This window comes from Novosphingobium rosa NBRC 15208, assembly GCF_001598555.1.
GTDB lineage: Bacteria > Pseudomonadota > Alphaproteobacteria > Sphingomonadales > Sphingomonadaceae > Novosphingobium > Novosphingobium rosa.
In genome coordinates this window covers 1-57,671 of sequence record NZ_BCZE01000044.1, presented here as the reverse complement: position 1 = coordinate 57,671, position 57,671 = coordinate 1, and the positions used below count along the sequence as shown (strand labels likewise).

Below are 57,671 nucleotides of genomic sequence, written 5' to 3'. Positions count from 1 at the left end.
AACAGCCGCCGCCGCCAGTTGGCAGGCCCCCGCCGGAAGCGGGACACGCGCCACCACCTCGCCCTCATCGAGGCTGGAGCAACCGCCCGTGCCGAACACATCGAGATCATCGCCCGTCACCCTAAGCAGCATCCCGCCACCATCGCGCTCGACCAGCGCATGGGTGGCAAAGCGGCCGCCGGGAACCTGCTGCGTATCGCCACCCAGCACAATCACCGCCCGCTGTGGCGCCGGGGCGCCATGCCTGACCAGCAGGCCACGCGCGACCATGGTTTCGGCAAAAGGCAGCGGCACCGCATGCTCACCCGCCGCCATCAGCAGCGGAAAGGCCTGAGCCAGAGTCAATCCCGCGCCGCCCGAAGCTTCGGGGACCAGCGCATCGAGGAAGCCAGTGTCATACAGCTCGTTCCACAGGGCATCCGCGCCCTCGCCACGCTCGATGCCGCGGATGCGGGCGGGCGTGACCGTTTCGCTCAGCTGGCGCCTGAAAGCGTCGATCAGAAATGCGTTCTCGTCTTGCATAGCAGCGTTGTCACTCATCGCAGGCCAAGCCCCCTTGCAATCATGCCGCGCAGGATTTCGCGGGTTCCGCCACGCAGCGAAAAGACGTGGTTGAGCTGCATCAGATAGGCCAGAGTGCGCAGCAGTTCCGGATCCGCTGCGCGATCCGGCCTTGCCGCGATCGCATCGGCAATCTCGGCGGGGATCTGCTGCTCCAGCGCCGTGCCCGCATCCTTGAACAGCGCCGCCTCGGTCAGGGGCGACTGGCCCGCCGCCAACAGCCCGGTCATCGCCACCGACATGGCGCGCAAGGGGGCCAGCCGCGCCAGCATGCGGCCCAGTCGCGCCGCCTCATCCGGGGTAGGATCACCGCCCAGCAAGCTTGCCCAGAGGTCGAGCAGCACCAGGCTGGAATAGATCCGCTCCGGCCCGCTGCGCTCGAAGGCCAGTTCGGCATTGACCTGTTGCCAGCCATTGCCCTCTGTCCCGACCAGCGCATCCTCCGGCAGGATCACATCCTCGAAGAAGACCTCGTTGAAATCGCTGTCGCCGGTGCCCAGTTTGATGGGATTGACCGTCACACCCGGCAGCGACAGATCGACCAGGAATTGTGACAGCCCCTGCTGCCGGTCCTCCGAGGTGCCGGAAGTGCGGATCAGCGCGATCATGTAATGCGACTTATGGGCATAGGTCGTCCAGATCTTCTGCCCGTTGAGCTTCCATCCGCCAGGCACCCGTTCCGCGCGGCTGCGCACGCTGGCCAGGTCCGATCCCGAATTGGGCTCGCTCATGCCGATGCAGAAGAACAGCTCGCCCCGGCAGATGCGCGGCAAGAAGCTGGTGCGCTGCGCCTCGCTGCCGTAATGCAGGATCAGGGGGGCGCTTTGCCGGTCGGCGAACCAATGCGCAGCCACCGGCGCCCCTGCGGCCAGCAATTCCTCGACCAGCACGAAACGGCTGAACGGATCGAGCCCGGCCCCGCCATACTGTTTGGGAATCCCCACCCCTACCCAGCCGCGCGCCGCCAGCGCCTTGCTGAAGCCAGCATCAAAGCCAGACCAGCTGCGCGCCCGCAGATGCGCGGGGCTGCCCGCCAGCTGCTCGGCGATGAAGGCCTTGACGGGGGCCCGCAAGGCCTCGGCATGCGGTGGTATTGTTCCTGGAGGATAATTTTCGACTGTCAGCCTCACGCCAAACCCTCGTCTTTCGCATCGGCGCAATGCAAGGCGCCGCGCCATCTGTCTCCTCACCTCATAGCGGCACCGGGTAGGCCAGACATGCAGAGGGGCTAGTCTGCACAGGAAGGATTGCGTTTATCCGGCGGCCATCTCGGCACAGAGCCTATCGCGCATGCCCTCAATGTCCTGAATGGAGCGGAGCATATCGTTGAGATGGGTGCAGCCAGCAGCGCCAGCCAGCAGGCGCGGCACCTGCAGGCGTAAATCCCGCGCCTCGATCCCGATCAGCTTGCGCGCCGTCGCCGGGGCGGCACGGCAGGTGGAAAAGGGCAGGACACGGGCGTCGACAGCGATATCGAGCAGGGCCAGCGTGTCCGGCGCGAAACGAGCGTTCAGGGCATACTCGTGGAAAATGATCCGCTGATCCAGCGTGCCGGGCAGGCTGGCGCTGTCCTGAAACCATGCGCTGCACTGGAAGCCGTCATCATCCTGCCACAGATCGGTCCGGCGCAGGCGCCACTGATTTTGCGGAGCGGTGGGAGCCAGATCGTGCCAGCCCAGCCTGTCGGCATCCGGCAGCGCGGGGGGCGCCCTCGGGTGATCCGCCACCGGGTCATTGACCGTGCCTTCAGGGGTGAGCGCATAGGAGTCCGCAAAATAGCTGATGCAAACCCCCTCCACCTGCCGGTGCTCAAAGGATTCGGTTTGCGAGGCGACATGGTAGCCCTCAGTGCCGCCCGGCCAGGCGTACCAGGCGGCGCTGGCCATGAAGGTGGCGCCCGCCATGTCGTCAAGCATGCGGTGCAGCAATGTCGCCCGCGCACCCTCCTCCGGCATGGCGGTGGCCATGGCCTTGCGCATCGGCCCCCCAGGGGCAAGACCGGTAAAGTCGGCCAGACCATCGCTGCGCCGGCCAGCGCGCAGGCCGGCCAGCCGCTTGGCCTTGTCGAAGCGCGCTTCCAGCCATTCGGATTCCACGATCCGGTTGCTGCCGTCATGCCGGGTCACACAATCGCGCGCGCGCCCGGCCATCACCATGGGGTTGGCGGCGCCCTCCGGCCAGTGGGTCTGAAGCGAGCTGGTGCGGCGCAAGGACATCGGGCGGCGTGCGGGCTGGCTGGGCGGCGTGGCATTCAGCGCAACCGCGAGCGCGGTGGTCATGGCATTCTCCGCAAATGGAACCAATTGTGCCGCCTAACCGGTTTCATCCCCGGCCGATGTTCCAGAATTTTGCGAGACCGTTGAAGAATTTCGAAAGGTCTCCTGGAGCCAGCGAACAAAGCTGCGGGCCAGGCGCAGCTGGCCGCTCTCATTGACCACCGTGCCAAAGCCGATCGTGTAGCCACTGGCGATGGGCAGGGGTTCCACCAGCAGCCCTTGCGCCACAAGATCGGCCACCAGCGCCCTGATCCCGAGCGTGACCCCCAGCCCCCGCATCGCCGCGCCGCAGAGCAGGATCTGATGGTCGACACCGACCGCCAGCGGCGGCACCTCTTCATCGATGCCCACCGACGCGAACCAGTCGCGCCAGCCGTTCATCGAGGGCACGGTATCAATCAGCGGCAGGGCCAGCAGATCTCCGGGAGCGCTGATCGGATGGGCGGCGAGAAAAGCCGGGCTGCACATCGGCGTGATGGCGCTTTCGATCAGCGGCTCGGCGCCGTCCCTTAGCAGTGCGGAGGTCAGCGGCAGCACGCTGACATCCGTCGCGGCGGAGCGCCGTCGACCGATGCTGAGCAATTCCACACGCACGCCGGGATTCAGCGCGAGAAAATCATCCAGATGCGGCAACAGCCACTGATCATGAAACTGCGCAGGCGCCGTAACGCGTAGCACTGGCCGTGCCACAATGCTGCGCGCGCGTGCGGTTGCCTCATTCATCAGTGCTATGCCGGGCCGCAAATCATTGAGAAAGGCCTCACCCTCCGCGCTCAGGCGCAAATGGCGGCCACCGCGATGGAAGAGCAAGATGCCCAGCTCTTCCTCCAGCACATGGATGCGGTGGCTGATCGCGGAAACCGTCACATGCAACCGTTCCGAGGCCAGGCGCAGGTTCAGCAGTTCTGCCACGCAGACGAAAGTTTCTATGCCGCGCAGCGAGGGAAGGCGATCGACCATGGCCTGGGTATCGGGGCACGATCCATGCTTGGCAAGCGATTCAGCGGCCAGAGCCGATCACCGATGACTGCTGCCGCGATCAGGCTTGCCCGCAGTGGAGATATCCTGTTCAGCCTCGCAAACCGCTTCCCAAACGGCGGCACCAGGCGTGACATGCCCCCTTCATCGACCACACCGAAGGCCCAGACATGACCGCGCTTGATGATTTGCTTGCCACTGAAGCCATACGCCTGCTGAAGGCCCGGTATTTTCGGGCCATGGACACCAAGGATTGGAATCTGCTGGCGGACGTCTTCTGCGAAGACGCTTTCTGCGATTACACCCAGGCCATGACCGATCCCGCCACGCCTCCGCCATCCGGCGCAGCGCAGGCGGAAGGCGAGCATCTGCTGCAAGGCCGCGCCGCGATCATTGCCTATATCAGCGCTGGCCTCACGCCTCTGCGCTCAGTGCATCAGGGCTTCATGCCCGAAATCACCGTGACCGGGCCCGACACCGCCTCGGCGATCTGGCCCATGGCCGACCGGCTCACTCTCCCGCCCGACTCGCCGGTGGCCGAGATCCATGGCTATGGTCATTATCACGAAACCTATCGGAAGGTGGCGGGGCAATGGAAGATCGCCACGCTGCGCTTGACCCGTCTGCGGGTCGCCCATGTCCCAGGATGATGTTGTTGGATTTCATGTCATCTGCAGACATGTGGACCATCCTGCAGGGACAAGCCCGGCCTTCTCAAGGCGGCGTGCCCGATGGTAATCTGCTGCTGCCGGCGCGGGAGAGGCGCCAAACGGCTTCATGCTCCCTTACAGCACTGTAAGTGAAAGAAAAAGGTGTTCCCATGAGCGACACAACCATCGACATCACCAAATATGGCAACAAGAGCTACGTCCGTGCCGCGCTTGGCACGCAGTTTGACGATATGCCGCCCTATGTGGAATACATCCGCCGCGCTGGCGAGGAAATCCCCAAGACCGCTGCCGATCGCGGCACGCACCGGCCCAACAACAAGCCGCTGCCCTACAAATATTACATCGATCCCGCTTATGTCCCGGAAGAGATCGACAAAATCTGGACCAAAACCTGGCAAGTGGCCTGTCGCGCGGAAGATATTCCCAACATCGGTGATCGCGTCGCCTATGACGTCGGCCCGCTGTCCTTCCTGGTGATCCATTCGGGCGAGAACGAGTTTTCGGCCTTCTGGAACAGCTGCCGCCACCGCGCTCGCCGCCTGTGCGGAGAGAAGCCGGAATCAGGTGATATGGTGCAATGCCCGTTTCACGCCTGGAGCTATGACCTCAAGGGCAAGCTGGTGTGGGTGCCGCGCGAGGAAGAATTCCCCAATGCCACGCCCGAACTCTTCAGCCTCCGACCGGTCCAATGCGCCAGCTGGGGCGGCAACGTCTTCATCAATCCCGATCTCAATGCTGGTCCTCTGAGCGATGCTCTTGGTGTGATGCCCGAACATTTCTCCGACTGCCCGCAGGAAGACCGATACACCGCGATCCGTATCAAGAAGAAGGTCAAGATCAACTGGAAATCCGGTCTGGAAGCCTTTCTGGAAGGCTATCATGTGCTCACCACCCATCCCAGCGGCATGCCGATCTTCGGCTCGACCTACACCCAGACCGACTGTTGGGACGATGGCAAGGCCTCGGTCAGCCGGTTGATCACGCCCGCCCTGATCCCCGATGGCTGGGTGAAGGATGAGGTGTCGCCACGCGTCTCGCTGGAATTGTTCTGCAACACCTATATGCTGCCCTTCCCGCCGGAAGGCGTAGGTGAAACCGTGGCCGAAGCGCGCGCCTATGCCGCCGAGAAGACCATCGAGGTTCACCGCGAACAGAATGGCGTCGATTTCACGGGGCGCAGCGTCTCCTATCTGGTCGATATGCATCAGTGGTACGCCTATCCGGCCTTTTTCCCGTGGTGGGGCGAAGGCCTGTCATGGTGGTACAATTTCACCCCGCTGGGTGACAGCGCTGACGAATGCGTGATGGAAATCCGCTGGCTGCGCCCGCTGGCGAAAGATGCGCCGCGCCCCGCCGTGCCCGAAACCGTCCATATCGATTTCCATGAAAAGGGCCGCGACTATCCCGCCACCGGCCATGTCGGCTATATCATGGACGAGGACATGGAAAACATGGAGGAAGTGCACAAGGGCATGAAAGCGGCGGATCCGGCGGTCGCCCGGCCGATCCTGGCGATCGAGCAGGAAATCCGCGTCAAGCATTTCCACGAAGCCTATATGCGCACCATGGGCATCGAGGGCTAAGCCCTCCCCCATGATCCAGCCAGCGATACCGGCCCGATCATGCCGTGATCGGGCCGGCGCGGCATCGAGACTTGTCTAACCACGCAGAAAAACACGATGTTCCTAGCCAGCCGGCGCCGATTGCGCTTGGTTATCCAGAGAACGGCGCGCCAGCATCGCCGCACAGTTTCGGGAGAATTGGGACCATGGACACAAGTCCTGTCGATACGGTCAAGGCCGCCTATGCCGCCATGCTCGAGCGGGGAGACCTTGAGGGGTTTCTCGACTTTTTCGCCGAGGATGGCGTGCTGCTGGAAGCCGATTCCCTGCCCTATGGTGGCCGTTTCACCGGCCGGGAGGCCATTCGCGGCGCTTTGCTTCAGGTGATGGAAACCTACAGCGCCTTCTCTTTCACCCCCGATGTCTTCGCCACCGATGGCGAATGGGTAATCGCCTATGGCACTTTTGCTGTCGAGGTCCGCGCCACCGGTAAATCGGTGTCCTTTCCGCTGGCCGAAGCCTCACAGGTGTCGGGCGGCAAGATCAAGCTGATCCACCCCGTTTACGGCGACACAGCCGCAATCCTGGCCGCCTTGCGCTGACGCCCCTTCCCTGGAGAGCCCCCATGATCAAGATCATCTACTTGCTGAAACGCAAGGAAGGCACCACGCCTGAGCAGTTTCGCACGCATTACGAGAACAGCCATGTGCTCCTCGCCAAAAAATACATTGGCCACCTTCTGAAGGGCTACATCCGCAACTATCCCGGCTTCGCCTTGCGCAACCCCAGCAACATTCCTGCCGGGACCGTGCCCGCCCCCTATGACATCGGCTATGACTGCATCACCGAGATGTTCGTGGAAGATCAGGCCGCGATCGAGGAAATCACCCGCATCTTCAACGATCCCGAGATCAACCCGATCCTGGCCGAGGATGAGCTGCGCTTCCTGCAGCGGGAGGAAACCGTGATGATCATGGTGGATGTGGTCGACAACGGAACGCAGAGCGCATGACGGTGACACTCTCCCTGGAAGCCGCCAGACCAAAACCGGCCTTTGCCGCTGGCCAACGCGACACTGTTGTCGAACTGCTGGGCCGCGCCGCGGCGCGCACGCCAGACCGCACCTTCGCAATCATCGATGGCACGCCCTTCACCTATCGCCAGGTGGATGAGGCTTCCAACGCGATGGCCCGCGAAATCGCCACGCTGGGGGTCCACAAGGGCGAATGTGTCGTCACGCTGTTCGATACGACCATAGATTCGCTGATCTGCTGGTTCGCGATCAACAAGCTGGGTGCGATCTGGGTTCCGGTGAACACCGCCTATCGCGGAGAATTCCTGCGTGGCCAGGTGCACGATACCGGTGCGAAGCTGGTGATGTGCGAGGCGCATTATCTTGAACGATTCATGCAGATCGCGGAGGGCCTGCCCCAGGTCCAGCTGATCCTGACCAGAGGATCCCAGGCGGCCATCGCCTCAATCATTCCGGTCAAACCGCTCGACAGTTTCCGGGGCACCAACAGCGCTCCGCTGCCCCTGGTTGTGCAGCCCGCAGATCTGGCGGCCCTGCTGTACACCTCGGGAACGACCGGCCCATCCAAGGGCTGCATGATCACGCATAATTACTTCGCCGCCGTGGGCCGCATCAATCGGCGCCATACGCTGCTGGACGAGGGAGAAACGCTCTGGACCTGCCTGCCGCTGTTCCATGCGGCAGCGCTGTGCGGCGTGCTCTCGGTGATGGGGGATGGATCCTGTGTCGCGGTGTCCAGCCAGTTTTCAGTCCGGCGCTTCTGGGACGAGATCGAGCAATCGGGCGCGGTTTCGGCGATGCTGATGGCCTCGATCTTCGCGCTGGTCGCCCAGGCGCCCGATTGCGAGGCGGCCAAGCGCTATCGCGGCAGGCTGAAGATGGTGTTCGGCGTTCCGATCTCGCCCGAGGTGCGGAAAATCTGGCATGAGAGATTCGGCGCGCAGATCGTTTCGAGCTGGTCCTATGGCCAGACGGAGGGCATCCGAATGACCGCCGTGCCGTTGGACGAAACCCCGCCAGAGCTGTGCGCGGGTCGGGTTGTCGACGAATATGAGATGATGATCTTCGACGATCACGATCAACCCGTGCCCGAAGGCACTGTCGGCCAGATCGTATTCCGCCCGCGTGAGGCGAATGTGATGTTCGAGGGCTATTGGAAACGCCCCGATGCCACCGCCGCCGTCTGGAAAAACCTGTGGATGCACACTGGCGATCTGGGCAAGATTGTCGATGGCTACCTTTATTTCGCTGACCGGGCCAAAGACTATTTGCGCTCGCGCGGGGAGAACATCTCCAGCTTCGAGGTAGAGCGCACGTTTCAGGCGCATCATGCCGTGGCCGAAGTGGCGGTGCATGCGGTCGGCGCGCAGACCGGCGAAGACGAAATCAAGGTCACCGTGGTGCTGCGTGATGATGTGCTGATGACCGAGGAGGAGCTTTGCCTCTGGTCGATCGACAATCTGCCTCATTTTGCGGTGCCCCGTTACGTCGAGTTTCGCGCGGCGCTGCCCAAGAATCCGACCGGGCGCGTTCTGAAATATCAGCTGCGCGACGAAAGCGTGACGCCAACCACCTGGGACCGCGAGGCAGCCGGTATCCAGGTTCGCCGCCGCAAATAGCGACCAAAAATCAAGGAACCTCATCATGCGCGCATGGTTGCTGGAGAGCCAATCGGGGCCCTCTTGCCTGAAGCAGGTCGAGATCGACAAGCCTCGGCCCAAGGAAGGCGAAATTCTGGTCAAAATGACCGCACCGGGGGTGGTGCCCTTTGATGTTGCAGTCATCAACAATGAGAATGAGGCGAATTTCCCGCCCTCCAACCTGCCCTTGGTGCCTGGCAACCAAGGGGCCGGTGTGGTGGAGGATGCCGGTGCGTCAAAGCGGCTGAAGGCTGGGGATCGCGTCATGTTCGGGGCCTTCCCCTATGGCTTCATGCGGGCCGGCAGCTGGGCTGATTTTTGCGCCGTCGAGGAGATCCATGCCTGGAAGATCCCTGACGCAGTGCCCGATGGCGCCGCAGCCCAGGCTGCGGTGGCCTATCCCACGGCCTATCGCGCCTTGATCGAAGCAGGCTTTGCGCCGGGCAAAACGGTGTTGGCACCGGGCATTGGCGGATCGGTGGGCAATGCGGCCTATCAATTGGCGCGCGCGTTGGGGGCTGCCAATGTGATCGGCACCACCAGTTCGACCGCCAAGGCCGAGCTTGCGCGCGCTGCCGGCTTTGCCAATGTGATCGACACCTCGCAGCAGACGATGGCCGAAGGGGTTCACGCCCTGAACGGAGGCGAAGGCGTGGACATCGTGATCGACTCGATCGGCGGCCAGGTGATTGCCGAGGCGGCGAAGTGCATCAAGCGCTACAGCAAGATCATCACGCTGGGCTTTGCCGCCGGACGGCAGTCCACCATCACCCTGGCGGATCTGATCCTCTATCGGGGAAGCATCCAGGGCTATGGCGTCTACACCTGCACGCCCGAGGAATGGGCCGATGCCTGGGGCGTCTTCACCGACCTTGCCGATGACGGCAAGATCAGGCCCCTGTTCGACCGCAGCTTTCCCTTCGAGCAGGCGGCGGCAGCGCTTGAGTATGTGGCCAAGGCCCGGCCCTTCGGAGGCGTGGCCCTCACGATCTGAGCGGAGCCTGTTCCAACTTTGCCAATCCGGCGGTGCCATGCACAAGGCACCGCCGGATTTTTTTGGGTCCACATCGCGCTGCATCTGTCATGCTGGGACCATTCCTTCTGGGCAATCTGGCCGCTGCATCGCCGCCAGGTGATCCGGCCCACGCCGGCCAAAGAAGCGGGCCAGCTTGCGCTGACCCGCCCCCCTGCTTTGTTCTGGACGGTGTATCAGCGTCCGAATTTGGTGGAAAACTGCAGCACGATCTCCCGCCCGCGTGAGACTGTGGCGAAACGGTCGCCCAGTACGCTGCCGGTTGCCGCGCCTGTGCCACTGCCGGTAAAGGGCACGTCGGGCGCTGCCGCGAAGTAATATTTGCTCGTCAGATTGCGGCCGATGACGGCAAACTGCCAGCGCTCATCCTCCGAACCGAGGCGAATGCCCGCATTGAGCAGGGCATAGGCCGGTTGCCGGCTGTTGGGCGCATCGGTGGCATCGGTCAGATAGCTGCTGGAATAGGTAACGTCTCCATTGAGGCCCAGTTTCAGACCCGAGCCAATGACCGTGTCATAGGTAAACCCGGCCGAAAGGTTCCACAAAGGTGCTCGCGGAACGGGCTTGCCAGCCAGACTCTGCACATCACCAAGCTTTGCTGTGCCCACAACCGAGGTATAGACGCCATTGGTGCCGGTGTAGGAACAACCCAGCGCCTGGCTCTGGCCATTATAGCATGGCGCGCCGGGAAAGCTGGCGTAAACCGCGCGATTGTAAGCCGCCGCGCCGTTCAGAATAAGACCATGAACGGGGGTGCGGATGGTGATGTCCGCCTCGACACCGTTGATCTTCGAGGAAGCGGCATTGCGAATCGTGCTGGTCGCGTCGGTGAATTCCACCACTTGCAGGTTCGAAACCAGATAGTGATAGGCCGCCACATTGAAGAGCACCGTTCCATCGAACAAGCGGGTCTTCACGCCACCTTCAAAACCCTTGATCGTCTGCGGTTTGTAGCTGAGATCGATGTTTCCACCACCGAGATCCACCGAGCTGGAATTGAAACCGCCCGACAGGAAACCATGTTTGTACGAAGCAAAGACGGTCAAATTCTGACTCGGGCGATAGTTGATCGTAGCCTCGGGGGAAAAATCATCCCATGCCGCATGATCCAGGGCCAAACCGCCATTCGCCACCGAGACGATGGTCGAGCTGTCGAGAACATTCGTCCAGGCTCCGGGCCGACTGTCGCTCAGGCCGCCGCCATCACGGATATCGGTCAGGCGCTTGGTCTCATGCGTATAGCGACCGCCAGCGGAGATTTCGACCTCGGGGATCGGCTTGAAACTGGTCTGAAGGAAAGCCGAATAGGCCTTGCCTTCCTGCGTGAAGGAATAGGCATTGATCTGGGCCGGCGTGGTTGGGCCGCCAAGACCAGGTGACACCGAATCAAGAAGCGGAAAGCCCGTTGCGAAAAGATAGGTCAGTGATCCGGTCTTGGCCCAGGTGTCGCTGAAGTACAGGCCCGCGGTGAAATTCAACGGTCCGTCGAACTTCGTCGCAACATTCAGTTCCTGGGAAAATTCCCGATCCTTCATGGTGTTGCAGCTGGGCAAAGCCAGGGCATAGCTGTTTTCGTAATTCTGGCACTGCGTCAGATTGACATAATAGAGGCCGGTCGCCGAGGAGATGTCGATCTGGCTGCTGGGATGATAATGCATCACAAAACCGGAGAGCAATTGCTCCTGATTCTGGAAATTCTGACCATCCTTGCGGAAGTGGTTGCCTGTCCCTCCCAACTGCGACATCAGAGGGCCATAACCGGCATTCACCACCTGCGAACCGGCCTTGCATTCGCTGTTATCCGGGTTGACCGGGAAGAAGGAGAATTGCCGCGCACCAAGCGGGCAACTTACAAATTCCTGTGCGCTGGCCGGACCATTGTTGGTCGTCTTGCCGTAGGAAACCTTCAATTTCGCGTCGAAATTGGACAGCGCATTGTACTTGACCGTGCCGCGCAACCCCCAATTGTTATCCCGTGGACTGCGAGCGGTGTTGAAATATACCGAATCGCGCGGTGTCTGGTCCGTCAAATAGCCATCCATATGCGAGAACAGCCCGGCCACGCGCACGGACAGGCCATCGGCAACCGGCCCGGACACATAGCCCTCAGTGCGTACTTCACGCGCATAGGGCTCATAGCTGACCTTGGCCCCTGCCTCAAACTTGTTGGTGGGATCGGCAGTCTGAATGTTGACGATACCAGCCATACTGTTCTTACCGAAGTAAAGTGCCTGAGGGCCTTTATAGACTTCCACCTGAGCCTGATCGAAATCGCTCATGCGGCGAACCGTCGATTTCGCGACCTGAATACCATCGATATCGAATGATACCGCCTGATCACCAAAGGGATTGCTGTCAGGCCCCGCAATACCGCGAATGGATATTTCACCACCCTGAACCGATCCGCCCTGCGGTCCGATCAGAAGCTGGGGCACGGCACGGGCCAGCGAATCCAGATTGGTGATGCCCCGGCTTTCGATCATCGTCTGGTTCATGGCCGTCACCACAACCGGCACGGCGATCAGCGATTCACCGCGCCTCCGCGCCGTGACGACAATGTCGGAACCGGCTGGCGCCGCCGCCGGGCTGGCGCCGTCGGCAGGCGCGGATGGAGTCTCATCGCCAGGTGCCGCATCGGCATGAGCCAAGGCAGCCGTGGCGGGAAACGCTCCGATGCATGCGGCGCCACACAACAAGGCCGCAATAATGCGTTGTTTGATCATCGAATCCCCTCTCATTTATATTTTTGGGAAAAAATCGAGCCACGCAAGAAGCAGGCATTACCACAACCAAATTACGGCGGCGGTTTCTGCCCTATCAATCATCTGCTATGCCATATCCCTCATCATTCAATATCGAAAAGACGCCGGTTTTTGGAGAACGATATCTAGAATTTCACCTTCAGGCAAATAACCCTGTCGATCAAAGCAAGTCTCCCGATATTCTCTCCGTTCTTTTCCTGGAATCCTGTCCGGTGTGCATGTCTCTGCGGAAATCTGGCCGTTCAAGCATGGAACATGGCCATGCCGCGCGCCCGGCTCACACGGTTTGCGGTGCTGAGGCAGGCGCCACTTGTGCAGCCAGGGTGAAGGCGGCCAACAGCTCTGCCTTTCGCTCTTCATAGGCTTCGAAAGCCGCATGCTTGACCGGCCCGTAGCCTCGCACTTCCAGCGCCGCACCGGCCAATTCGATGGCCATGGACACATTGGCCTGGTTCAACCTGGCCAGCACCTGCCGCATCATCGCGCGATAATCCACGATCAGGGCGCGTTCCTTGCGCCGCTCGGTCATGTACCCGAACGGATCGAAAGGGGTGCCGCGCAATCCCCTGAACCGGGCCAACACCCGAAACACCGGCATCATCCAGCCTCCCAGTTCGCGCTTGCGCGGGCGGCCTGCGGCATCCTGGCCGCTGAACAGCGCCGCTGAAGCCAGATGGAAGGTCAGCTTCAGATCGCCGTCAAATTGATCGCGCAGGCGGGCCATGAAGGTGGGATCGGCATAGAGGCGCGCCACCTCATACTCATCCTTGTAAGCCATCAACCGGGCCAGGGTGATCGCGATCTCGCGCACCAGCAGCTGCCCGCCTTCCAGCGACCGCGCCGCCACGGCAGCCTGCGCCTCCTCGACAAAGCTCGTATAGCTCTGTGCATAAGCGGCATTCTGATAGTCCGTCAGCAAGGCGGTGCGGCTCGCCAGAATATCGCCCAGCGACATATCTTCCAGCTTGACGCTGGTCGGCGAGATCAGTCGATAGAGATCCTCGGGGCGCTCCGCCGCGAGCCGGCCAATCGCGAAGATCCGCAGATTGCCCTTCACGAACGTACCATTCAGGCGGATCGCCTCCTCCAGCGATTCTACCTTCAGGGGCAGCAGGCCCTTTTGCGCAGCATAACCAAGCATCAGCACATTGGTGCCAATGCTGTCGCCCATCAACGCGGTGGACAACCCGCTGGCATGCAGCGCGCAGACATCGCCACCGGCAAGCGCGCGGCTCACCGCCTGGATCAGCGCGCCATCGTCATAGCTGACATCGCGGTTGCGCTGGAACTCGCCGGTCGGGCTGACGTCGGCGTTGACAATCGCGGTGGTCTTGCCCGGCAGCACGGTCTTGAGGACATCCTGACTTGATCCCACGATGGCATCGCAGGCCAGCACAACATCGGCATGGCCAAAGCTCAGCCGCGCGGAGCTTAGCGCATCGGGGCTGGCCGCGATGCGGATGTGCGAGGTCACGGCGCCGCCCTTCTGCGCCATGCCGGTCATATCGAGCACGGTGCAACCCTTGCCTTCAAGATGCGCGGCCATGCCCAGCAAGGCGCCCACCGTCAGCACACCGGTGCCCCCCACGCCCGCGACCATCATCCCAAAGGTATGATCCAGGGGCGCAACCTTAGCCCTTGGCAGATCTACAAGCATCGCTTCCAATTGCCCGGCATCGCTCGCGATCCTGGTCGCCACCGTGGCGCCCTGAACCGTGACGAACGAGGGGCAGAACCCCTTGAGGCAGCTGAAATCCTTGTTGCATGTCGATTGGTCGATCCGGCGCTTGCGGCCCAGTTCGGTGTCCAGCGGTGTGATGGCAATGCAGTTGGACTGCACCGAACAATCGCCACAACCCTCGCACACGTCCTGATTGATGAAAACACGCTTGTCGGGGTCGGCATAGGTGCCGCGTTTGCGGCGCCTGCGCTTTTCCGTGGCGCAGGTCTGTTCATAGACGATGGCCGAAACACCCATGGTTTCGCGCAGCGCCTTTTGTACCACATCGAGATCAGCGCGCGGCCGCAACTCGACCCCGGCCGGCAGCTGGTCTGCGGTGTATTTGGCAATGTCATCCGACATCAGCACCACAGGGCGTACCCCCTCGGAAATCAGCTGGCGTACCATATCCACCGGGGAGATATGCATCTCCACCGGCTGCCCCCCGGTCATGGCGACAGCATCGTTGAACAGCAATTTGTAGGTGATGCGCGCGCCCGCCGCCACGGAAGCCCGGATCGAGAGTATGCCCGAATGGGAATAGGTGCCATCGCCCATGTTCTGGAACATGTGCTCGCGCTCCACCAGCGGGCCGACCGCCAGCCAGGGCATCCCCTCGCCCCCCATGTTGACCGGCAGCATAGTGTTGCGTTCGGGCATGACATAGGCGGCCAGCCCCTGGCAGCCCACGGCGGCCATGGCCTGACTGCCTTCGGGCACCTTCGTGCTGGTGTTGTGCGGGCAGCCAGCGCAGTAAAAGGGCGGGCGCACCCTGCCTCCGCCATAGAGCACCGCATCGGCCTCCAGCCGGGCGAAATGCTGCCAGGCCGCCTCCACCGCCTGATCCGCAAGGCCGAGTTCACGCAGCACCGCCATCAGCCCCTTGCGGATGATCGCAGGATTAAGTTCGCCCACTTCGGGCAGCAGGGCAGATCCTTGCAGACTGCGCTTGCCCGCTAGATCCGGGCGCTGGTCCGCAGGCGCAGCATAGAGCAGGCGGGCCAGTTGGTCCTCGATCACCGGCCGCTTTTCCTCGAGCGACAGCAGCGCCCGGTAGCCTGAGGCAAAAGCCAGCGCCGCCTCTGGCTCCAGCGGCCAGATGAGACCGGGCTTATAGAGGCCGATGCCAAGCGCGTGGCAGCGCGCCTCGGTCAGGCCCAGATCGGCCAGCGCCTGGCGCAGATCGAGATAGGCCTTGCCCGCCGCCACCAGCCCAAGCTGGCGGCGCGGCGGATCGATCAGCACCCGGTCGAGCGGATTGGCTCGCAGGAAGGCATGGGCCGCTGGCAGGCGCTGCTGCACCGTGATGGCCTCAAGCTCCAGCGGGGCCGGTGTGTAGCGCACATTGATGCCACCGGACGGCAGGCTATGCTCGGGCGTAACAAAGGCGCGGTCGAGATCCGGCAGCTCGACCGAGGCGGTGAGGTCAAGCGTGTCGGTGATGCATTTCAAACCCACATAAAGCCCGCTGTAGCGCGACAGCGCCCAGCCATAGAGGCCGAATTCGATAATCTCATCCACCGTGGAAGGGTAGAGAACCGGGATAAACCCCGCGATCAGCGTGTGTTCGGACTGATGCGCGCTGGCCGAGGATTTGCCGCCATGATCGTCACCGGCCACGACCAGAACACCGCCTTGCGCCGCTGCCCCTTCGAGATTGCCCAGCTTCAGCGCCTCGCAGGCGCGGTCGACACCCAGTCCTTTGCCGTACCACAGGGCAAAGACCCCTTCGAATGCGGATTCCCCGAACCACGCCAACTCCTGCGTGCCGCGCACCGATGTGGCCGCCAGTTCCTCATTGAGGCCGGGCACGAAGCGGATGTCGCAGGCGTTGAGATCCTTTTCCGCCGCCCAGAGCGCCGCATCATAGACCCCCAGCGGCGAACCACGATAGCCCGAGATGAAACCCGCCGTTTTCAGACCCGCAGCGCGATCCCGCCGCGCCTGATCCATGGGCAGGCGAACCAGCGCCTGATTGGCCGAAAGGAACACTCTGCCCGAAGTCAGCGTGTATTTGTCATCGAGAGATACGACAGACTTGGTCATGATATGAGCCATAATTCAGGAAGAGGGCGAAACAGGCCGGGCCGACGTCTTCGGCTGGCCGCGTTTCAACGGGATGCACCCGCCATCGGATCTTGGCCACCCTGATTGCCGCTGTGGAACAGGCGCCTTGCAAGTACCGGAAACTGTGACCGGGAATTGATCGTCTATAGCGAAAGGGCAAACACATGGGGAGATGCCAAGATGACAAGTGGTCCGCTGGTCGGGATCAGGGTGGTCGAATTTTCGGGTTTGGGGCCCGGCCCCTATGCTGGCATGTTCCTTTCCGATTTGGGCGCTGAGGTTATTGAAATCGCGCGGGAAGGCGCCAGCCCGCCGAGAAACTTCCGCAATGATTCGCGCGGCCGCAAGCGCATCTGCCTCAACCTCAAGTCGCCCGATGCTGTCGAGACCTGCCTGCGCCTGATCGAAAAGGCCGACATGACCTTCGAGGGCAACCGCCCTGGGGTGATGGAGCGGCTCGGGCTTGGGCCAGAGGTCATGCTCGCGCGCAACCCGGCGCTGGTCTATGGCCGCATGACAGGCTGGGGCCAGCATGGCCCGCTGGCTCATGCCGCCGGCCACGACATCAATTATTTCGCCCTCACCGGCCTGCTGCACGCGATCGGCACTGCCGAGCGTCCCGTTCCCCCGCTCAATCTGGGCGCGGATTTCGGCGGCGGCGCCATGTTTCTGATCGCCGGGATGTTGGCCGCCCTGCTGCATGCCAGGCAGACCGGCAAGGGGCAGGTTGTCGATACAGCCATGACCGATTGTGCCTCCTATCTCGGCTCCCTGTTCCATGATTTCCAGAGCGCCGGACTATGGTCCGACACACGCGAGGCCAATCTGCTGGACGGCGGTGCTCATTTTTACGGCAATTACGAATGTGCCGATGGCAAATTCGTGGCGATCGGCTCGATCGAGCCGCAATTCTACGCCTTGCTGCTGGAAAAAACCGGCGCCGCCGACAAGCTGCCCCATGCCCAGATGGACACCGCGCACTGGTCGACGATGCGCGCCACCCTAGGCGAGGTCTTTCGCACCAAAACCCGCGACGAATGGTGCGCACTGATGGAAGGCACCGACGTCTGCTTCGCCCCTGTGCTGACCTTGAGCGAAGCCCGGAGCCATCCGCATCATCTTGAGCGCCAAACCTTCATCGAGGCGGATGGCGCCACGCGGGTTGCCCCGGCTCCGCGTTTTTCGGAGACGCCGGGCGCGATCCAATGGGCGCCATCGGAGCGGGTCTGGAAGGCGGAAGAGATACTCGCGGGCTGGTAGCCGGATCTGGCGGTTGCCCTTGCCCAAGGACAACCGCCACCGCGGCCATCGCGGTTACTTCAGCCAGCTTTGCCCAAGCTGCTCTTTAAGCGCCGCCAGCCCGCGACCGATCCGCAGCGTCTCGTCATCGGAAAGCTGGCCGCTGAAGCGGATCGCGGAAATGCCATAGCCCAAGCCGCGCTCCGCATCGGTGAAGGCCACGGCCACCGTGGTCACACCGGGGGCGAAATTGTTCTGATCGACCGCATAGCCATCGGCTTTGCAGCGCTCCACCTGCTCGCGGTATTGTTCGAAGCTGGGCGGCATTTCCCAGCGCACCTTGCCCAGTTCGGCGCGAATCTCTTCGGCCGTCAGCCCCAGATCCGCGGCAAAGGCACGCCCCACTGCGCCGACGTAAAGCGGAAGGCGCTGCCCCACCGACATATGAATACGCATCAGATGCTCGGCCTCGATAAAGCCGGCCAGGACGATGCGCTTCTCGTCGATTTTCCGCCAGAACCCCACAGCCACGCCATGCGCCGCGCCGAATTGCGCCAGCATCGGCTGGATCAGGACAAAGGTGTTGGCCGGATCCAGCGCGCGCCGCGCGAGCATGATCGCGCCCCCGCCCAAAGAATAGCATTTGGTGGCCGCATCGAAGAGAACAAAATCCTCATCGCACAGTTGCTTGAGGAATTTGAAGCAGGAGCTGGGGGCAATGCCTACCTCGCGGGCAATCGCATTGACTCCCAACGGGCGCCGGTTTGCCGCCAGGAACCGAAGGATGGCGATGGCCTGCCCTATGACACCCAGCTTGGGCAGAGAGGCGGCCGGCGCCTCGGTCGCATCCATCGGCGGTTCGAGCGAAGTGTCCATTGTACTTCTGCCATCTCCGACAAGGCGCCCGCCACGCCATTTCAAACATCAGTTGGACGGGTTGAGAAACTTGCCCGCAAAGCATCGCGAAAACACTCGATTTAGGCAGCACCACAACAGAAGGACATAATCATTGCCTGTGGCGATAGCTCCACCAGGCGATCAGCCAAAGGTGATGGCGATCTTCCCGAAATGTTGCTGCGCCTTGAAGCATGCAAAGGCTTTCGGCAAGTCTGCCAGGCTAAAGACCGAATCGATCTGGGGCCGCAGCTGGTGCATCTCGATAGCCGTGATCATCGCGGAAAGATGTTGACGGCTGCCAACCGTGATCCCCGTAATGCGGCGGTTGGGGTGGATCATTTCGGCAGGCGGAAATTCGATCGGCTTGCGGCTGAGCACGCCCACCAGGCACAGGTGGCCGCCCGTACGCAGAGCTTTCAGCGATTGGGAAAGGTCGCCGCCTGACACTTCGACCGCATGATCGACACCGCCGTCCGACAGTTTGCGTACCGCCTCGCCCCAGCCCGCCTCGGTGCGGTCGATGACATGGCATGCGCCCAGCGCCTTGAGCCGCTCGACCTTCTCCGGCGATCCACTGGTGGCGATCACTCGCGCTCCAGCCATCCGCGCAAATTGCAGAGCGAACAAGGCAACGCCGCCACTGCCCTGCACCAGCACGGTTTCACCAGGCCCGACCCCGCCTTCAACCATCAGCGCACGCCAGGCGGTCAGGGCGGCACAGGGCAGCGTGGCACTTTCCACCGCAGATAGGCCTGCGGGCGCCCGCACAAAGCTGGTTTCAGAAAGCGTCACGTGAGTCGCGGCGAATCCGTCGACATGGTCTCCGCGCATGCGGCTCACCGCCCCGCGCGTGGGGGCGCCATCGATCCAGTCGGGGAAGAACGTTCCCACCACCCGGTCCCCCGGCGCGAACCGGCTGACATCGGGACCGCAGGCTTCGACAATCCCCACGCCATCGGAAAGGGGAATGCGTCCGGCGGGGGCTTTCAGCGTGCCCGCGACCACCAGATAATCATGGAAATTAAGGGAGCTGGCTTCAACCCGCACCAGCACTTCATCGCGCTCCGGCTGGCGCGGATCAAGCGCTGTCCAGGCCAGAGAGCCGATGGTTGGCTCGGCGCTGAGCTGATACTGTCCTGGGGTCATCCATGTCGTCCTTTCTTGCGGGTCGGGCAGGCGCATCTTGGGCGCCTGCCTCCGGTCTGAAGAGTCAGGGGATCAAGGCTGTGCTTGACTCACCATTCCTAATGAGGAATATTCATTCACGATATGGCAAATATGCCAGTCACCGTTTCAAAACAAGCCCACCGCTTTGGAGACTCGCTCAAGCGAGGCCGGCAGGTGGGTTGGGAGAGAGCGACGTCATGGAAAAGCTTTTCGCTGGATTGAGCGCGCAAACGCCAATGGGAGCCCTTTCGTATGAAACGCTGATGAAGCGGGAATTCTACGAGGGCGATCTTGAGAGTGCGACCGGTGACTTCAACGGAGTGGATGTCGACAAGGCGTTGAGCAACCCTCTGTCCATCACCCGGATCACCACCCGCAACGAACTGACCTTTCACCGTGGCCCCCAGCATATCCGCAAGAACCGGGTTGGCATTCGCGTGCTGTGGTTCGTGCTGAGCGGCGCGGTAAAGATCGTGCGCGCCACGGGCACCACAGAGATCGTGGCCGGGCATGCCGGCTTTCTCGATTCGGGTGTGCCCTTCAACGCCGCGCTGAAAATGGCGCCGGAAGGCTATCACTCCTCGTATCAGGTGATCATCCCGGCCGATCTGTTCATGAACCACCTGCAGGAGGCCGAGCGCTTTTCCGAACCTTTCAGCCTCGACAGCCGTGACGGCGAGATCGTGCGCGGCGTGCTGGATTTCCTGGCCCGGCATGGCGACAAGCTGAGCGACAAGACCGCGCTCTCGCTGGCCCATGCACTGCTCGATGCCACGGCCGATCACCTGCGCAACAGCGGGGTGGAGATGCCGCGCCGCCAGAAGCTGATCGACCGGCGGCTGGCCGACATCGAAAACTACATCAAGATGAATCTGGCCGACCCGGAACTGAGCTATGACCGGGTAGCGGTCGCCTGCGGGATTTCGCCGCGCTATCTGTGCTTTCTGCTGAAGGCCAACAACACCTCCTTTTCCGAACTGGTCTGGAAGAACCGCCTGCCCAAGGCCCGTGACTGGCTGGTTTCGCCCACCACGCGTGACTATCCGATCCATGAGATCGCCTATATGTCGGGCTTTAAGAGTGCCGCGCATTTCAGCCGCATGTTCAAGGCGACCTATGGCATGCCGCCCCGAGAATTCCGCACTCAGCATCTGCAGACCTCCAGCAAGTCGGCACACGGCCAGGACGAACGCCCCACCTATTACGAGAGTCAGGAGCTCCAGGCGGCCTGACTGTCCCATGAAACGCCGGGATCGGATAGCGACGACTGTCCGATCCCCGGACCACTACCGCCTCAGGCAAGGCGGTTGACAGCCCGAGACAAAGCACATCCCGCGCCAATGCCTATGCTGGCCTGACCGCAAGAGGATGGAGCCATGATGCCCGCAACCAGCGCAATCGACCCCCTATGGGTGTGGGGCGAAGATGCCGATCAACCCCGTCTGCTGCACAGCATGCTGCGGATCCGCGATGTGGATGCCGCCTTGCGCTTCTATTGCGATGGTTTGGGCATGCGTGTGCTCGACCGTTACGATATTGCGGCGGGGCGCTTCTCGATCCTGTTCCTGTCTTATGCCGGCTACCGCGACGGGCCTGCCGCGCTGGAACTGACCTGGAACTGGGACAGGGATGAAGACTATACCCATGGTTCGGGTTACGGCCATGTCGCCATCGGCGTCCCGGATGTTGCGGCGATGTGGGCAAGGTTGCCAGCCTATGGCGGCCAGCAGGGCTCACCGCCCAAGGCGATGATGCCCGGAGCGCCGGAGCTGGCCTTCGTGCGCGATCCTGACGGCTATGCCATCGAGCTGATCCAGATCAACCGTGCCTCGACGGCTGGGTAACCGGCCATGTCGGCGCTGCTGGTCCAGCTGGAAGCCATTGTTGGCCCGCGCGGCATCCTGAGTGGTGTGGATGTCGCATCGCGCAGTTGCGATCCTTTCGACCATGTTCCGCCCGCTTCGGCGGCGATTCTGCGCCCTGCCTCGACCGAGGAACTCTCGCGGATCGTGGCGCTGTGCCATGCCGCTGGCCAGCCGCTGGTGATGCATGGCGGGCGCACGGGGGTGGCAGGCGGCGCGCTGGCCGGCGCGGATGAGCTCGTCATCTCGCTTGAGCGCATGGCCAGGGTGATCGCGGTCGATCCGGTGGGCGGCACGCTCACCGTCGAAGCCGGCGCCACCATTGCTGCCGTGCAGGCGGCGGCAGCGGAGCACGGCCTGCTCTATCCCATCGATCTGGGCTCGAAGGGCAGTGCCACGGTGGGGGGCACCATCTCCACCAATGCTGGCGGCAACCGCGTGATCCGCTGGGGGATGACGCGGCACAATGTGCTGGGGCTGGAAGCCGTGCTGGCCGACGGCACCGTGGTTTCGGCGCTGAACACCTTCCTGAAGAACAACACCGGCTATGATCTCAAGCAGATGTTCATCGGGTCGGAAGGCACGCTGGGCATCGTGGCGCAGGCCGTGCTGCGGCTGGTGCCTGCCCCCTCTTCGCAGAATCTCGCGCTGGTTTCGCTCCGATCCTATGATGATGTTCTTGCGCTGCTGGGCCGCGCGCGCCAGATGCAGCACCTCTCCGCCTTCGAGGTCATGTGGCAGGATTACTATGGCTTTGTCTCTGGCCATGACCCGACCCGCAGGCCCCTGGCCCCCGATGCGCCCTTCACCGTGCTGATCGAGACAATGGGCCAGGATGAAGCCGCCGACAGCAAAGCTTTCGAAAATTGTCTGGCCCAAGCCCATGAGGCGGGGCTGATCCTTGATGCGGTGATGGCCTCCTCGGGAAAGCAGATCGCGGATCTCTGGCGCGTGCGCGAAGGGTCAGAAGTGCTGGTGCGGCATATGAGCCCGTTCCTCTCCTTCGACATCAGCGTCGATATCCGGCGCGCTGACGATTTTGTGGAAGCCACAAGGGCCGCATTGAAGGAACGCTTCGGCACTTGTCGGATGGTAAGCTTCGGCCATCTCGCCGACAGCAACATCCATATCGGCGTACACATCGGCCCTGACACCCTCACCCGCGCCACCCAGATCGAGGCATGCGTCTATGGTCTGGTCGCCCGGTTTGGCGGCGCGCTGACCGCCGAGCACGGCATCGGCATGACCAAGCGCGACTTTTTGCCCCAGCATGTCACCCCCACCGCATTGGCAACCATGCGGCGCCTGCGCGATGCGCTCGATCCTGATCGCCTGCTCAACCGCAGCGTGCTGTTCTGAAGTCTCTGGCTGCAAGCTTTCTTGTCCGCCAGCCTGCAATGCTGGCCGCGCCAGAAGCTTCCATGCGATACCCAGCCTCACACAAAGAACAGATCTGAGGATGACAACTGCAATGAGTGAAAACGCCGACGCGATCCGTGAAATCTGCGACAGCATCATTCGCAGGATTGACCGCTCCTATGTCGCCGAATGTGGCAAGCGCAATGAAATGCCGCAGAAGCTTTGGGACATCTGGGCCGAAAGCGGCCTGCTGTCGATCGGTCTTCCCGAGGAATATGGCGGTTCGGGCGGCCATCTCTCGGATCTGGTGCTCGCGCTGGATATTTTGCACCAGCATGCGCTGCTGCTGCCTGTCTCCGTGCCCAACTTCATGTCCCGCGAACCGCTGCTGCGCCATGCCAGCGAAGAGCAGAAGCGCCGCTATCTGCCGCCCACGGCCACCGGCGAGGCCTTTTTCAGTTTCGGCATCACCGAGCCGGATGCCGGCACCAACACCTTCAAGATCAAGACCACCGCCATCCGCCAGAGCGACGGCACCTTCCTGCTGAACGGCCAGAAGACCTATCAGACGGCCTTTGTCGAATCCGCCAATTGCCTGCTGGTCGCGCGCACCGAGCCCTATGATCCGGCCAACCGCACCAAGGGGCTCTCGCTTTTCATCCTCGATACCAAGCTGCCCGGCATTTCGGCGACGCCGATGGACATCGGCATGTATCTGCCCGAAAAGAACTATCAGACCTATTTCGACAATGTGGTCATGCCTGCGGACGCACTGGTGGGCGAAGAGGGCAAGGGGCTGAAAATCCTGTTCGACAGCCTCAATCCCGAACGCCTGCTGGTGGCGGCGATGAATGTGGGTCAGGCCGATTACTGCATCAACCGCGCAGTGGAATATGCCAAGGTGCGCGCGCCTTTCGACACGCCGATCGGCGCCTATCAGGCCATCCAGCATCCGCTGGCACGGGCCAAGACCTATGTGGAGGCGGCGCGCACCATGATGTATCTCGCCGCCAAAAAGCATGATCGCGGCGAGAATGTAGGGGTGGAGGCCAATATGGTCAAAATCCTCTCCTCCGAGGCTTTCAAGATGGCGGCGGAAATCGCCATGACCACCTTTGGCGGGGCGGGCGTCGATGTGTCGCAGGATATCCTGCCCTTCTACATCGCGGCCCAGAACAACACCGTAGCGCCGGTCAACAACCAGATCGTCCTCAGCTTCATCGCCGAAAAGGTGCTGGGCCTGCCCAAGGCCTATTGACCCCTTCCGTCATGGAGAACCCCGCGCGAACCCGTCTTCGCGCGGGGTTTTTCCGTTTTAGGCCGGACAGAACGGCGTGATCGTGGAGGCCGTGGCCATAAAGAAGGTCGACAGGTCAAAGGCATCGGTCATCGTCATCAGCGGCGTGCCGGCGCGGGACATCAGCTCCGCCGAGACGGCTGCCGGATCCTCGCATTCCAGCTCATAGATCGCCAGATAGCGCCATTGGCCGCCCTCGCTCAGGCGGAAACGCTCGGCGCCCGTCACCCCTGGCACCTTGAGCACATCGGGCAGATGCACCGTATCGTACCAGTGGTTGAAATCATCATCCCGGCCATCGACCGGATTGGCCAGAACCAGCAATTTGTGTTGTGCCATTGTCGTGCTTCCTGCTGTCAGAGGGAAAGGGATGGCCCGCTCAGCGCCGCCTGCTCGATGCTGGCCAGCAGCCTGTGCCGGGCCACGGCGGCGGGGAAGTCTGTCGCCGTGGCGCTGCCGCTGCGCAGATCCTCCGACAGCCGCCGGTAAAGCTGGGCGACATTCAGCGCGGGGCCGTCGATCCCGGGCGGCACCCAGCGGTATTGCGCGGGGATTTCGAGACGCCGCAGCTGCTTGTCCGATCCAAAACCGGCGCTGAGCGTCAGCGCGAAAATCTGGGCATGGCCTCCCTCGGCCTCAAGCCGCAGCTCGCCCCTGGTGCCATGGATTTCCCAGACGAAATTACGCCCGCGCGCCGTGCCGCCCCGGTAATGCACCGCAGCCACCGCGCCGCTTTCCAGCGTGCCGGTGACGGCGATCTGATCGGGCACATGCTTGTCGAGCATTTCGCCCGTATCGGTCCGGCGTACTTTGGGCAAGCGGATCGCCGTCTGGGCCGAAAGGGCGGAAAACTCGCCCAGGCAAAAGCACAGGGCGTCGATGGCATGGCCGAAAGGGATGGTCATCAAGGTGGCGCCATGGCGTCCATCCAGCAGATAGGTGTTGGGCGGATCGACCCAATCACCCCATTGAAGGCCGGTGCCAAACATGGTCGTCGACAAGACCTCGCCGATCTCCCCGGCAAGGACCAGATCGCGCAGATAGGCAATCGGCGGCGCGCAGCGCGCCTGCAGCCCGACCACGCCGCGCACCCCGGCCTGCTTCACCAGGTCCACCATGGTCTCGGCCTCGGCCAAGCCATTGCCCAGCGGCCATTCGCAATAGACATGCTTGCCCGCCAGCGTCGCGGCCCGCACCAGCTCAAGGTGGTGCGGCACTTTCACCGTCACGGCAACGACATCGACCTGCGGGCAGGCCGCCAGCGCCGTCGCCGAAGCAAAGCCGCGTTCAGCCGGAAGGCCAATGTCCGCCGCTGCCGCCAGAGCAGACTCCTGACGCGTGGTGGCCACACCCACGATGTCATACTCGGGCAGGCCGCGCAAAGCGGGCACATGGGCCAGCGCCGCCCAGCTGCGCCCGGCTTCATAGCCGATCAGGCCAACACCAATTGTCTTTTCCGTCATGTCTCACATCCCTGCCAGTGCCGATGTGCCGCCGCCATCGACCACGAATTGCGAACCGGTCGAGAAGCTCGACTCGTCGCTCGCAAGATAGAGCGCCATATTGGCAATCTCGCGCGGTTTCCCCAGCCGGCCCATCGGGACCATCTCCAGCAGGGCCTTGTCGAGGGCCGCATTGGCTTCGTCCGTGGCGCGCCAGGGCGTGAAAATCGGCGTATCGGTGGGGCCCGGGTGGATCGAATTGCAGCGGATCGCCAGCCCCCGCCGGGCGAAATTGACGGCGATGGATTTGGTCATCTGCATCACAGCGCCCTTGGTGGCCGAATAGCCGCAATCCGCAGCCGTCGCCAGAATGGCCGCATTGGACGAGATGTTGATGATCGAGCCGCGCGCCCCGCCCGGATTGCGCTGCATCGCCAGCCCGCCATGCTTGCAGCCCAGCATCACCCCGGTGCAATTGATCGCAAACAGCCGGTTCCAGCGCTCCAGATCGATGGTTTCCAACGGTCCGGTCCCCAGAATGCCGGCATTGTTGACCACCACATCGAGCCTGCCATGGGCGGCCTCGACCGAACCGATGGCCACGCCCCATTGCTCTTCCTGGCTGACATCGAGCGGCAGGAAGCGGGCACCGGTTTCATCGGCCAGCTGCGCGCCGCGCGCGCTGTCCACATCCCCGAATGCGACGGTGGCGCCTTCCTCGATAAAGCGGCGGACCATGGCCTCGCCCAGTCCCGATGCTCCGCCCGAAATGAAAGCGATCTTTCCTTCCAGCCTGCCCACGCCCGTCTCCTGCGGTCTGTCGCGGTCACGCCGCAGGGGCCAAAGTGGGGCGGCAAGAGGCCCAGGGCCACTGGAAAAACAGGCGCCCCATGGTCAACACAGCTGCAAGCAAGCCGTGTCACCGGCGCAGGCAAAAGCCCGGCTCACAACAATGCTATTCTTCTGCCTTGCAACAGTTCTGGAGTCCGAGATGAAGATCCTGGTGCCCGTCAAGCGGGTGATCGACTACAATGTGAAGCCCCGCGTGAAAGCGGACGGCACGGGCGTCGACCTTGCAAACGTCAAGATGAGCATGAACCCTTTCGACGAGATCGCCGTCGAAGAGGCGATCCGGCTCAAGGAAAAAGGCCTGGCCAGCGAGATCGTGGTGATCTCGATCGGCCCGGCCAAATCGCAGGAAACGCTGCGCTCCGCGCTGGCCATGGGCGCCGACCGCGCCATTCTGGTGGCCACCGAAGATCAGGCCGAACCGCTGGCGGTAGCCAAGATCGTCAAGGCGGTGGCGGATGAAGAGACGCCCGGCCTGATCATCACCGGCAAGCAAGCCATCGATGACGACAGCAACCAGACCGGTCAGATGATTGCCGCGCTGCTGGGCTGCGGCCAGGGCACCTTTGCCAATGCCATCAGCGTGGAGGGCGAAGCGGTGACGGTCACGCGCGAGATCGATGGTGGGCTGGAAACGGTCAAGCTGGCCCTGCCTGCCGTGATCACGGCGGATTTGCGCCTCAACGAACCGCGCTATGCCAGCCTGCCCAGCATCATGAAGGCCAAATCGAAGCCGCTCACCACCAAATCGCCAGCGGATTATGGCGTGGACACCACGCCGCGCCTCAAGACCCTCAAGGTCAGCGAGCCGCCGATGCGCAGCGGAGGGGTCAAGGTGGCCGATGTCGATGCGCTTGTCGCCAAGCTTGCCGAACTGGGAGTAGCGTAAATGACCAGAACATTGGTTTGGGTAGAGCATGACGGCGCCAGCATCAAGGATGCCACCCTTTCCGCGGTGACCGCCGCGGCGCAGCTTGGCGAGGTTCATGCTCTGGTGGCGGGCCACAACATTGATGGGGTGGCCGATGAAGCGGCCAGGATCACGGGGGTGGCCAGGGTTTTGAAGGCCGAAGGCGCCGCCTATGCCCACGGACTGCCGGAAAACATCGCGCCGCTGATCGCCGGGCTGCTCGCCGATCACGATGCCTTCCTCGCCCCGGCAACGACCACGGGCAAGAACATCGCGCCGCGCGTGGCCGCGCTGATGGATGTGGCCCAGATCTCCGAGATCCTCAGTGTGGAAGGGCCCAAGACCTTCACCCGGCCGATCTATGCGGGCAACGCCATTGCCACGGTGGAAAGCAGCGATGCCAGGCTGGTGATCACCGTGCGCGGCACCGCCTTTGCCAAGGCCGATCCGACAGGCGGCGAGGCGCCGGTCGAAAGTGTGGCCGGACCCGGCGATGCAGGCCTGTCGAGCTATCAAGGCGCGGACATCGCCAAAAACGAACGCCCCGAACTGACGAGCGCCAAGATCGTGGTATCGGGGGGCCGCGCCCTCAAGGATGCCGAAACCTTCGCCGCCACGATCACACCCCTGGCGGACAGGCTGGGCGCCGCCATCGGCGCCAGCCGGGCCGCAGTGGATGCCGGCTATGTGCCCAATGATTATCAGGTTGGGCAGACCGGCAAGATTGTCGCACCGCAGGTCTATATTGCCATCGGCATCTCGGGCGCGATCCAGCATCTGGCGGGGATGAAGGATTCCAAGACCATCATCGCCATCAACAAGGATGAGGACGCGCCAATCTTCCAGATTGCCGACATTGGCCTGGTGGCCGATCTGTTCACCGCCGTGCCGGAGCTGGCGGCGAAGGTCTGACAATCCATTGGGACAAGGCGCAAAAGCGCATCTCAGCCGGGCACAGCCTGCCGCCTTGCGGCAAGGCCTGTGCCCGGCGAGCTTTCAAATCCCTTCAACACCCGCCAAATTTTTCGCGCTTGGGGTTGCGGCGCCAAAGCGGAATATCAACGACAACACCACGATGGGAGAATCGCCATGGCCACCACAGCCGATGTCGTCGTCAACAAGGAAAATGCGTGGCGTCTTGACGCCCCCAGCGTCGAGGGCTGGGCCAAGGATGTGCGTCCAGGCCCCAACAAGCATTTCATGGTCTCGGTTGATACGCATCTCTCGCCGCCGGTGAAGCTGTTTCACGAACGCCTCGACAAGAAATTCCACCCCATGCTGCCCCGCATCGAGAAGGGCGAGGATGGCGAGCGCTATATCGTCATGCCCGGCGCGCGCCCCGAAAGGCTGATCGATTTCATGTTCGAGGGCGAGGATCTACTGCGCTCGCAATCGGGCGCCGACCTCAATGCCAAGGATCAGGATGGCACGGTGATCACCGGCCTCCAGCGGATCGCCGATCAGGACATGGACGGGGTGGATGCGGAGGTGATCTTCCCCAATGGCGCCGCGCTGCTGATGTGGTCCACCAACAACAATGAGATGGTCAACGCCCAGGCGCAGGTCTGGAATGACTGGGCGATGGAGGTCTGCAAGCCCTACCTCCATCGTTGCAACCCCACCGCCGCGCTGTGCACCGCCGATATCGACATGGCCGTCGCGGAAATCGAGCGTGTCGCCAAGCTGGGATACCGCGTTCTGACGCTGCCCAGCAAACCCGTCTTCGGCGCGCATAATGTCAGCGATATCAACTACAATCTGCCCGTCTTCGATCCGATGTGGGCCGCCATCCAGGACCATGATCTGGCGATCACCTATCATGTTTCGACCGGCCGCGATCCGCGCGCCGCGCGCGGCAACGGAGGCGCGATCATCAATTACGTGTGCCATTCGCTCTCCCCCACCATCGAACCGATTGTGAACATGTGCGCCTCGGGGGTGTTCGAGCGGTTTCCCAAGCTGCGGGCAGCCACGATCGAGGCCGATGCCGGGTGGGTGCCCTGGATGATGCAGAAGATGGACGAAGCCTATCTCAAACACCACTTCTGGGTCAGGCCCAAGCTGAAGAACCTGCCCAGCGACTATTACCGCGCCAATTGCTACGCCTCTTTCGGGGAGGACCATGCCGCCATCGCGCTGGTTGAGGAATTCGGGCTGGAAAACAATCTGATGTGGGCCAATGATTATCCCCATCATGAAGGCAGCTGGCCTCATTCCGCGCCATCGCTGTATCGCACGCTGGGCAGCGGCCTGCGTGAGGAAACCAGGGCTAAGATCCTGGGCCTGAACGCGGCCCGCGCCTTCAAGTTTGAGATTCCCCAGACCTATCGCTGAAACGGCGGGCGCATCCTGCCCGACCAGAAGGGTTCAGTCGGCCTCGGCGGACTGAACCCTTTCTTGTTCCGCTTATTTGCCGTCGAGCGAATAGACCAGCAAGGCATTGCCCGGCAGCTTGAAGGCAAAGCCATAGCCGGAATTGGTGATCAGATGGCCCTGATAGACAGCAGGCCCCGGCCCGCTCATCGATCCGCCATGGGCCATCGCACCATTCACAGCGGGAAAATCACCGGCGGTGTTGGTCTCCCAGATCACCTTGCCGGTCTGCCGGTCATAGGCCCGCAGCCAGCCATCGATCGCGCCAGACAGCACCGCACCGGGAATGGCGGTTGTCGCGGCGGAAATCCCGGCCTCACAGGGCATGCGTTGGCCGCAGCCATTGAAGAATGCACCGCGCCAGACAAGCTTGCCCGTCGCCGCATCCACCATATGCATGCCGGGATACCCTGCATCGGTGTAGGTGCCCGCTTGCGGCGTGGTCTTCGAATCATAGATCGGCACATAAATCGAGGTGCCCTGCGCCGACATGCCAAAGTGAATGCCGCCCTGCAGGCTGCCCCGGCCGACCCGCAGATCCCACAGGAACGCCCCTTTGCGATCCGGGTCGAGGGCCGTCAGCATCCCCGATTTGGCGCCGGCTAGCAAGACCTGCCGGCCCTGGCCAACATCGACCAGCATCGGCGAGGAAGCCAGATCCTGATCCAGCCCGCGCTCGGCGGGGCAATTGGGGTGGCCTTGATACATGCAGCTGTTGTTCCAGGCATCATGCTTGCTCAGTTGATAGGACCAGCGCCGCTCCCCCGTCACCAGATCCACCGCGATCACCGCATCGGAGTTGTCGTCTGCGGGGGAGGCGTAATTCTCGCCGGAGCCGAAATAGAGCGCGCCGCGCTTGTCATCCACCGTCGGCGAGCCCCACACCGGTGCGCCGCTGGGCGCCAGGATCTGCGTGCCATTGGCGGTCTGGCCGACCACGCGAGGTTCCTGCTGCACGGTGTAGGCCTGCCATTGCTTGCGCCCCGTGGCCATGTCCAGCGCCACGACCGAGCCGCGGAAGGTGCAGCACGGGTAATGCGGATCTTCTGCCGTCCCCACCTCGAGCGAGGAGATCGGCACATAGATCGTGCCATGCCATTGCGCCACGGTTCCGGTGATGGTTGCGGCATTGTGGTCCTCGGGGCGGACCTTCCACAGTTGCTGGCCCGTCTGCGCATCCAACGCATAGACATTGCCGCGAATGTCACCAAAGAACACGCGCGGGCGATGCGCCGGCATCGTGCCATCGGGCCAGCTTTCCACCACCGGCGCGTCGCGCACCTCGGCCCCTGCCCTGGCGGTCCAGCGCGCGCAGCCCGTGGCGAGATCCAGGGCGAAGACCGTGCCATCATGGCTGCCGACAAAGATCGCCCCCATCGCCACCACCGGTTGCGAGCGGGCCTGGGTGGCATCGGGAAAGGCCAGAGCCCATTTCAGCTTCAGCCGGGGCAGGTCCCGCGCGGTCAGGCCACCGATCGCGGCGGGCACGAAGCGGGTGTTGTCATAGCCCCATCCCACGCGCGGCGGCGGGCTCGTCAGGTCGAACCGGCCATGCGCCGCATCGCACATCTTGGGCGGCGGCGGGCCCTTGTAGGTAGAAAGGTCGGTCTTGGTCAGATATTCCACGAGCTGGCGGCGTTGCTGCTCGGTCAGCCCCGCCGCCATGGGCTTCATCACGCCCTCATCGATCGTGTGCAGGATCATCGTGGGCGACATGCCATGCAGCATATATTCGGGCGGCGCCTTGGGGCTGTTGCCATTGTGACAGCCCGCACAGTTCTGCTGGAAAATCGCCTGCCCCGGCCAAATTGGGGCGGAGCCCTGAGCCGGCGCGCCAGAGGGCGCGGGCTCTGACGCGAATCCCGCCCCGTTCAAACCGGCCATTGCCATGGCGGCGCTGATCAGGCCGGTCACCAGCCATCTTGTCCTATGCATCGATTTCCTCCATCGTAGCTTGATCAAAGCTATGATCACCGGGCGCGACGAGACAGCGGGCCAGCGTTCTGGCCCGGTGCGCCACGCGCCCGCGCAATCGTGGTTTAGGGATCCGCCTTGTGCCGCAAGCCGTCAGGCCGGGCGCTAGCAGGCGCCTTCGCAGGTCACGGCATTGCGCAACCGGTATTCGGTGGGAGTCAGGCCCGTCACCTGCTTGAAGGCGTAGCAAAAGGCGCTGGCATGGGCGAAATCGAGCTGATGGGCGATCATCTTCAAGGGTTGGCCGGTTTCCAGCAGCATGCGTTTGGCCGCGGCCATGCGCGCCTGCTCGATCTGCTGGCGCAGGGATGTGCCCGTGGTGCGGCGGAAGGCATCACGCAGGCGCGGCAGGCTGATCTCGCAATCCTCAGCGACCCTGGCCGGCGTCAGCCCCCTGAAATCGCTGGTTTCGATATAGCAGCGAACGCGGGCGAACTGTTCGGAGGTTAGCGCCCCCTCGGCCGGCGGCACGAGCCGCGACCGCGCCATCTGCAGGCGGGCAGTGTCGATGGCCAGCATTCGCAGCAGCGTGTCGAGCAGCCCCTTGGCGCCTGGGCCGGGTGTCGTCAGCTCGGCATGGATCCGGTCGAGCGTGCTGCTGATGACCGGATCATCGAACACCGGATGCGCCTCGGCCCGCGCGAAGTCGAAGTCCATATAGGGTGCAACCATCTGCGTCAGCCATTTGGCATCCAGATTGAAGGTGCGGACGGGGAAATCGGTCTCTTCCCCGATGGTCTCGACATAGACCTCGAAATCCGCGGGCGTCAGAACGATTCGCCCCAACCGCCGCTCACCCCCGATGGGCTGGGCCAGGCGCGCACGCACGGGGCGGCGCAATCCAGCCTGCATGATGTTGAAAACACTGGCCCGCTGCGAGAATGTCTGCCCCGCCCGCCAGGCGTGCGAGTCGCAGGTCAGCAGCAGCCCTTCATGCTGGCCCTCCCATTGGATGGTTCGCATAGCATCTCTCCCGGCGGGCAGTCATATCGGCGCTGCCTCGCTCGGGTCCTTATGTAGCAAATCACCGGCGCCGATAAAGCGGTGAAAATCCACGGGAGTAGTCTGCTGCTGTCCCGGCATTTACCCGCGCATGATACATCTGCCAGCCGGCCTGCCCGTCAGCGCCCCGCCCTGTCGGCCAGAACGATGTCTCCGGCGCGCCAGCCCACCGCCATCACCGGCCCGTTGATGTTGCAGGAGGGCATGGTGGGCATCACCGAAGCATCCGCCACCCGCAACCCCTGCACGCCGCGCACGCGCAACCGCGAATCCAGCACCGTATCGGGACCGTCACCCATGCGGCATGTGCCGCAGCTGTGGAAGGTGGAGCTCCCCTTTTCGCGATAGGCCCGCAAAATATCCTCATCGGAAACGATGTCCGTCACCAGATCACGCTCTTTGGCGATCAGCCGGGCCATTTCGGGCTGGCGCATCCATTCAACGGTGAAGCGATAGCATGAGATTGTGACCTCCTGATCATAGGGATCGGCCAGATAGTTCGGCTGGATGGCAGGCATCACCGCCATATCGCGCGACCGGATCCGCACCGAGCCCTGGCTGCGCGACCTGGCCGGAAAGCTGAACACCTGAAAGCTTGGCGAGGTTTCGGTTTCCGGCCCGGTTTCCAGCATGCGGGCCACGTAGGGCGCGAAAATGATCTCTGCGTCGGGGCGCGACAATCCGGGGCGGCTGCGGAAAAAGCCCGCCACGGGATAGGGCGGCGCCGCCATCGGCCCAGACCGGGTGAAGAGATAGCGCAGTCCGTTCAGCACCAAGCGGCCACCGCGGTATTGGTGGTTTTCACCCAGCTTTTCGGCCAGATCATAATTCAGCATCAAGGCGCGATGTTCCAGCAGATGCTCCCCCACGTGACGGTTCTGCGCCACGATCGGGATCCCCAGCGCAGCCAGACGCTGCGGATCCCCCACGCCGGACCGTTGCAGGATCGCCGGGCTGTTGAGCGCCCCGGCGGACAGGATGATCTCGCCCTGCGTGCGGAATATGGCCTCAGCCCCGCCGCGCAGCCCGGTCACGCCGACCGCCCTTTGCCCCTCGAACAGCACCCGCTCCGCCTCGAAGCCGGTGACGATCTCCAGATTCGGCCGGGATTTCGCCTGATCGAGGAAAGCCCGCGCCGAACTCATCCGCATCCCGCCAGCGATGGAGTGCGGGGCATAGCCCACCCCCTCCTGCATGGGGTTGTTAAGGTCCGCCACTCTGCAAAGCCCCATGCGCTCGCCCGCCGCAATAAAACTCTCGGCCAGCCGGTCCCGGCTTTCCGGCACGGTGATCTTGAGCGGCCCGCTGGTGCCCCGGCCATTCCCGGCGCCAAGCGCATGGTTCTCCATCTCGCCATAGGCTTGCCACACGGCCTCGCCGCCCCAGCCCGTGGCACCGGCCGCAACCCAATCGTCGAAATCGGCCTGCTGCGCCCGGAAATACATCATGCCATTGATCGAACTCGATCCACCCAGCAGCTTGCCGCGGATCCAGTGCTCCGCCCCGAAGCCATCGCCAGGCTCGGTCTGATAGCGCCAGGTCCGGTTCGGATTGCCCAGCACCTGGGCAATCCCCTTGGGCATCGAGACCATCGGATGGCGATGGCTCGGCCCGGCCTCGAGCAGCAGCACGCGGCTGCGCCCGTCGGCGCAGAGGCGATACGCCAGCGCCGCCCCCGCCGAGCCGGCCCCGACAATAATGTAATCCGGATTGTCCATGGTCGCCGGTCTTAAAGTTCGAGCGCACAGGGCACTTTGGGCCCCGGCGCAAAGCGGATGGGCATCGATTCCCAGCCATTGATCGTGCCGATCGAGGGATAGCGATGGGCCTTGGCGTAATCGATGGTGAAATCGGGGATCCGCGCGAAGACCTGCGCTACCATTTCCTCGAACATCATGCGGGCGAAGGTCGATCCGATGCAGCGGTGAATGCCCGAGCCGAAGGCAACGTGACGGTTGGACTCCCGGTCGAAATTGATCGTGTCGGGATCCTCGAACACGCCGGGATCGCGGTTGGCCGAAGACCAGGCAAGATAGATGCGGTCACCCTTGTTCAGCTTCGCGCCACACAGCTCGGTCTCTTCGGTAACATTGCGGGCCAGGCCGTGGATCGGCGTGTAGAAACGCAGAAACTCCTCCCGCGCAAAGGGCAGAAGCTCTGGATTGTCCATCAGCCGCTTCTTCTCCTCGGGGTGGTCGTGAAGATAGGTCAGCCCGTGGGTGGTCAGCGCGGTGGTGGTGTCCACCCCGCCGATGATGATGTTGTTCGAGAAGGACAGCACCTCGTCCAGCGTCAGCTTGTTGCCGCCGCGCGCCTCATTATGCGCAAAATAGGACAGCAGATTGTCTTCCTCGGGCAGGGTGCAGTAGCGCATGTATTCCTCGGCGCAGCGCTGGAACACCCATTGCACGCCCGCGACCACCTCGGCGTAATTGTCCGCCTCCTTGGGGGTGAAGACCATCGCATGAAGCGGATCGGCGAACTGGCGCCATTCCGAAAGCGGCAGACCCATCAGTTGCATGGTCACCATCGCCGGGACCGGGCCGGTGAAATCATTGACGAGATCCATCTCGCCGCTCTCGATCACCCGGTTGAGCAGCGCGGTGGCGAACATGCGCGCATCCTCGCGGAAGGTTTCGACGGCCTTGGGCACGAAGCGGCGATTGATGAAGCCGCGCATCACTCCCCATTCGGGCGGATCGGATTCGACCGGCAGGCCGCGCGGAATGGGGGTGAAGGGAATGGTGATGCCGCCATGGCCTGATGCGGTTTCGGGTGAAAAATTCTTGTGGCTGGAAAACAGCCTTGGTTCGCGCGCCGCCTCGACAACGGCCTCATAGCCGGTGGCGACCCAATAGCCTTCATGCTTGTCCGTCCAGGCAACCGGGCATTTCGAACGCATCTCGGCAAATTCGGGCACCCAGTTTTCGGCGTGCTGGGGCGATTCATGGTCGAAGGCGATCGGATTCGCCTTGGTGCCAACAGCTTCGGTCATGGCACGATACTCCCCTTCTCGCGGATGATGGTGATGGCCTGCTCGGGACAGGCACGCTCGGCCTGGATCACGGCATCTTCCTGCTCGGGCGGGATCTGCGCGACCAGCAGCTCGGCCCGGCCATCCTCGTCACCCAGCTGGAAAACCTTGGGCGCATAGAGCACGCACATCCCCTGCCCGACGCAGCGGTCGGGATCGATGGTTACCTTCATGTCATCACCTCAAAAGCTGTCGAGGGCCGCGTGATCGTCAATGGCGGTCAGCAGGCGGCGCAGGAATTCACGGGTGGTGCGCAGCGGCTGCATGTCCGGCATGCCGCTGGCCGGGACCAGCGTGATGGTCCAGAAGGCCAGCGCCGTCATCAGCTGCTGGCGCAGGCTGCGCCACACCTGATCGATGGGTTCGCGCGGCACGCCCGCCTGCTCCATCAGATCGAGATAGAGCGCGACCAGATCCTTCTCCCAGGCCCGGCGGTTCTCGATCGTCAGGGCGGTGGTCAGGGTGTAGATCAGATCGCGCGACCAATGGCCGACCGAGGCGATCTGCCAGTCACTCAGACCCATCCTGCCATTACTGGCGATGTACCAGTTCTTCAGATGGACATCGCAGTGGATCACCGTTTGCGGCAACGCCTTATGCGCCTCGACCGATTTCATCGTCGCGTCCCAGATCTCCGCACGCCGGGCGTAGAGCCTTGCCGGCATGAGATCCTCGCTGTCACCGAAAGCCTTGTCGCAGCAGGCCTCGAAATCGGGCGAGGCCGCCATCATCCGCGCCCACCAGGCCGGCCAAGGAATGAAAGGCAGCGTCTCGCTGCCCAGTTCGGGGCTTTCGTAAAACCTGGAATGCAGCGCGGCGAGCGTGCGGATCTGTTGCTCGGCAAGTTCGCGGGTGATCTCGGTGCGATCGTCGCAGAATTGGGCGCTGCCCCCCAGATCGCGCAGCATGATCAGCGAGGCAAAGTTTTCAGGATCGAAGCGGGCGTAAATGCCCTCGGGCGCCTCGATCTCCAGCCGGCCACGCACCTTGTTGTAGAAATCGGTCTCGATCTGCGCCGCGCGTGACAAGCCCAGCACCAGCCGGTTGTTCAGCGTTTCGGCAGCCTTGCAGAAGACCGTGGCCGGAAGCCCCGCCTTCTCGCCCGCCGCATCATAGGTCAGGAAAATGCGCCTGCGGTTGGAAGAGCCGTCATCGCGCTCATCGAAGCTGTGAGACAGCACATGCGCGCCGGGCACATCGCGACAGATAACGTCGGTCAGCCATGCATCGGTGATCGCGCCATAGCTGTGCGGCACCTCATCGGCGCGGTACACCGGGCGGTTGAGATCCTCGCTCTCGAAGAGGCCCGCGATCCTGGTGATTTCGTCCTGCATCTCATACTCCCCAATGTCAGTGCCCGGATCTCAGTTGATCGCCAGATGCGAGGGGGCCGCAGCCAGCACCACGGATTTCGTCTCAAGGAAGGGCAGCAGCCCCTCGACCCCGCCTTCGCGGCCGATCCCGGATTGCTTGAAGCCGCCAAAGGCTATGTTGAAGAAGTCTCCGGCCTGGCCGTTCTGACCAACAGTGCCTGTCCGCATCTGGCGCGCGACCCGATAGGCGCGATCCGCGTCATGGGTGAAGACACCGCCCGACAGGCCGAAGCTGGAATCATTGGCGATCGCCACCGCCGCTTCCTCGCTGTCGACGGGGATCACGCTGAGCACCGGCCCGAAGATTTCCTCCTGCGCGATCGTCGAACGGTTATCGACATTGCCGAACAGGGTCGGCTCGACATAGTACCCCCGATCGAGATGAGCCGGGCGGCCGCCGCCCGTCACCAGCATCGCGCCTTCGGCCTTGCCGGCGGCGATATAGCTTTCCACCCGGTCGCGCTGTCGCGCCATGGCCAGCGGCCCCATCTGAGTGCCCTGTTCCAGTGGATCGCCTACCACGATCCGCGAAAACCGCCCCGCCAGCGCATCCAGCAAGGCCCCCTGCCGCGAACGGCTGACCACCACTCTGGTCAAAGCCGCGCAAACCTGGCCGGTCATCAGGGTCGAATTGCCCGCCATCACATCCGCCACCTGGTCGATGTCGGCATCGTCCAGCACCAGTGCCGCCGATTTTCCACCCAGCTCCAGAGTGCAACGCGCGATGCGCTCGCCACAGATCGAGGCGATCCGCTTGCCGGCAAGGCTCGATCCGGTGAAGGTCACCTTGTCCACGCGAGGGTCGCGCACCAGCAATTCCGAAGCGGCACGGTCCGCTGTCAGCACATTGAGCACACCTGCGGGCAGGCCGATTGCCTCGGCGGCGGCGGCCACGGCATAGGCCGCGCTGGGAGCTTCTGGCGAGGCCTTCAGAATGACGGTGCAACCGGCCAGCAGAGCCGGCGCGATCTTGTAGGCGATCAGCAGGGGCGGCGCGTTCCACGGGATGATCGCGGCCACCACGCCCACCGCCTCGCGCACGAGCAGGCCAAAATTGCCGCTCTGAAGGGGTTTCACCTCCTCGAACTGGAAGGTTTCGGCCAGACCCGCGTAATAATGATAGACATGGCCAGCCCAGCCCGCCACGCCTTCTGCGGCAGGCAGGACAATGCCCATCTCCTTGGACCAGGCCCGCGCGATGGCCGGTGTCTCGGCGGTCAGCGCATTGCCCAGAGCGGTGAGATACCCGGCGCGCTTGGCATGCGACAGCTGCGGCCAGCCTCCCCGGTCGAAGGCCACGCGCGCGGCGGCCACGGCCCGGTCAATGTCAGGCTCATGGGCTTCGGCCACTTCGGTGAACAGGGCCTCGGTGGCCGGAGTGACAACGCGGAACACGGAATTGCCGGAAGCCCCCACCCAGCGTCCATCAATGTAGAGCTTGTCAGCGTTCGCAATTGTCATCCCATGTCACCTTTCGCAGTCCAGATCGGGCTGGCCACTCTCGGGGGCTGCCGTGCCCGGCGTCTCTCACCTGGCAAGAGGTAAACCTTCCATCGGCGGCGCGCAGCCTTTGCGGATTTCGAATAAGGGCAGTTTTGTTACGAACCACGCGCGTGCCCCTTGCCCAAGCCACCAAACTGGCGCCTGTCCCAAAGGCGACCTTGTCGAAACCGCCGGGCGATCCGGGCCCGCCCACTGGCATTTCCGACATCCGACACTTTCCCGCAACTTGAGGATGAAATGACACTTGGCTCCCTGATCCACGTCGAAGCGGCCCTGAATGGCCGGGCCGCGATCATCCGCCTCAACCGGCCCGATGCGCTCAATGCCCTCAACGGCCCTTTGCTCGACGCGCTGGACGCCGCGCTAGACACCATCGCGGCGAATCCCCACCTGCGCGCCGTCATCCTGACCGGTGGCGAGCGATGCTTTTCGGCAGGGGCGGATCTGAAGGAACAGCTTGCAGACCGGCTCGAGCGGGTTCGGCGTGTCCATGCGCTGGTGCTGCGCCTTCAGGCGTTTGCGGTGCCGCTGATCGCGGCCATCGAAGGCTGGGCCCTGGGCGGAGGGCTGGAACTGGCGATGGCCTGCACCTTTCGCGTGGCCGCTCCGGGCGCGCGGCTGGGGCTGCCCGAGGTGCATCTGGGCGCCATCCCCTCCTTTGGCGGCACGCAGCTGAGCACGCGCCTGTTGGGAACCAGCCGGGCGCTCGAACTGCTGTGCTGGGGCGATCCTCTCGATGCCGCACAGGGCCTGGCAATCGGCCTGGTCAACTGGCTGGCGGCTGAAGACGGCGGCGCCCTCGCCATGGCCCTGCAACGCGCCGAGGGTTTGGCGCAGCGGTCTCCGGAGGCGATCGGCGGTATGCTGGCGGCAGTGCGCCAGGGATCGCAGCTGCCTTTGGCATTGGCGCTGGCCATCGAGGAAAGCATCACCGCCAGCCTGATCGCCCAAAGTGAAGCAGACGCCATCAAAGCGGCCTTCACGGCACGAACACGCACCATCTGAGCAAGGATCGCCCCCCATGTCTTTTCATGTGTCTTTTCATGTGTCTTTTCGTATGTCTTGGCCCATTCTGGGCACGGCGATGGCGGCCCTCGCGATCGCTGGCATGACCCCTCTGGCGGCTCATGGCCCGCCAGTTGCAGACCCCGACGCCCGCCTGCGCGATTCGGCCAGTGGCGCTGATTGGCCAGCCTATGGCCGCACCCTTGGCGAACAGCATTTCAGCCCACTCTCCGCGATCAGCACCGGCACGGTTGCCCGCCTGGGCCTGGCCTGGAGCATCGACCTTCCCCCCGGCAACCCGATGAGCGCGCCGATCGCCGTAAATGGGGTACTCTACACCGCGACCGGCTACAGCGTGGTACGCGCCATCGATGGCGCAAGCGGCAGAATCCTGTGGACCTACGACCCGCATGCCGCAGAGGCCGCCGGCAAAAAGCTGCGCATGAACTGGGGCAGCCGTGGCCTGGCCTGGTGGGAGGGGCGGCTTTACGTCGGCACGGTCGATGGCAGGCTGATCGCGCTGGAGGCCCGAACCGGCAAGACGCTGTGGAGCGTGATGACGGTTGGCAAGGAGGATATGCGCAGCATCACTGGCGCGCCGCGCGTCTTTGACGGCAAGGTGCTGATCGGCCATGGCGGCGCCGATGTCGGCCCGACGCGGGGCTATGTCACCGCTTATGATGCGCGCAGCGGCCGCCAGCTCTGGCGGTTCTATACGGTGCCCGGCAATCCGGCGGATGGCTTCGAGGACAGCGCCCAGGCCATGGCCGCCAAGACCTGGAGCGGGCGCTGGTGGGAGCATGGCGGCGGCGGCACCGCCTGGAACACCTTCAGCTATGACCCCGAAACGCGCAGCCTGTTCATCGGCACGGGCAATGGCGCCCCCTGGAACCACCGGGTCCGCAGCGAGGGCAAGGGGGACAATCTGTTCCTCTGCTCGATCATCGCGCTGGATGCCGATACCGGGCGCTACAAATGGCACTTCCAGTTCAACCCTGGCGAGACCTGGGATTACAACGCCGCCATGGACATGCATCTGGCCACGCTGCCCATCGCCGGAAAGCCGCGCAAGGTGGTGATCGAGGCGCCCAAAAACGGCTATCTCTATGTCATCGACAGGAACACCGGCGCCTTCATTTCGGCGGACCGGATCGCCAAGGTGACCTGGGCCAGCGCGATCGATTCTGTCACCGGGCGTCCGGTCGAAACGCCCGGCGCGCGCTACGCGGACGGCCAGTCCTTCGAGCTCTGGCCCAGCCCTCACGGCGCCCACAGCTGGTTGCCATCGGCCTTCAGCCCGCAGACCGGGCTGGTCTATGTGCCGGTGATGAACAGCGGCGAGACCTTCAGCAACGCCGGGATCGATCCGCAAAGCTGGCGTCATCCCGATACGGGCGAATGGTCTCCGGCAGCCAGGGTGGTGCCGGTCAGCGGCCAGCAGGACAGCTATCTGCTGGCATGGGATCCCCTGCGCCGCCGCCAGGCGTGGAAGGTGCCCACACCAGCAGCCTGGAATGGCGGCGTGCTGGCAACAGGCGGCAGGCTGGTGTTTCAAGGGCAAGGCCAGGGGCGCTTCATCGCCTATGACGCCGCGAGCGGGCGCCGGCTCTGGTCTTTCGATGCGGGGGTGCCCGTGCTGGCCCCGCCCATCGCCTACACCGCGCGCGGCAAGGAGTATATTACGGTACTGGCGGGCGTCGGCACCACTGCCGGTGTACTCGGCGGCGAAATGGCCATGACGGTCGATTATCGCAGCCAGCAACGCCGGATCCTGACCTTTGCCCTGGGGGGCAGTGCCAGGCTTGCTGCGCCCGTGCCGGTCGTTTCGGCCTGGCATGACGATCCCGCCTTGTTGCCCGATGCCCAAGCCGCCGAACGCGGATTTGGCCTGTTCGCGCGGCGCTGTGTCGCCTGCCACGGCATGCCCGGCGCATCGGGCGGCACTGCGCCGGAACTGCTCCGCTCCGCCATGCCCGGATCCGCCGAGACCTTCGAGCAGATTGTCCGCCACGGCGCATTGCAGAGCCAGGGCATGCCCGCTTTCGCTGAGCTTTCCACCCAGCAGCTGACGGACATCAGGCAGTTTCTGCATGCGCAGGCCCATCGACAGGCCAATTGAGCCCCCAATTGAGCCAAGCCCCCGCCACGCATGGCGCGGCGGTTGGGTACAGGCCTTGGGCGGTTCAATCTTCCGGGGCGATCTCCACCTTCAGGCCGTCCAAGGTAGCCTCGAACCGGAGCTGACAGGACAGGCGTGAGCTTTCCTTCCGATTGTCGGAACTGTCGAGCAGATCGTCCTCGTCAGAACTTATCGGTGGCAGCCGGTCGGCAAAATCCGGGTGCACATAGACGTGGCATGTCGCGCAGGAACAGCTGCCCCCACACAAGGCCAGAAGCTCATCGAAACCATTGTCCCGCATGATTTCCATCACGGAACGACCGGCGATCCCCTCGACTGCGGTCTCCTTGCCGTCACGGTCGACGATCAGCAATGTACCCATGATTGTACGATCCCCTCATTGAATGGCTGTAGCTGCCCCCTCACAGGCAGGATTTTCTGGCTACAGGCCACCTTACCCCATGGCTTGGGCGGCCACCTGCGCGGCGATCCGGTCACGGATCTGATCGGGCGTGCCATCCATCACCTCATTCACCAGGGCCCGCTTGAGGAAGAGATGGCAATTGTATTCCCAGGTGAAGCCGACACCGCCATGCATCTGGACCGCATCCTCGCCAATGGCCCGGAAAGCCTCGACCGCCAGGATCCGGCTTTGAGCAGCCAGCACCGCCCAGCCCTCGCTCCGGCGGGCGAAAGCGCTGCTGGCATGGCGCGCCAGAGCGCGGGCCAGTTCCAGCGCTACCTTGTGATCCGCCGCGCGATGCTTGAGCGCCTGAAACGATGCGATCGGCCGCCCGAACTGCTGGCGCCCCAGCATATAATCGATGGTTTCGCTCAGGCATTGCGAGGCCGCACCGATGGAATCCCACGCCAGAGCCAGATCGCCATGGGCCTGGGCCACGGCCAGGGCCAGACTGCCATCCACCGCCAGACTGCCTTGCTCGCCCTCGACCGAAAGGGCAGCATAAGCGCGGCCACGATCCCATGTCTCGACCGGAACAAGGCTGACCCCCACAGCATCGGCCGGGATCAGCCGCGCGGCGGAGCCATCGGCGGCGATCAGCAAAAGATGCGTGGCACGATCAGCCCCGCCCACAATCCGCACCTGCGCATGATCAGGAGTCTGGCCCGCCGGCAACACGATGGTCGCAATCCGCCACCCCTGCCCGACAAGATCCGACAGAGCCTCCGCATGGCCACCGGTGGCCAGAACATCGATGGCGGCCATCGTTCCTGCCAGCCAGCTTGGCGCCAGAGCACGCCCCATTTCCTCATAGATCGGGGCCAGCGCCTCGAAACTCTGGCCCAGCCCGCCCTGCGCCTCGGGCACGATCAGCAGATACCAGCCCAGTTCGGCCATCTCCGCCTCCAGCGCCGCGCATCCCGCATCCTTGCCCTCCCAGGCGGCGCGACGTTCGACCTTATTCGCCAGGAAGCGCTGCGCGGTTTCACGGATCTCCTCGGGATCGATGCGCGTCTCACTGTCCAGAACCGTCATACCAGCGCCTCCCGTGGCATGCCCAACACGCGCTCCGCGATGATGTTGCGCTGGATCTCGTTGCTGCCGCCCGCAATATTGTATTGATAACTGTTGAGAAAATCGAACATCCAATTGCCAGTTTCATAGCCGGCACCCAGAATGTAATCCGTATCGCGCAGTGCGGCCAAGCCCTCCAACCGCAGGCCAAGCGCCGTGAAATCACGCGACAGCCGCGCATAGGCCAGCTTCAGGATGGAGGCATCGCCAACCCTCTCCTGCCCGGACATCCGGTTGCTCATCAGCGTGGCCAGCATCGCCCGCAAGGCCTCGATGCGCGCCGCAATATCGACCACGGCGCGCGCGCTCTGCGTATCGAGACGCTCCTGCCCGCCAGCCGCTGCAACCAGCCGCCACAGGGACAGCGCCAGACGCTCGGTCAGCTCCACCAGCGTCAGCCCCCGCTCCGAGGAGAGCGTCACCTGCGCAACCTTCCAGCCCTTATTTTCCTGGCCGACCAGATTTTCCACCGGGATCTCGACCTCATCCAGAAAGATCTCGGCGAATTCCTCATCGCCGGTGATTTGCTTGATGGGGCGCACTTCCACGCCTTTGGATTTCATATCCATCAGCAGGAAGGTGATGCCGCCCTGCTTCGGGCCGCTGCTGTCGGTGCGCACCAGCAGCAGGCACTGATCGGCAAATTGCCCCAGCGTCGACCAGATCTTCTGCCCGGACACGATGTAGCGGTCGCCCTTGCGCACTGCACGGGTGCGCAGGCTGGCCAGATCCGAACCGGCGCCCGGCTCGGAAAAGCCTTGGCACCAGATCTCTCCCTTCAGGATCGCCGGCAGATGGCGGGCGCGCTGCGCCTCTGTGCCGCATTCCACCAGCGTCATCGCGGCATGGTAGAGCGAGACGAAGAACAGGCTCATGCGCGGGGCGCCCGCGCGTGCCAACTCCTCGAAGATGGCGATCTGCTCGGGCAGGGAACGGCCCCCGCCCGCATAATCCTTTGGCCAGTGCGGCGTGGCATAGCCCCCCTCGACCAGACGGGCGAACCAGGCCTTTTGCGCCGCCAGGAAGCCGGGAAGATTGTCCCCATGCTGATGGTCGCGCCAATCGGCGGGCAGGTTCCGGGCCAGCCACTGGCGAAGTTCGGCCCGCAAGGCGTGTGTCTGGTCTTGGTCGCTCACAGCAAGTCCCCGAATTTATTGGCCGGTAAAAACAGGCGGGCGCTTTTCAAGAAACGCGTTCACCGCCTCGGCGTGATCCCGCGTGGTATGACACAAGGCCTGCGCCGCCGCCGAGGCCTCCAGAATGGCCGACAGGCTGGCCAGCCGGCTTTCCCGGATCAGCCGCTTGGTCATGCGCACGGCATGGGGCGGATTGGCCGCGATGCGCTCCGCGAGAGCACGCGCCTCCCCTGCCAACGCGGCGGCGGGCACCACCCTCGACACCAGACCGCAAGCCAAAGCCTGCGCCGCATCGAGCAGATCGCCGGTGAAGGCCATCTCGCTGGCCTTGGACCAGCCCACGATGCGCGGCAGCAGCCAGGCCCCGCCATCGCCGGGCACGATGCCCATCTTCACGAAGCTTTCGGCGAATTTGGCGGTATCGGCCGCGATGCGAATGTCGCACATGCAGGCCAGATCGCAGCCCGCCCCGATGGCCGGGCCATTGACCGCCGCGATGACCGGCACCTCGATGCTCTCGAACAGCAGGGGCAGCCGTTGGATCCCGTTGCGGTAGTTGCGCCTGGTGATCGTTGGCGCCGGATCGTTCAGCCCGCCGCCCTGGCGCATCGAGGCGATATCCCCCCCCGTCGAAAAGGCCGATCCGGCCCCGGTAAGGATCACCACCCGGCAATCCAGATTCCTGTCCGCCTCGGTGATCGCAGTACAGAGTGCATCGATCACCGGCGGTTTCGAAATGGGATTGCGCGCTTCGGGCAGGTTCAGCGTGAGGGTCAGAATGCCCTGCGAGAAGTCGGCAAGAACGAACTCGCTCATCGCGGGGGCATCCGAATGGCGCCATCGATGCGGATGGTTTCCCCATTGAGCATCGGGTTGGCGATGATCTGCTCGGCCAGCAGCGCGAATTCGCTGGGGCGGCCCAGCCGACGCGGATGCGGCACAGCTGCGGCCAGCGCCTCGCGGACGTCTTCCTTCACGCGTTCCAGGATCGGCGTGTCGAAGGTGCCAGGGGCAATGGTGCAGACGCGGATCTGGTGGCTGGCCAGATCGCGCGCGGCCACGATGGTCATGCCCACGATGCCCGCCTTGGCCGAAGCATAGGGAATCTGTCCAATCTGCCCTTCGAAGGCGGCCACCGAAGCCGTCATGATGACCACCCCGCGCTCACCCTCAACCGGTTCATTCTTGGCCATGCGCGCGGCGCCAAGGCGCAACACGTTGAAGCTGCCGATCAGATTGATGCGGACGACGGTCTCATAGACCTCCAGCGAGCCGGGATTTCCCTCCCGGTCGACCACCCGGATCGGGCCGCCGCGCCCGGCGCAATGCACCACGGCACGCAAGGTGCCCAGTTCCTGCGCCACATCGAAGACAGCGTCCATCTGCTCGGTGTTGGTGACATCGGCGGCCACGAAACGCGTGCCGCCACCGATCTCGCGCGCGACCTCCTCACCGTTCGGCGCCAAATCGGCGATGACCACGCGGGCCCCCGTGGCCACCAGCTTTTCCGCCGTCGCGCGCCCCAGGCCCGATGCCCCGCCCGTGACGACTGCGACAATACCCTTGATCTCCATGGTCCATCACCCTGCTTAGAAGCGTTCGATAATCGTTGCATTGGCTAGGCCCCCGGCCTCGCACATGGTCTGCAGGCCATAGCGCCCGCCGGTTTCGATCAGCCCCTGCAGCATCGAGCCCATCAGCCGTGTGCCCGAAGCGCCCAGCGGATGCCCCAGCGCGATCGCCCCGCCGCGCGGATTGAGCCGGGCCGGATCGGCCTTCAGCTCCTTGAGCCAGGCCAGCGGCACCGGCGCGAAAGCCTCATTGACCTCGATATGGTCCATGACCTCGATCGACAGGCCAGCCTTGCGCAACACGCGATGGGTGGCGGGGATCGGCGCGGTCAGCATCAGCAGGGGATCATCGCCGATGACATCGAAGGCCACGAAACGTGCCTTGGGCTGCAGGCCAAGCCGGTTGGCGGCCTTTTCCGACATAATCAGCGCGACCGAGGCTCCATCGGTGATCTGCGAGGAATTGCCCGCCGTGATGCTCCAGCTGATTTCGGGAAAACGCGCGGCAAGCACATCATTGTTGAACGAGGTGCGCAGCTGCGCCAGCCCTTCGGCGGTGGTGGTGGCACGGATCGTCTCATCCTGCGCGACGACGCCGTCGGGGGTTTCGATGGGAACAATTTCATGGCCCAGCCCGCCCGCCAGACGCGTGGCCTCGGCCAGTTGGTGCGAACGCGCGGAATAGGCATCCATTGCGTCGCGGTCGATCTGCCAGCGCGCGGCGATCAGCTCGGCCGCCACGCCCTGGCCGACCGTGTCGGGAAAGCGCTGGTCATAGGCGACCCCATGCGGGTCGGCCCCCATCCGGGCCGAGCCCATCGGCACCCTGCTCATGGATTCGATTCCGCCTGCCAGCACGATGTCATAAGCGCCCGCGGCGACGCCCTGCGCCGCGAAATGCACCGCCTGCTGGCTCGATCCGCAGCGTCGTTCGACCATGGTGCAGGGCACATGGGTGGGATAGCCGGCCGCCAGCCAGGCGGTGCGGCCAACCGGCACGGCCTGCTCGCCCGCCTGGCTGACGCAGCCCATGATCAGATCATCGACCGCGCCAGGATCAAGCTTGTTGCGCTCGACCAGCGCCACCAGCACCTGGCGCAAAAGATCGGCGGGATGAACACCGGACAGGATGCCACCCGCCTTGCCCCGCCCCATCGGGGAGCGAACGATATCGATGATAACAGGCACGTTCTGCATGCTGATCCTCTTCGGGAATACTGTAATGTTTCGAAAACATGATGACTTTGTTTGCCAATTCAGGCCATAGCGCGCGCAGGCCGGGCAACATGACCTTCAACTCAGGACAAGATTCCATCATCCTCGGCGCGATAAGGGCGCGGATCGGCATGATCGCGAAACTTTCTGGTCCATTCAGGGTCGCCGATCATCGCCCGCCCCACCGCAACCAGATCGAATTCTTCCTTGCTGAACCGCTCAAGCAAGGGGGCAAAGTCGGTCACGGCGGCGGTTGCCTTCACGCGATCGTACATGCCCTGGTTGATGCCGACACCGCCGACCGCCATCGACAGGGCACCGGTCACCTTGCGCGCCCAGCCCGCCAGCGAGTCCGGCGATCCTTCAAAACCCGCGCGGTTGTAATAACGCACGCTGGCATCGAAGACATCGACCCCCGCATCGGCCAATGGCTGCAAAACGTCGGCCAGTTCTTCTGGCGTATCGGCCAGTGTCGCGCGGAAATCCTGCTGCTTCCACTGCGAAAAGCGGAAGAAGATTGGCAGGTCCTGGCCAATTTCCGCGCGGATACGGCGCACGATCTCCGCCCCGAAGGCAGAGCGACGATTGCGGTCTCCGCCCCAGCGGTCATCGCGTTGGTTGGTTCCTTCCCACAGGAAATTGTCGATCAGATAGCCATGGCCGCCATGCAGCGCGATCCCGTCGAAACCCACCGCCACCGCATTGACCGCACTGCGCACGAAAGCCGCGATGGCATCCTCGATATCCTCTTCGCTCATCGGCACGCCGATGACGGGATCCTTGGGGATGCTTGTCGGGTTGATCGACGTCATCCGGCCCAGCGGGCCCCAGAGGCCCGACGGGCTGACGCTGGGCACATCCGGGTTGGGGCCGGTGCCCGGCTTGCGCATGGCCCCCTGATGCCAGAGTTGCGGTATGATCCGCCCGCCATGCTGATGCACGGCCTTGACCACCTCCGCCCAGCCATCCAGCGCGTCGCCGCTCATCACCGGAACGTTGTTTTCGCCCAGACCGGCATCGCCCAGGGCTGCAGCGTGATCCACCGCCACGCCCTCGGTGATGATCAGCCCGGTTCCCCCTTCCGCGCGGCGGCGGTAATAGGCCACGACATCCTCGGTCGGCACACCATCCGGACAGAAGCCGCGCGTCATCGCCGACATGACGATCCGGTTGCGCACCGTGACACCGCGAATAGTCAGAGGCGTAAACAGGCTCTCACGGTCCAAAGCCACATCGACAGTCATGACACAGATATCCTTGCTGAACGTCCATCCGTGGTGTCGCAGGAAACCGGTCGCGCCAAGCGGTCAGTGCAGGGGGACAAGACCGGCTGCGTCCACGGGCAAGCTGTCAGCCGACCGCACCTTTCTCTTCCGCCCAGAACGGCGCGCGCAACTCCCGGCGCAGCAGCTTGTTGCCGGCGTTGCGGGGCAGCGTGGCCGCCAGAACCACACGCCGGGGCATCTTGAAACGGGCAATCCGCCCCTCCAGCCAGGCGCGGATCTCCACCAGCGTGGGGGCAGCAGTCCCCGGACGGGGCACCAGAATGGCCACCACATCCTCGCCCCATGTCACCGACGGCGCGCTTACCACGGCAACGTCCAGCACGGCGGGATGACCGAAGATCGCATTCTCGACCTCGGCAGGATAGACATTCTCGCCGCCTGTGATGATCGTGTCCTTCGCCCGGTCGAGCACGTAGAGATAGCCCTCGGCATCCATGCGCCCGATATCGCCGGTGCGCATCCAGCCATCGGGGCGCAGGACTTCCACATCGGCATCCGGCCTCCGCCAATAGCCCGCCATCACCGAGGGCGAACGTATGGCAATCTCTCCGATCTGCCCGGCGGGCAGGGAGCCCCATTCATCATCGACAACCGCCAGCTCCACCCCCGGCATGGCCCGCCCAGCCGAGCGCAGACGGTCTGCCTGGCTTGACAGGTGATCCTCCGGTGACAAGGCGACAACACCGCCCGCCGCCTCGGTCATCCCATACATCTGGATGAAATCGCAGCCAAACAGCGCCATCGCGGCACGCAGCAGCGCCTCGGCGATGGGCGCGGCGCCATAGGTGATAAATTTCAGCGAGGACAGGTCACGCCTCTCCACACCCGGATGCTGCATCAGCAGTTGCATCGCGGCGGGCGCCAGCAAGATATGGCTGACCCTGTGGCGCTCGATCAGCGCCAGCACGCCGGGCGGATCGAACTCGCTGGTGATTGCCACCTGCGCCCCGGCGTAAAGCCCGAAAAGCGCGTAAGCCGTGCCGGCGATATGAGCGACCGGCAAGACAAGCGCCACCGTATCGTCGCGCCGGGGAAACCAGGCAAAGCCGGCGCGATAGCCTGGCGCCCGCAAGGCCAGCATATTCGCATGGGTGAGCATGGCCCCCTTGGGGCGCCCCGTGGTACCCGAAGTATAGACCTGGAACACGATCCGATGCGGATCGGCGACAAAGGGCGGCAGAGCAACCCGCGATCTGGGCAGGAGCGCGGCATAGTCCAGCAGCATCGCCGGAATATCCTCCCGCGCCGCCAGCCTGCTGGCCATGGCGAGAAACGCCGCATCGGCATAGAGGCTGCGCATGGCGGCATCCGCCACGATAAAGGCCATCTCGGCTTCGGCCAGACGCCAGTTGAGCGGCACCAGCACCAACCCGATCCGTGCGACAGCATAGAGCAGCACGAAATAGCTGTCGCTGTTTTTGCCCAGATAGCCGATGCGGTCGCCCGGCCCGAAACCCGCCGCGATCAGACGCGTGGCCATGGCCTCGGACTGGTCATGCAGCGCCGCATAGGTCGTCGTGCGGCCCGCAAAGGCCAGAGCGGCGCGATCCGGCGTGGCGGATGCATGATAGGCCAGCTCATCCCACAAGGTGGTCAGGCGATCATGGGCAAGGCCGAAGGCATCACCCATGCGCTCAACAGCCTTTCCACACCGGCGCGCGCTTTTCCGCAAAGGCCGCCGCCCCTTCGCGGGCATCGTCGGAAGCGAAAACCGGCGCAGTGATCACAAATTGCCGCTCGAACATCTCGGCCTCCGGCCATTCCCGGCTATCGTTAAGCACCTGGCGGCTGACCGACACCGCCATCGGCCCATTCCCGGCGATCAAGCGGGCCACATCCAGCGCCGTGGCCAGCGCCTGTCCCTCAGGCACCATGCGGTTGATGACCCCGGCGGCGGCCAGGCGCGAGGCGGGATAGATGTCTCCGGTCAGCACAAATTCGGAGGCCAGCTTGATCGGCATTTGCCGTGGCAGGCGCACCAGCCCGCCAGCGTTGGCCACCAGCCCGCGCTTCACCTCGGTGAGACCGAATTTCGCGGTTTCGGCGGCGATCACCATGTCACAGGCCAGCATGATCTCGAAGCCGCCCGCCAAGGCATAGCCCTCGACCGCCGCGATGAAGGGTTTTTCCAGCTTCGACTGGGTCATGCCGGCAAATCCGGTACCGGGCAGCCGCACCACCTCGCCGCGCAGGAAGGCCTTCAGGTCCATCCCCGCGCAAAAACTGCCACCCGCGCCCGTGATCACGGCGCAGCGGATCGCGGGATCGGCATTGATCCTGATGACGGCGGCCTCGGCGGCCAGCGCTGTCTCACGGTCGATGGCATTGCGCGCTTCGGGACGGTTGATGGTGATGACAGCAACGCCATCCTGTATATCGAATTCAACGGGCATCGCGGTTTCCCCCTTCATCCATGCGCCTAAATCGAGCGCGCAATCAGCAATTTCATGATTTCGCTGGCACCGCCGTAGATGCGGAAAGCTCTGGCGTCCTTGTACATCTCGGCGATGGGGTATTCGAGCATGTATCCATAGCCACCGAACAGCTGCAGACATTCATCGATGACAAAGGCCTGCGCCTCGGTGACGAAGAGCTTGGCCATGGATGCGGTCGATGGATCGAGCGCCTTGTTCAAAAGCTGTTCGGTGCAATGGTAAAGAAAGGTCTTTGCCGCCGTGGCCCGTGTCTTGCATTCCGCCAGCTTGAATTTCGTGTTCTGCTGATCGAACAGGCATCCGCCAAACATCTTGCGCTGCTTGGCATGATCGACTGTGAGCGCCAGCGCGGCCTCGATCATCCCCATCGCCTGCCAGGCGATCACCAGCCGTTCCTTGGGCAGTTGCTCCATCAGCATACCAAAGCCGCGGCCCTCGACACCGCCGATCAGATTTTCGGCGGGCACGCGCATGTCGTTGAAGAAGAGTTCGGCGGTGTCGCGCCCTTCCTGCCCCAGCTTGTCCAGCAGGCGGCCCCGCTCGAAACCCTCGACCTTGTCGACCTCCACCGCGAACAGGGAAATGCCTTTGGCCCCGGCAGAAGGATCGGTCTTGGCCGCCACCACCACCAGCGAACAGGCATGGCCATTCGAGATAAAGGTCTTTTGCCCGTTGATCACATAATGATCGCCATCGCGCCGCGCGCTGGTGCGCATCCCCTGCAGGTCGGATCCGGCCCCCGGTTCGGTCATCGCCACAGCCAGCAGCGTCTCGCCCGAGACCACGCCCGGCAACCAGGCCCGGCATTGCTCGGGGGTGGCATAATGGTAGATGTAGGGCGCCACCACGGTAGTATGCAGCGAATAAGCGAAGTTGAGCGCGTTTTTCAGCCCCTGCCGCTCCATCACAATGGCGTCATAGCGGAAATCCAGACCGGAGCCGCCATAAGCCTCGGGAATCGTCGCGCCAAGGATGCCTGCAGCACCCGCCTTGCGCCAGGTGTCCTGCTCCACGAATCCCTGCTCGCGCCAGCGCGCCAGAGTGTGCGCATCGGCATTCTCGTCCAGAAAGCGGTCGACCATGGCCTCGAACAGGCGCAGATCTTCGTCGTCCATGAAGGCAGGGCGGGGTAAATCGAAGGCGGCCAAACCCAGGCGCTCCTCTTTTGGGGAATTGCTTCCGGTCTCCTACACCGGATGCCGCGCCCGCGCTTTGACTGGGGTTGCAGTGAAACGATGCATGGCCTGCACTGCGGCGCGAAAGCATCGCGGCCCTGCCCCCACCCCGCTAGAGCTGAAGGCACGTGGGAGAAACAGGCATGACAAAAATGTACGATGTGATTGTGGCCGGTTCCGGCTCGGCGGGCATGGTGGCGGCGGTACGCGCGGCGTCACGCGGCCTCAACGTGCTGGTGATCGAAAAGACCCACAAGATCGGCGGCACATCGGCCACCTCGGGCGGGGTGATCTGGATCCCCAATCACGGCCTGGGCACCCCTGACAGCGCAGCCGAAGCGATGACTTATGTGCGCTCCGTGGCGAATGGCCCTGTGCGCGAGGACCGCATCGACGCCTTCCTGGAGGCCGGGCCACGCATGATCGCCTTTCTCAAGGAGATCGGCATGGCGCCGGTGGTCATGCCCTGGCCGGACTATTTCCCGGAGAATCCGGGGGCCCGCGCGGATCGTTCGATCGTCTTTCCCAAATATGACGGTCGTCGCCTGGGCGATCTCTTCCCGCTGATCCGCGAACAGTTCACCCGTTTCAAGCTTATGAACCGCTATACGCTTGATTTTATGGAGGCCAACACCATCTCCACGCGCTCTCCGGGGTGGAAACGCGAAGTACTCAAGGTGATGGGCCGCTATTGGTTCGATCGCAACACGCGCGGGCTCACACGGCGCGACCGCCACTTCAGCCTGGGCGCGGCGCTGATCGGCCCGCTGGTCGAGCGTTACAGGGCGATGCGGGGCGAGTTTCTGCTCGGCACGGCTGCCAAGGCCTTTCTGCTGGAAGAAGGGCGCGTGGCCGGCGTGGTGACAGAGCGCTTCGGCCGCACCGAGACCATCCGGGCACGCCATGGGGTGATCGTCTGCGCGGGCGGCTTCGAATGGAATCAGGAGCTGCGCAACCGCTTCTTCACCATCCCCGGCGACACCCGCAACAGCAGCACGCCCGAGGAAGCCAATCGCGGAGAGCTGCTTCAGGCGGGGCTGGAGATCGGCGCCAAGACCGAATTCACCGAAACCGGCTGGTGGGTGCCCACCATGTCGATCCCCCTCACCACCGCCTCGAATTTCGAGGAAATCCATCAGGCCGTGTTCGATGTCGGGCGCCCGCACAGTGTCTGCGTCAACCGCAATGGCGACCGCTTCGTCGACGAGGCCTGCGGCTATGACCGTTTCGGCAATGCGATGATGGAGGACCAGCTGCGCACCGGCGCCAACACCCCGTGCTGGCTGGTGTTTGACGCCAGCTTCCGCCGCAAGTTCACCGCCGGCGGGATCATGCCCACCGCACTGATGCCGGACCGCCGCATCCCGCCGGACTGGTGGGACCACTACATCTTCCGCGCCGACACGCTGGCCGAACTGGCCGCGAAGATCGAGATCGATCCCGCCAGGCTGGAGGCGACCGTCCTTCGCATGAACGCTTATGCCAAATCGGGCGTGGATCCGGAATTCGGGCGCGGCGGCAATGCCTATGATCGCAACTTCGGCGACCCCTCGCTCAAGCCGAACCCCTGCCTGGGCGCCATCGTCAAGGCGCCCTATTATGCCGTGCCGATCAGCCTGGGCGATCTGGGGACCAAGGGTGGCCTGAAATGCGACGCTCAGGCGCGGGTGCTGGGGGCGGATGATGCACCGATCAAAGGGCTCTATGCGGCAGGCAATGCCTCGGGATCGCCTTTCGGCAATGCCTATCCCGGTGCGGGCGGGACCATCGGCCCGGCCATGACCTTCGGCTTTGTCGCCGCCGACATGGTGGCCGCCGAGGCCAGAGTGAACATCGGGGTGAACAGCAGCCCGGCACAGGTCACCGCCTGACCCCAGGCAAAGGGGGAAGGGGGAGGGATACCCCTCTCCCCTCGTCACAAGGTGTAGCCGCCATCCACGATCAGGGTCTGCCCGGTGAGATAGCTGGCCCGCTCCGAGGCAAAGAAGGCAGCGGCCTCGCCGACGTCCCCGGCCAGGCCGAAGCGGCGCAAGGGAATGGATTTACGGAATTTTTCCCAGAATTCCGGCGTCATCCGCTCGGCAATGAACAACTCGCCCAGACCCGCGTTCATCGCGCCGGGGGCGACAGAATTGGCCCGGATGCCAAAGCGCCCTTCTTCCTTGGCAATTCCCCGGCACAAGGCCTCGATCGCGGCCTTGGGCGCGGCGGAAATCGTATCCCCCACAATCACCCGCGTGTTCGCCATCGAGGTCACCGCCACGAAATTTCCGCCCTGCTGCGCGCGATACAGCGGCAAAACCGCCGACACCACGCGGGTGAAGCCCAGCGCCTCGGCATCGAAGACCGCGCGCCACTCCTCCTCGGTGATCTCACCGATCTGCGGCTGCTCGATGGCCAGGCCCGCGGCCCAGACCACCGTATCGATCGCACCGCCTCGCGCCCGCGCTTCCTCGACCACCGCAAAGACCGAGCCCCTGTCGGTGACATCGCAAGGCACCGCCCAGCCCTGGCAGGTTTCGGGCAGGCTGGCCGCCAGAGCCTCCGCCTTCTCGCGCCCGCCGCGATAGGTGATCACGATGTGAGCCCAATCCCGCGCCAGCGCACGGACGCATCCCGCGCCCAGCCCACCGGACCCTCCGAAAACGATCGCGCATTTGCCCATGCCCTGTTCCCTTTCAAGCTCTTATGGTGCTGCCCCCATCGACAGCCAGTTCGACACCTGTGGTGAAACCCGAAGCATCCGAAGCCAGCCAGAGCGCGGCCTGCGCCACCTCCTCGGGCTTGCCGATGCGGGCCATGGGATGGATCCTGGCGAAGAGCGCATAGGCCTTGTCGCGCTCCAGCCCTGTCTTGCGCAATTCTTCCTCGAACATTTCGGTCTCAATGCCACCGGGGATCACGGCGTTCACCCGGATGGGGTCGCCAGCGGCGGCGCATTCCAGCGCGAAAACACGGGTCAGCGCATTCAACGCCGCCTTGCTGACGCTGTAGGCGGTGAAGCCCGGCGTCACCCGCACTCCAAAGGCGGAGGAGATGTTGACGATGCTGCCCGGCCTACTATCGCGGCGCATCAGCCCGATCGCCGCGCGGCACCCCAGGAACGGGCCGCGCAGGTTCACATCCATATGATCCTGCCAATTGGCATCATCGGTGTCGATCAGCCGGGCACTGCGCGTGATCCCGGCACAATTGACCAGCACATTGAGCGCCCCCCACTGCTCGTCCAACTGCGCAACCGCCGCACGCCACTGGCTGTCAACGGTGGTATCCAGCGCGATGGGCAGCACATCACCGGGGATCTGCCCGGCGGACTGGCGGGCTTGCTCGATGGTCCGCGCCGCAAGGGCCACCCTTGCCCCTTCGGCGGCAAAGCGCCTCGCGATGGCAAACCCGATCCCCTTCGCCCCCCCGGTGACGAGCGCGACCTTTCCTTCAAGCGCAAGCATGGCCTCAGACCTCCTTGTTCGAAGTCTTTGTGAGGTGCGGGGCGGCCCGGCTCAAGCAAAGTCCCCACTTCGCCGTCCTGCGCATGGATCAGTGCACCGGCAGTCAAGTCCCCGCCCTGTCATCGGCCTGCGCTGCGGGCTATCGTGACGTCATAGAAGATCCAGCCAGACCATAACAAAGGGATGAGCATGACTTACGAAACGCTGACGCTCTCTTTCGATGAGGGCGTGGCCGAATTGCGCTTCTCGCGTCCCGATCTGCTCAACCGCTTCGACATGCCGGCCCATGTCGAATTCGTTGCTGCGCTCGAAGCGGTGGCCAACCGGCTGCCGGATGTTCGGGTGCTGATCCTGTGCGGCGAAGGCCGCGCCTTTTCGGCGGGAGGCGATTTCGACGAGATGCTCGACGCGCACCGCAGCAGAGCGATACGCAACGATATGGTCAAATATGCCAAGCTGGTCTTCCAGGGTGTGGCTGATCTGCCCATACCGGTGATCTCGGCGGTGCAGGGCGCGGCCATCGGGCTGGGCGCCACGGTGGCCACGGTGTCAGACATCGTGGTGGCCTGGAAAGACGCCAAGATTGCCGACACCCATGTCAATGTCGGCCTTGTCGCCGGGGATGGGGGCGTCATCAGCTGGAGCCAGTCGATCGGCATCAACCGCGCCAAGCGCTACCTGCTCACCGGAGACGTGATCACCGGCGCCCAGGCCTATGAATGGGGTCTGGTGACCGAGCTGGTCGAAGCCGCCGAGGATGCCCTGCCCCGCGCCCACGCGCTTGCCCGGCGGATCGCGGCGATGCCGGCGGGCGGCGTCAATGGCACCAAGCGGACCTTTTCGCGCATCACCGCCCTGCTGGCCGCCCAGGCGCTGAGCCTTGGCCTCGATTGCGAGATGGAGGCGATGGCCAGCCCCGACCTGCCGGAGACCATCGCGACACTGCGCAAGAAATAAGAACAATTGGTCCAGGGGAGAGCCAGGCCATGGCCTACACACATGTCCACACACCTTTGCGGATTGGCCGCCAGACCATCAAGAACCGCATCTTCCGCCCCGCTCATGCCACCATTCTGGGCAAGGGCAGCATGGGGGATGCGCTGATCGCCTATCATGAGGCGCGAGCGCGGGGCGGCGCGGGCCTGTCGATCATCGAGGTCGGCTCGGTGCATTCCACCAGCCCCCTCTCGATCGATCTGTGGAAGCCCGAGCTGGAAGGGGGCTACCGCAAGCTGGGCGAGATGGGCCGCAGGCATGATATGAAGATCTACCAGCAGCTGTGGCACGCCGGGCATCACAGCATGCCGCGCGATGGCAGCCCGCCCTGGGGGGTCAGCCCCACGCCCAGCGTCGAGGTGGGCATCGTTCCCATCGCGATGACCAAATCGATGATCGCCGAAATCATCGAGGCCTATGCCACCGCTGCCCGGCGCATGGAGGCCTGGGGCATCGATGGCGTGGATGTGCATTGCGCCCATGGCTATCTGCCCGGCCAGTTCCTGTCGGCCAACACCAATCTGCGCGAGGATGAGTATGGCGGCGCCACCATCGCCGAGCGCGCCCGCTTTGTGCTGGAGCTGATGGAGGCGGTGCGCGGCGCCGTCTCGCGCGATTTCGTGGTGGGGGTGCGGCTGGCCCCGGATCTTACCGTCGGCGGTGTCGATGAGGCGCAGAACCTGGCTGTGGCGCTGATGCTGCAGGAGCGCGATCTGATCGATTATGTCAATGTTTCGGTGGGCAATTACAACAGCTACACCAAGATGGTGGGCGGCATGCATGAGCCGGTGGGCTATGAATTGCCCACCAGCGTTCCCATCACCCGCCAGATCAGCCTGCCCACCATGGCGGTGGGCCGTTTTCGCACGCTGGAGGAATGCGATCAGGTCATCCGCGCCGGCGATGCCGATATGGTCGGGCTGGTGCGGGCGATGATCGCCGACCCCGATCTCGTCAACAAGAGCCTGGCGGGCAAGGTGGAGGAGGTGCGCCCCTGCATCGGCTGCAACCAGGCCTGCGTGGCGCAGGTCTCCACCGAGCACGGGCATCTGGAATGCGCGGTCAATCCCGGCAATGGGCATGAGCTCTATCGCGGTGACGCGCAGCTGGTACCGGCTACCGAACCGCGCCGCGTAATGGTGGTGGGTGGCGGCCCGGCGGGG

At 63.7% G+C, this 57,671-nt stretch carries 49 protein-coding genes (1 of these 49 running past the window's edge); 19 read left to right on the top strand and 30 right to left on the bottom strand.

What is annotated here, in order from left to right:
- From SR3_RS17430 to SR3_RS17415, 4 genes are all read right to left on the bottom strand, one after another.
- On the bottom strand, positions 1-540 hold the 5' portion of the coding sequence (locus SR3_RS17430; RefSeq protein WP_084455675.1) for an acyl-CoA dehydrogenase. The gene continues 450 nt to the left of window position 1, outside the view; only the first 540 of its 990 coding nucleotides appear in the window; the start codon lies at positions 538-540; its stop codon lies beyond the left edge, outside the window.
- Positions 537-1,634, bottom strand: coding sequence for an acyl-CoA dehydrogenase family protein (locus SR3_RS17425; protein ID WP_245653965.1), 1,098 nt, complete (start codon positions 1,632-1,634; stop codon positions 537-539). Before SR3_RS17425 ends, SR3_RS17430 begins: the two co-directional genes overlap by 4 nt.
- A 180-nt stretch (positions 1,635-1,814) precedes the next feature.
- Positions 1,815-2,840, bottom strand: a complete 1,026-nt coding sequence (locus tag SR3_RS17420; RefSeq protein WP_157098926.1) for a DUF2889 domain-containing protein — start codon at positions 2,838-2,840, stop codon at positions 1,815-1,817.
- A gap of 33 nt (positions 2,841-2,873) precedes the next feature.
- Entirely contained in the window at positions 2,874-3,797 is a 924-nt protein-coding gene (locus SR3_RS17415; RefSeq protein ID WP_068089013.1) for a LysR family transcriptional regulator, read from the bottom strand.
- A gap of 188 nt (positions 3,798-3,985) precedes the next feature.
- Between SR3_RS17415 and SR3_RS17410 the strand changes: the two genes are divergently transcribed.
- The 6 genes from SR3_RS17410 to SR3_RS17385 all read left to right on the top strand — a co-directional run bounded on the left by SR3_RS17410 (position 3,986) and on the right by SR3_RS17385 (position 9,715).
- Positions 3,986-4,465 (top strand): nuclear transport factor 2 family protein, encoded by a 480-nt coding sequence (locus SR3_RS17410; protein WP_068089011.1) that lies wholly within the window; start codon positions 3,986-3,988, stop codon positions 4,463-4,465.
- 170 nt (positions 4,466-4,635) lie between these two features.
- Positions 4,636-6,069: an aromatic ring-hydroxylating oxygenase subunit alpha gene (locus SR3_RS17405; RefSeq protein WP_068089008.1), complete on the top strand. Its 1,434-nt coding sequence runs from the start codon at positions 4,636-4,638 to the stop codon at positions 6,067-6,069.
- Between the two features lie 185 nt (positions 6,070-6,254).
- A complete protein-coding gene (locus tag SR3_RS17400) occupies positions 6,255-6,650 on the top strand; it encodes a nuclear transport factor 2 family protein (RefSeq protein WP_068089004.1) in 396 nt (131 codons plus the stop codon).
- Between the two features lie 23 nt (positions 6,651-6,673).
- Positions 6,674-7,060: an EthD domain-containing protein gene (locus SR3_RS17395; RefSeq protein WP_068089001.1), complete on the top strand. Its 387-nt coding sequence runs from the start codon at positions 6,674-6,676 to the stop codon at positions 7,058-7,060.
- 2 nt (positions 7,061-7,062) lie between these two features.
- Positions 7,063-8,700 (top strand): AMP-binding protein, encoded by a 1,638-nt coding sequence (locus tag SR3_RS17390; RefSeq protein ID WP_068089057.1) that lies wholly within the window; start codon positions 7,063-7,065, stop codon positions 8,698-8,700.
- A gap of 25 nt (positions 8,701-8,725) precedes the next feature.
- Entirely contained in the window at positions 8,726-9,715 is a 990-nt protein-coding gene (locus tag SR3_RS17385) for a quinone oxidoreductase family protein (protein ID WP_068088998.1), read from the top strand.
- Between the two features lie 215 nt (positions 9,716-9,930).
- Here SR3_RS17385 and SR3_RS17380 read toward each other — a convergent pair whose 3' ends face one another.
- A complete protein-coding gene (locus tag SR3_RS17380) occupies positions 9,931-12,477 on the bottom strand; it encodes a TonB-dependent receptor (protein WP_068088996.1) in 2,547 nt (848 codons plus the stop codon).
- A 316-nt stretch (positions 12,478-12,793) separates the two neighbouring features.
- Positions 12,794-16,282: an indolepyruvate ferredoxin oxidoreductase family protein gene (locus SR3_RS17375; RefSeq protein ID WP_068089054.1), complete on the bottom strand. Its 3,489-nt coding sequence runs from the start codon at positions 16,280-16,282 to the stop codon at positions 12,794-12,796.
- Positions 16,283-16,483: 201 nt separating this feature from the next.
- Between SR3_RS17375 and SR3_RS17370 the strand changes: the two genes are divergently transcribed.
- Positions 16,484-17,563, top strand: a complete 1,080-nt coding sequence (locus SR3_RS17370) for a CaiB/BaiF CoA transferase family protein (RefSeq protein WP_068088993.1) — start codon at positions 16,484-16,486, stop codon at positions 17,561-17,563.
- Between the two features lie 54 nt (positions 17,564-17,617).
- Here the strand turns inward: SR3_RS17370 and SR3_RS17365 are convergent, their stop codons facing one another.
- Entirely contained in the window at positions 17,618-18,418 is an 801-nt protein-coding gene (locus SR3_RS17365) for an IclR family transcriptional regulator (RefSeq protein ID WP_068088988.1), read from the bottom strand.
- Between the two features lie 162 nt (positions 18,419-18,580).
- Positions 18,581-19,621: a zinc-dependent alcohol dehydrogenase family protein gene (locus SR3_RS17360; RefSeq protein WP_245653964.1), complete on the bottom strand. Its 1,041-nt coding sequence runs from the start codon at positions 19,619-19,621 to the stop codon at positions 18,581-18,583.
- Positions 19,622-19,869: 248 nt separating this feature from the next.
- Here SR3_RS17360 and SR3_RS17355 point away from each other — a divergent pair, with 248 nt between their 5' ends.
- From SR3_RS17355 to SR3_RS17340, 4 genes are all read left to right on the top strand, one after another.
- Positions 19,870-20,838: a helix-turn-helix transcriptional regulator gene (locus SR3_RS17355; protein ID WP_169805656.1), complete on the top strand. Its 969-nt coding sequence runs from the start codon at positions 19,870-19,872 to the stop codon at positions 20,836-20,838.
- 144 nt (positions 20,839-20,982) lie between these two features.
- Positions 20,983-21,450, top strand: coding sequence for a VOC family protein (locus tag SR3_RS17350; RefSeq protein WP_084455670.1), 468 nt, complete (start codon positions 20,983-20,985; stop codon positions 21,448-21,450).
- Positions 21,451-21,456: 6 nt separating this feature from the next.
- The gene (locus SR3_RS17345; RefSeq protein ID WP_068088981.1) at positions 21,457-22,827 is read left to right on the top strand and encodes an FAD-binding oxidoreductase; all 1,371 of its coding nucleotides are present in this window, start codon (positions 21,457-21,459) and stop codon (positions 22,825-22,827) included.
- A 112-nt stretch (positions 22,828-22,939) separates the two neighbouring features.
- Positions 22,940-24,085: an acyl-CoA dehydrogenase family protein gene (locus SR3_RS17340; protein WP_068088978.1), complete on the top strand. Its 1,146-nt coding sequence runs from the start codon at positions 22,940-22,942 to the stop codon at positions 24,083-24,085.
- Between the two features lie 57 nt (positions 24,086-24,142).
- Here the strand turns inward: SR3_RS17340 and SR3_RS17335 are convergent, their stop codons facing one another.
- From SR3_RS17335 to SR3_RS17325, 3 genes are read right to left on the bottom strand one after another with little or no spacing between them, the layout of a single operon-like run.
- Positions 24,143-24,463, bottom strand: coding sequence for a DUF4286 family protein (locus SR3_RS17335; RefSeq protein WP_068088975.1), 321 nt, complete (start codon positions 24,461-24,463; stop codon positions 24,143-24,145).
- Between the two features lie 17 nt (positions 24,464-24,480).
- Entirely contained in the window at positions 24,481-25,587 is a 1,107-nt protein-coding gene (locus tag SR3_RS17330; protein WP_068088972.1) for a Gfo/Idh/MocA family protein, read from the bottom strand.
- A gap of 3 nt (positions 25,588-25,590) precedes the next feature.
- A complete protein-coding gene (locus SR3_RS17325) occupies positions 25,591-26,367 on the bottom strand; it encodes an SDR family oxidoreductase (protein WP_068088971.1) in 777 nt (258 codons plus the stop codon).
- A 190-nt stretch (positions 26,368-26,557) separates the two neighbouring features.
- On the opposite strand from SR3_RS17325, the gene SR3_RS17320 reads away from it, so the two are divergent.
- The 3 genes from SR3_RS17320 (at position 26,558) to SR3_RS17310 (ending at position 29,659) form a co-directional block, all read left to right on the top strand.
- Positions 26,558-27,304, top strand: coding sequence for an electron transfer flavoprotein subunit beta/FixA family protein (locus SR3_RS17320; protein ID WP_068088969.1), 747 nt, complete (start codon positions 26,558-26,560; stop codon positions 27,302-27,304).
- Entirely contained in the window at positions 27,305-28,237 is a 933-nt protein-coding gene (locus tag SR3_RS17315) for an electron transfer flavoprotein subunit alpha/FixB family protein (protein ID WP_068088966.1), read from the top strand.
- A gap of 177 nt (positions 28,238-28,414) precedes the next feature.
- Entirely contained in the window at positions 28,415-29,659 is a 1,245-nt protein-coding gene (locus SR3_RS17310; protein WP_068088960.1) for an amidohydrolase family protein, read from the top strand.
- 72 nt (positions 29,660-29,731) lie between these two features.
- Here SR3_RS17310 and SR3_RS17305 read toward each other — a convergent pair whose 3' ends face one another.
- The 7 genes from SR3_RS17305 to SR3_RS17275 all read right to left on the bottom strand — a co-directional run bounded on the left by SR3_RS17305 (position 29,732) and on the right by SR3_RS17275 (position 38,542).
- A complete protein-coding gene (locus SR3_RS17305) occupies positions 29,732-31,633 on the bottom strand; it encodes an outer membrane protein assembly factor BamB family protein (protein ID WP_084455668.1) in 1,902 nt (633 codons plus the stop codon).
- 144 nt (positions 31,634-31,777) lie between these two features.
- Positions 31,778-32,635 (bottom strand): helix-turn-helix transcriptional regulator, encoded by an 858-nt coding sequence (locus SR3_RS17300; protein ID WP_068088954.1) that lies wholly within the window; start codon positions 32,633-32,635, stop codon positions 31,778-31,780.
- Between the two features lie 158 nt (positions 32,636-32,793).
- Positions 32,794-34,392: a GMC family oxidoreductase gene (locus SR3_RS17295; RefSeq protein ID WP_068088951.1), complete on the bottom strand. Its 1,599-nt coding sequence runs from the start codon at positions 34,390-34,392 to the stop codon at positions 32,794-32,796.
- Between the two features lie 11 nt (positions 34,393-34,403).
- The gene (locus tag SR3_RS17290; RefSeq protein ID WP_068088948.1) at positions 34,404-35,669 is read right to left on the bottom strand and encodes a cytochrome P450; all 1,266 of its coding nucleotides are present in this window, start codon (positions 35,667-35,669) and stop codon (positions 34,404-34,406) included.
- A complete protein-coding gene (locus SR3_RS17285) occupies positions 35,666-35,881 on the bottom strand; it encodes a ferredoxin (RefSeq protein ID WP_068088945.1) in 216 nt (71 codons plus the stop codon). The genes SR3_RS17290 and SR3_RS17285 overlap by 4 nt, the downstream gene beginning before the upstream one ends.
- A gap of 9 nt (positions 35,882-35,890) precedes the next feature.
- Positions 35,891-37,042, bottom strand: a complete 1,152-nt coding sequence (locus SR3_RS17280; RefSeq protein ID WP_068088942.1) for an aminoglycoside phosphotransferase family protein — start codon at positions 37,040-37,042, stop codon at positions 35,891-35,893.
- 30 nt (positions 37,043-37,072) lie between these two features.
- Positions 37,073-38,542 (bottom strand): aldehyde dehydrogenase, encoded by a 1,470-nt coding sequence (locus SR3_RS17275; protein WP_068088940.1) that lies wholly within the window; start codon positions 38,540-38,542, stop codon positions 37,073-37,075.
- Between the two features lie 279 nt (positions 38,543-38,821).
- Here SR3_RS17275 and SR3_RS17270 point away from each other — a divergent pair, with 279 nt between their 5' ends.
- The gene (locus SR3_RS17270; RefSeq protein WP_068088939.1) at positions 38,822-39,589 is read left to right on the top strand and encodes an enoyl-CoA hydratase/isomerase family protein; all 768 of its coding nucleotides are present in this window, start codon (positions 38,822-38,824) and stop codon (positions 39,587-39,589) included.
- A 52-nt stretch (positions 39,590-39,641) separates the two neighbouring features.
- Positions 39,642-41,708, top strand: coding sequence for a PQQ-dependent dehydrogenase, methanol/ethanol family (locus SR3_RS17265; RefSeq protein WP_157098925.1), 2,067 nt, complete (start codon positions 39,642-39,644; stop codon positions 41,706-41,708).
- 64 nt (positions 41,709-41,772) lie between these two features.
- Here the strand turns inward: SR3_RS17265 and SR3_RS17260 are convergent, their stop codons facing one another.
- The 10 genes from SR3_RS17260 to SR3_RS17215 all read right to left on the bottom strand — a co-directional run bounded on the left by SR3_RS17260 (position 41,773) and on the right by SR3_RS17215 (position 52,003).
- Positions 41,773-42,090: a 2Fe-2S iron-sulfur cluster-binding protein gene (locus SR3_RS17260; protein WP_068088934.1), complete on the bottom strand. Its 318-nt coding sequence runs from the start codon at positions 42,088-42,090 to the stop codon at positions 41,773-41,775.
- A gap of 72 nt (positions 42,091-42,162) precedes the next feature.
- Complete coding sequence (locus tag SR3_RS17255; protein ID WP_068088931.1) at positions 42,163-43,206, bottom strand: acyl-CoA dehydrogenase family protein; 1,044 nt, start codon at positions 43,204-43,206, stop codon at positions 42,163-42,165.
- The gene (locus tag SR3_RS17250) at positions 43,203-44,381 is read right to left on the bottom strand and encodes an acyl-CoA dehydrogenase family protein (protein ID WP_157098924.1); all 1,179 of its coding nucleotides are present in this window, start codon (positions 44,379-44,381) and stop codon (positions 43,203-43,205) included. The genes SR3_RS17255 and SR3_RS17250 overlap by 4 nt, the downstream gene beginning before the upstream one ends.
- Positions 44,382-44,396: 15 nt before the next feature.
- Positions 44,397-45,197: a crotonase/enoyl-CoA hydratase family protein gene (locus tag SR3_RS17245; RefSeq protein ID WP_068088924.1), complete on the bottom strand. Its 801-nt coding sequence runs from the start codon at positions 45,195-45,197 to the stop codon at positions 44,397-44,399.
- Positions 45,194-45,955 carry an SDR family NAD(P)-dependent oxidoreductase gene (locus tag SR3_RS17240; protein ID WP_068088921.1) on the bottom strand — a complete coding sequence of 254 codons (762 nt, stop codon included), beginning with the start codon at positions 45,953-45,955 and terminating at the stop codon, positions 45,194-45,196. Before SR3_RS17240 ends, SR3_RS17245 begins: the two co-directional genes overlap by 4 nt.
- Positions 45,956-45,970: 15 nt before the next feature.
- Positions 45,971-47,149 carry a thiolase family protein gene (locus SR3_RS17235; RefSeq protein ID WP_068088918.1) on the bottom strand — a complete coding sequence of 393 codons (1,179 nt, stop codon included), beginning with the start codon at positions 47,147-47,149 and terminating at the stop codon, positions 45,971-45,973.
- Positions 47,150-47,250: 101 nt separating this feature from the next.
- Positions 47,251-48,411: an NADH:flavin oxidoreductase gene (locus SR3_RS17230; RefSeq protein WP_068088915.1), complete on the bottom strand. Its 1,161-nt coding sequence runs from the start codon at positions 48,409-48,411 to the stop codon at positions 47,251-47,253.
- 106 nt (positions 48,412-48,517) lie between these two features.
- Positions 48,518-50,083: a long-chain-fatty-acid--CoA ligase gene (locus tag SR3_RS17225; protein WP_068088911.1), complete on the bottom strand. Its 1,566-nt coding sequence runs from the start codon at positions 50,081-50,083 to the stop codon at positions 48,518-48,520.
- 4 nt (positions 50,084-50,087) lie between these two features.
- Entirely contained in the window at positions 50,088-50,846 is a 759-nt protein-coding gene (locus SR3_RS17220) for a crotonase/enoyl-CoA hydratase family protein (protein WP_157098923.1), read from the bottom strand.
- 26 nt (positions 50,847-50,872) lie between these two features.
- Entirely contained in the window at positions 50,873-52,003 is a 1,131-nt protein-coding gene (locus SR3_RS17215; RefSeq protein ID WP_245653963.1) for an acyl-CoA dehydrogenase family protein, read from the bottom strand.
- A 203-nt stretch (positions 52,004-52,206) separates the two neighbouring features.
- On the opposite strand from SR3_RS17215, the gene SR3_RS17210 reads away from it, so the two are divergent.
- The gene (locus tag SR3_RS17210; RefSeq protein WP_068088903.1) at positions 52,207-53,934 is read left to right on the top strand and encodes an FAD-dependent oxidoreductase; all 1,728 of its coding nucleotides are present in this window, start codon (positions 52,207-52,209) and stop codon (positions 53,932-53,934) included.
- A gap of 44 nt (positions 53,935-53,978) precedes the next feature.
- Here SR3_RS17210 and SR3_RS17205 read toward each other — a convergent pair whose 3' ends face one another.
- Both SR3_RS17205 and SR3_RS17200 read right to left on the bottom strand, forming a co-directional pair.
- Entirely contained in the window at positions 53,979-54,728 is a 750-nt protein-coding gene (locus SR3_RS17205) for an SDR family NAD(P)-dependent oxidoreductase (protein WP_068088901.1), read from the bottom strand.
- 13 nt (positions 54,729-54,741) lie between these two features.
- Entirely contained in the window at positions 54,742-55,512 is a 771-nt protein-coding gene (locus SR3_RS17200; protein WP_068088898.1) for an SDR family NAD(P)-dependent oxidoreductase, read from the bottom strand.
- Positions 55,513-55,701: 189 nt separating this feature from the next.
- Between SR3_RS17200 and SR3_RS17195 the strand changes: the two genes are divergently transcribed.
- Positions 55,702-56,469: an enoyl-CoA hydratase/isomerase family protein gene (locus SR3_RS17195; RefSeq protein WP_218018840.1), complete on the top strand. Its 768-nt coding sequence runs from the start codon at positions 55,702-55,704 to the stop codon at positions 56,467-56,469.
- Positions 56,470-56,498: 29 nt separating this feature from the next.
- On the top strand, positions 56,499-57,671 hold a 1,173-nt coding region (locus tag SR3_RS17190), incomplete at its 3' end, for an oxidoreductase (protein ID WP_456093771.1).

What these genes read in the sequence shown, in the direction of transcription:
- SR3_RS17230 (WP_068088915.1), bottom strand. Translation starts at nt 48,411, where the DNA reads ATGACTGTCGATGTGGCTTTGGACCGTGAGAGCCTGTTTACGCCTCTG.
- SR3_RS17240 (WP_068088921.1), bottom strand. Translation starts at nt 45,955, where the DNA reads ATGGAGATCAAGGGTATTGTCGCAGTCGTCACGGGCGGGGCATCGGGC.
- SR3_RS17270 (WP_068088939.1), top strand. Translation starts at nt 38,822, where the DNA reads ATGACACTTGGCTCCCTGATCCACGTCGAAGCGGCCCTGAATGGCCGG.
- SR3_RS17210 (WP_068088903.1), top strand. Translation starts at nt 52,207, where the DNA reads ATGACAAAAATGTACGATGTGATTGTGGCCGGTTCCGGCTCGGCGGGC.
- SR3_RS17420 (WP_157098926.1), bottom strand. Translation starts at nt 2,840, where the DNA reads ATGACCACCGCGCTCGCGGTTGCGCTGAATGCCACGCCGCCCAGCCAG.
- SR3_RS17315 (WP_068088966.1), top strand. Translation starts at nt 27,305, where the DNA reads ATGACCAGAACATTGGTTTGGGTAGAGCATGACGGCGCCAGCATCAAG.
- SR3_RS17235 (WP_068088918.1), bottom strand. Translation starts at nt 47,149, where the DNA reads ATGCAGAACGTGCCTGTTATCATCGATATCGTTCGCTCCCCGATGGGG.
- SR3_RS17310 (WP_068088960.1), top strand. Translation starts at nt 28,415, where the DNA reads ATGGCCACCACAGCCGATGTCGTCGTCAACAAGGAAAATGCGTGGCGT.
- SR3_RS17410 (WP_068089011.1), top strand. Translation starts at nt 3,986, where the DNA reads ATGACCGCGCTTGATGATTTGCTTGCCACTGAAGCCATACGCCTGCTG.
- SR3_RS17215 (WP_245653963.1), bottom strand. Translation starts at nt 52,003, where the DNA reads ATGGACGACGAAGATCTGCGCCTGTTCGAGGCCATGGTCGACCGCTTT.
- SR3_RS17265 (WP_157098925.1), top strand. Translation starts at nt 39,642, where the DNA reads ATGTCTTGGCCCATTCTGGGCACGGCGATGGCGGCCCTCGCGATCGCT.
- SR3_RS17335 (WP_068088975.1), bottom strand. Translation starts at nt 24,463, where the DNA reads ATGGCACAACACAAATTGCTGGTTCTGGCCAATCCGGTCGATGGCCGG.
- SR3_RS17405 (WP_068089008.1), top strand. Translation starts at nt 4,636, where the DNA reads ATGAGCGACACAACCATCGACATCACCAAATATGGCAACAAGAGCTAC.
- SR3_RS17380 (WP_068088996.1), bottom strand. Translation starts at nt 12,477, where the DNA reads ATGATCAAACAACGCATTATTGCGGCCTTGTTGTGTGGCGCCGCATGC.
- SR3_RS17365 (WP_068088988.1), bottom strand. Translation starts at nt 18,418, where the DNA reads ATGGACACTTCGCTCGAACCGCCGATGGATGCGACCGAGGCGCCGGCC.
- SR3_RS17375 (WP_068089054.1), bottom strand. Translation starts at nt 16,282, where the DNA reads ATGACCAAGTCTGTCGTATCTCTCGATGACAAATACACGCTGACTTCG.
- SR3_RS17415 (WP_068089013.1), bottom strand. Translation starts at nt 3,797, where the DNA reads ATGGTCGATCGCCTTCCCTCGCTGCGCGGCATAGAAACTTTCGTCTGC.
- SR3_RS17220 (WP_157098923.1), bottom strand. Translation starts at nt 50,846, where the DNA reads ATGCCCGTTGAATTCGATATACAGGATGGCGTTGCTGTCATCACCATC.
- SR3_RS17195 (WP_218018840.1), top strand. Translation starts at nt 55,702, where the DNA reads ATGACTTACGAAACGCTGACGCTCTCTTTCGATGAGGGCGTGGCCGAA.
- SR3_RS17385 (WP_068088998.1), top strand. Translation starts at nt 8,726, where the DNA reads ATGCGCGCATGGTTGCTGGAGAGCCAATCGGGGCCCTCTTGCCTGAAG.
- SR3_RS17340 (WP_068088978.1), top strand. Translation starts at nt 22,940, where the DNA reads ATGAGTGAAAACGCCGACGCGATCCGTGAAATCTGCGACAGCATCATT.
- SR3_RS17200 (WP_068088898.1), bottom strand. Translation starts at nt 55,512, where the DNA reads ATGCTTGCGCTTGAAGGAAAGGTCGCGCTCGTCACCGGGGGGGCGAAG.
- SR3_RS17205 (WP_068088901.1), bottom strand. Translation starts at nt 54,728, where the DNA reads ATGGGCAAATGCGCGATCGTTTTCGGAGGGTCCGGTGGGCTGGGCGCG.
- SR3_RS17370 (WP_068088993.1), top strand. Translation starts at nt 16,484, where the DNA reads ATGACAAGTGGTCCGCTGGTCGGGATCAGGGTGGTCGAATTTTCGGGT.
- SR3_RS17395 (WP_068089001.1), top strand. Translation starts at nt 6,674, where the DNA reads ATGATCAAGATCATCTACTTGCTGAAACGCAAGGAAGGCACCACGCCT.
- SR3_RS17360 (WP_245653964.1), bottom strand. Translation starts at nt 19,621, where the DNA reads ATGCGCCTGCCCGACCCGCAAGAAAGGACGACATGGATGACCCCAGGA.
- SR3_RS17255 (WP_068088931.1), bottom strand. Translation starts at nt 43,206, where the DNA reads ATGACGGTTCTGGACAGTGAGACGCGCATCGATCCCGAGGAGATCCGT.
- SR3_RS17305 (WP_084455668.1), bottom strand. Translation starts at nt 31,633, where the DNA reads ATGCATAGGACAAGATGGCTGGTGACCGGCCTGATCAGCGCCGCCATG.
- SR3_RS17330 (WP_068088972.1), bottom strand. Translation starts at nt 25,587, where the DNA reads ATGACGGAAAAGACAATTGGTGTTGGCCTGATCGGCTATGAAGCCGGG.
- SR3_RS17260 (WP_068088934.1), bottom strand. Translation starts at nt 42,090, where the DNA reads ATGGGTACATTGCTGATCGTCGACCGTGACGGCAAGGAGACCGCAGTC.
- SR3_RS17280 (WP_068088942.1), bottom strand. Translation starts at nt 37,042, where the DNA reads ATGCAGGACGAAATCACCAGGATCGCGGGCCTCTTCGAGAGCGAGGAT.
- SR3_RS17300 (WP_068088954.1), bottom strand. Translation starts at nt 32,635, where the DNA reads ATGCGAACCATCCAATGGGAGGGCCAGCATGAAGGGCTGCTGCTGACC.
- SR3_RS17345 (WP_068088981.1), top strand. Translation starts at nt 21,457, where the DNA reads ATGTCGGCGCTGCTGGTCCAGCTGGAAGCCATTGTTGGCCCGCGCGGC.
- SR3_RS17350 (WP_084455670.1), top strand. Translation starts at nt 20,983, where the DNA reads ATGATGCCCGCAACCAGCGCAATCGACCCCCTATGGGTGTGGGGCGAA.
- SR3_RS17225 (WP_068088911.1), bottom strand. Translation starts at nt 50,083, where the DNA reads ATGGGTGATGCCTTCGGCCTTGCCCATGATCGCCTGACCACCTTGTGG.
- SR3_RS17400 (WP_068089004.1), top strand. Translation starts at nt 6,255, where the DNA reads ATGGACACAAGTCCTGTCGATACGGTCAAGGCCGCCTATGCCGCCATG.
- SR3_RS17355 (WP_169805656.1), top strand. Translation starts at nt 19,870, where the DNA reads ATGAAGCGGGAATTCTACGAGGGCGATCTTGAGAGTGCGACCGGTGAC.
- SR3_RS17290 (WP_068088948.1), bottom strand. Translation starts at nt 35,669, where the DNA reads ATGACCGAAGCTGTTGGCACCAAGGCGAATCCGATCGCCTTCGACCAT.
- SR3_RS17295 (WP_068088951.1), bottom strand. Translation starts at nt 34,392, where the DNA reads ATGGACAATCCGGATTACATTATTGTCGGGGCCGGCTCGGCGGGGGCG.
- SR3_RS17285 (WP_068088945.1), bottom strand. Translation starts at nt 35,881, where the DNA reads ATGAAGGTAACCATCGATCCCGACCGCTGCGTCGGGCAGGGGATGTGC.
- SR3_RS17320 (WP_068088969.1), top strand. Translation starts at nt 26,558, where the DNA reads ATGAAGATCCTGGTGCCCGTCAAGCGGGTGATCGACTACAATGTGAAG.
- SR3_RS17275 (WP_068088940.1), bottom strand. Translation starts at nt 38,542, where the DNA reads ATGACAATTGCGAACGCTGACAAGCTCTACATTGATGGACGCTGGGTG.
- SR3_RS17245 (WP_068088924.1), bottom strand. Translation starts at nt 45,197, where the DNA reads ATGAGCGAGTTCGTTCTTGCCGACTTCTCGCAGGGCATTCTGACCCTC.